47 protein-coding genes (1 of these 47 running past the window's edge) are annotated in these 57,671 nt (G+C 40.4%); 14 read left to right on the top strand and 33 right to left on the bottom strand.

Annotated features, from left to right (window positions below; all coding sequences use genetic code 11):
• Positions 1 to 1,085 carry the 5' portion of an FAD-dependent oxidoreductase gene (locus RB215_RS07105; protein ID WP_309217101.1) on the bottom strand. Its footprint begins 877 nt before the window's first position, so only the first 1,085 of its 1,962 coding nucleotides appear in the window; the start codon lies at positions 1,083 to 1,085; its stop codon lies beyond the left edge, outside the window.
• A gap of 316 nt (positions 1,086 to 1,401) precedes the next feature.
• Between RB215_RS07105 and sppA the strand changes: the two genes are divergently transcribed.
• Together sppA and ansA are read left to right on the top strand one after the other, a co-directional pair.
• Entirely contained in the window at positions 1,402 to 3,267 is a 1,866-nt protein-coding gene (sppA, locus tag RB215_RS07100; RefSeq protein ID WP_309217100.1) for a signal peptide peptidase SppA, read from the top strand.
• A 72-nt stretch (positions 3,268 to 3,339) separates the two neighbouring features.
• Positions 3,340 to 4,350 carry an asparaginase gene (ansA, locus tag RB215_RS07095; RefSeq protein ID WP_011328088.1) on the top strand — a complete coding sequence of 337 codons (1,011 nt, stop codon included), beginning with the start codon at positions 3,340 to 3,342 and terminating at the stop codon, positions 4,348 to 4,350.
• 258 nt (positions 4,351 to 4,608) lie between these two features.
• Here the strand turns inward: ansA and gndA are convergent, their stop codons facing one another.
• The gene (gene gndA, locus RB215_RS07090) at positions 4,609 to 5,982 is read right to left on the bottom strand and encodes an NADP-dependent phosphogluconate dehydrogenase (RefSeq protein ID WP_011328087.1); all 1,374 of its coding nucleotides are present in this window, start codon (positions 5,980 to 5,982) and stop codon (positions 4,609 to 4,611) included.
• Between the two features lie 337 nt (positions 5,983 to 6,319).
• On the opposite strand from gndA, the gene pyk reads away from it, so the two are divergent.
• Positions 6,320 to 7,756, top strand: a complete 1,437-nt coding sequence (pyk, locus tag RB215_RS07085; RefSeq protein ID WP_309217099.1) for a pyruvate kinase — start codon at positions 6,320 to 6,322, stop codon at positions 7,754 to 7,756.
• An 81-nt stretch (positions 7,757 to 7,837) separates the two neighbouring features.
• On the opposite strand, the gene RB215_RS07080 is transcribed toward pyk, so the two are convergent.
• From RB215_RS07080 to thrS, 10 genes are all read right to left on the bottom strand, one after another.
• Positions 7,838 to 8,662, bottom strand: a complete 825-nt coding sequence (locus RB215_RS07080) for a LytTR family DNA-binding domain-containing protein (RefSeq protein WP_089368227.1) — start codon at positions 8,660 to 8,662, stop codon at positions 7,838 to 7,840.
• A complete protein-coding gene (locus RB215_RS07075) occupies positions 8,662 to 9,732 on the bottom strand; it encodes a sensor histidine kinase (protein ID WP_011328084.1) in 1,071 nt (356 codons plus the stop codon). The genes RB215_RS07080 and RB215_RS07075 overlap by 1 nt, the downstream gene beginning before the upstream one ends.
• Before the next feature lie 195 nt (positions 9,733 to 9,927).
• On the bottom strand, positions 9,928 to 11,484 hold the full coding sequence (locus RB215_RS07070; RefSeq protein WP_011328083.1) for a SulP family inorganic anion transporter: 1,557 nt from the start codon (positions 11,482 to 11,484) through the stop codon (positions 9,928 to 9,930).
• Positions 11,485 to 11,616: 132 nt separating this feature from the next.
• Entirely contained in the window at positions 11,617 to 12,075 is a 459-nt protein-coding gene (locus tag RB215_RS07065) for an Lrp/AsnC family transcriptional regulator (protein WP_011328082.1), read from the bottom strand.
• Positions 12,076 to 12,169: 94 nt separating this feature from the next.
• On the bottom strand, positions 12,170 to 12,811 hold the full coding sequence (locus tag RB215_RS07060; RefSeq protein ID WP_011328081.1) for an MBL fold metallo-hydrolase: 642 nt from the start codon (positions 12,809 to 12,811) through the stop codon (positions 12,170 to 12,172).
• 1 nt (position 12,812) lies between these two features.
• Positions 12,813 to 14,630: a M14 family metallopeptidase gene (locus RB215_RS07055; RefSeq protein ID WP_309217098.1), complete on the bottom strand. Its 1,818-nt coding sequence runs from the start codon at positions 14,628 to 14,630 to the stop codon at positions 12,813 to 12,815.
• Between the two features lie 273 nt (positions 14,631 to 14,903).
• A complete protein-coding gene (gene rplT / locus RB215_RS07050; protein ID WP_011328079.1) occupies positions 14,904 to 15,266 on the bottom strand; it encodes a 50S ribosomal protein L20 in 363 nt (120 codons plus the stop codon).
• Between the two features lie 15 nt (positions 15,267 to 15,281).
• The gene (rpmI, locus tag RB215_RS07045; protein ID WP_004587840.1) at positions 15,282 to 15,482 is read right to left on the bottom strand and encodes a 50S ribosomal protein L35; all 201 of its coding nucleotides are present in this window, start codon (positions 15,480 to 15,482) and stop codon (positions 15,282 to 15,284) included.
• A gap of 212 nt (positions 15,483 to 15,694) precedes the next feature.
• Positions 15,695 to 16,255, bottom strand: a complete 561-nt coding sequence (gene infC, locus RB215_RS07040) for a translation initiation factor IF-3 (RefSeq protein ID WP_080516827.1) — start codon at positions 16,253 to 16,255, stop codon at positions 15,695 to 15,697.
• 61 nt (positions 16,256 to 16,316) lie between these two features.
• Positions 16,317 to 18,227: a threonine--tRNA ligase gene (gene thrS, locus RB215_RS07035; RefSeq protein ID WP_011328077.1), complete on the bottom strand. Its 1,911-nt coding sequence runs from the start codon at positions 18,225 to 18,227 to the stop codon at positions 16,317 to 16,319.
• 382 nt (positions 18,228 to 18,609) lie between these two features.
• On the opposite strand from thrS, the gene RB215_RS07030 reads away from it, so the two are divergent.
• Both RB215_RS07030 and RB215_RS07025 read left to right on the top strand, forming a co-directional pair.
• Positions 18,610 to 19,056, top strand: a complete 447-nt coding sequence (locus tag RB215_RS07030; RefSeq protein ID WP_011328076.1) for a DUF3010 family protein — start codon at positions 18,610 to 18,612, stop codon at positions 19,054 to 19,056.
• 182 nt (positions 19,057 to 19,238) lie between these two features.
• Positions 19,239 to 20,972, top strand: coding sequence for an AMP-binding protein (locus tag RB215_RS07025; protein WP_309217097.1), 1,734 nt, complete (start codon positions 19,239 to 19,241; stop codon positions 20,970 to 20,972).
• A gap of 264 nt (positions 20,973 to 21,236) precedes the next feature.
• Here RB215_RS07025 and hflX read toward each other — a convergent pair whose 3' ends face one another.
• The 7 genes from hflX to RB215_RS06990 all read right to left on the bottom strand — a co-directional run bounded on the left by hflX (position 21,237) and on the right by RB215_RS06990 (position 29,339).
• Positions 21,237 to 22,583 carry a GTPase HflX gene (gene hflX / locus RB215_RS07020; RefSeq protein ID WP_309217096.1) on the bottom strand — a complete coding sequence of 449 codons (1,347 nt, stop codon included), beginning with the start codon at positions 22,581 to 22,583 and terminating at the stop codon, positions 21,237 to 21,239.
• Positions 22,584 to 22,791: 208 nt separating this feature from the next.
• Positions 22,792 to 24,144 (bottom strand): NADP-specific glutamate dehydrogenase, encoded by a 1,353-nt coding sequence (gene gdhA, locus RB215_RS07015; protein WP_011328073.1) that lies wholly within the window; start codon positions 24,142 to 24,144, stop codon positions 22,792 to 22,794.
• Positions 24,145 to 24,577: 433 nt separating this feature from the next.
• A complete protein-coding gene (locus RB215_RS07010; protein ID WP_011328072.1) occupies positions 24,578 to 25,051 on the bottom strand; it encodes a DUF1456 family protein in 474 nt (157 codons plus the stop codon).
• Positions 25,052 to 25,185: 134 nt separating this feature from the next.
• Positions 25,186 to 26,430: a lipoprotein-releasing ABC transporter permease subunit gene (locus RB215_RS07005; protein WP_309217095.1), complete on the bottom strand. Its 1,245-nt coding sequence runs from the start codon at positions 26,428 to 26,430 to the stop codon at positions 25,186 to 25,188.
• The gene (gene lolD, locus RB215_RS07000; protein WP_309217093.1) at positions 26,420 to 27,118 is read right to left on the bottom strand and encodes a lipoprotein-releasing ABC transporter ATP-binding protein LolD; all 699 of its coding nucleotides are present in this window, start codon (positions 27,116 to 27,118) and stop codon (positions 26,420 to 26,422) included. Before lolD ends, RB215_RS07005 begins: the two co-directional genes overlap by 11 nt.
• Positions 27,111 to 28,328, bottom strand: a complete 1,218-nt coding sequence (locus RB215_RS06995) for a lipoprotein-releasing ABC transporter permease subunit (RefSeq protein WP_309217160.1) — start codon at positions 28,326 to 28,328, stop codon at positions 27,111 to 27,113. Before RB215_RS06995 ends, lolD begins: the two co-directional genes overlap by 8 nt.
• A 138-nt stretch (positions 28,329 to 28,466) precedes the next feature.
• Complete coding sequence (locus RB215_RS06990) at positions 28,467 to 29,339, bottom strand: LysR family transcriptional regulator (RefSeq protein ID WP_086996014.1); 873 nt, start codon at positions 29,337 to 29,339, stop codon at positions 28,467 to 28,469.
• 129 nt (positions 29,340 to 29,468) lie between these two features.
• On the opposite strand from RB215_RS06990, the gene RB215_RS06985 reads away from it, so the two are divergent.
• The gene (locus tag RB215_RS06985; RefSeq protein ID WP_011328067.1) at positions 29,469 to 30,590 is read left to right on the top strand and encodes an S-(hydroxymethyl)glutathione dehydrogenase/class III alcohol dehydrogenase; all 1,122 of its coding nucleotides are present in this window, start codon (positions 29,469 to 29,471) and stop codon (positions 30,588 to 30,590) included.
• Positions 30,591 to 30,648: 58 nt separating this feature from the next.
• Entirely contained in the window at positions 30,649 to 31,491 is an 843-nt protein-coding gene (gene fghA / locus RB215_RS06980; protein ID WP_309217092.1) for an S-formylglutathione hydrolase, read from the top strand.
• Positions 31,492 to 31,703: 212 nt separating this feature from the next.
• Here the strand turns inward: fghA and RB215_RS06975 are convergent, their stop codons facing one another.
• Entirely contained in the window at positions 31,704 to 31,925 is a 222-nt protein-coding gene (locus tag RB215_RS06975) for a BCCT family transporter (protein ID WP_240915851.1), read from the bottom strand.
• Between the two features lie 327 nt (positions 31,926 to 32,252).
• Here RB215_RS06975 and RB215_RS06970 point away from each other — a divergent pair, with 327 nt between their 5' ends.
• Positions 32,253 to 32,669, top strand: coding sequence for an MgtC/SapB family protein (locus RB215_RS06970; protein ID WP_011328064.1), 417 nt, complete (start codon positions 32,253 to 32,255; stop codon positions 32,667 to 32,669).
• Positions 32,670 to 32,741: 72 nt separating this feature from the next.
• On the opposite strand, the gene RB215_RS06965 is transcribed toward RB215_RS06970, so the two are convergent.
• Positions 32,742 to 34,649, bottom strand: coding sequence for a beta-ketoacyl synthase (locus RB215_RS06965; protein WP_011328063.1), 1,908 nt, complete (start codon positions 34,647 to 34,649; stop codon positions 32,742 to 32,744).
• Between the two features lie 127 nt (positions 34,650 to 34,776).
• Between RB215_RS06965 and RB215_RS06960 the strand changes: the two genes are divergently transcribed.
• Positions 34,777 to 35,787 (top strand): GlxA family transcriptional regulator, encoded by a 1,011-nt coding sequence (locus RB215_RS06960; RefSeq protein ID WP_011328062.1) that lies wholly within the window; start codon positions 34,777 to 34,779, stop codon positions 35,785 to 35,787.
• A 68-nt stretch (positions 35,788 to 35,855) separates the two neighbouring features.
• Positions 35,856 to 37,091: an EAL domain-containing protein gene (locus tag RB215_RS06955; RefSeq protein ID WP_309217090.1), complete on the top strand. Its 1,236-nt coding sequence runs from the start codon at positions 35,856 to 35,858 to the stop codon at positions 37,089 to 37,091.
• A 28-nt stretch (positions 37,092 to 37,119) separates the two neighbouring features.
• On the opposite strand, the gene RB215_RS06950 is transcribed toward RB215_RS06955, so the two are convergent.
• The 7 genes from RB215_RS06950 to RB215_RS06920 all read right to left on the bottom strand — a co-directional run bounded on the left by RB215_RS06950 (position 37,120) and on the right by RB215_RS06920 (position 44,750).
• A complete protein-coding gene (locus tag RB215_RS06950; protein ID WP_011328060.1) occupies positions 37,120 to 37,635 on the bottom strand; it encodes an MgtC/SapB family protein in 516 nt (171 codons plus the stop codon).
• A gap of 42 nt (positions 37,636 to 37,677) precedes the next feature.
• Complete coding sequence (locus RB215_RS06945) at positions 37,678 to 38,835, bottom strand: GNAT family N-acetyltransferase/peptidase C39 family protein (RefSeq protein WP_309217089.1); 1,158 nt, start codon at positions 38,833 to 38,835, stop codon at positions 37,678 to 37,680.
• On the bottom strand, positions 38,835 to 40,229 hold the full coding sequence (locus tag RB215_RS06940; RefSeq protein WP_309217088.1) for a RimK family protein: 1,395 nt from the start codon (positions 40,227 to 40,229) through the stop codon (positions 38,835 to 38,837). Before RB215_RS06940 ends, RB215_RS06945 begins: the two co-directional genes overlap by 1 nt.
• A 516-nt stretch (positions 40,230 to 40,745) precedes the next feature.
• Positions 40,746 to 41,222: a transcription elongation factor GreAB gene (locus RB215_RS06935; RefSeq protein ID WP_309217087.1), complete on the bottom strand. Its 477-nt coding sequence runs from the start codon at positions 41,220 to 41,222 to the stop codon at positions 40,746 to 40,748.
• A 109-nt stretch (positions 41,223 to 41,331) separates the two neighbouring features.
• A complete protein-coding gene (gene secF / locus RB215_RS06930) occupies positions 41,332 to 42,273 on the bottom strand; it encodes a protein translocase subunit SecF (RefSeq protein WP_309217086.1) in 942 nt (313 codons plus the stop codon).
• Positions 42,266 to 44,104: a protein translocase subunit SecD gene (gene secD, locus RB215_RS06925; protein WP_309217085.1), complete on the bottom strand. Its 1,839-nt coding sequence runs from the start codon at positions 44,102 to 44,104 to the stop codon at positions 42,266 to 42,268. The genes secF and secD overlap by 8 nt, the downstream gene beginning before the upstream one ends.
• Before the next feature lie 109 nt (positions 44,105 to 44,213).
• Positions 44,214 to 44,750, bottom strand: coding sequence for a hypothetical protein (locus tag RB215_RS06920; protein ID WP_309217084.1), 537 nt, complete (start codon positions 44,748 to 44,750; stop codon positions 44,214 to 44,216).
• A gap of 137 nt (positions 44,751 to 44,887) precedes the next feature.
• On the opposite strand from RB215_RS06920, the gene RB215_RS06915 reads away from it, so the two are divergent.
• The 4 genes from RB215_RS06915 to RB215_RS06900 all read left to right on the top strand — a co-directional run bounded on the left by RB215_RS06915 (position 44,888) and on the right by RB215_RS06900 (position 51,235).
• Positions 44,888 to 46,678, top strand: a complete 1,791-nt coding sequence (locus RB215_RS06915; RefSeq protein ID WP_309217082.1) for an ABC transporter ATP-binding protein/permease — start codon at positions 44,888 to 44,890, stop codon at positions 46,676 to 46,678.
• Between the two features lie 191 nt (positions 46,679 to 46,869).
• Positions 46,870 to 48,951: a M13 family metallopeptidase gene (locus RB215_RS06910; protein ID WP_309217081.1), complete on the top strand. Its 2,082-nt coding sequence runs from the start codon at positions 46,870 to 46,872 to the stop codon at positions 48,949 to 48,951.
• A 209-nt stretch (positions 48,952 to 49,160) separates the two neighbouring features.
• Positions 49,161 to 49,874: a YebC/PmpR family DNA-binding transcriptional regulator gene (locus tag RB215_RS06905; protein WP_011328051.1), complete on the top strand. Its 714-nt coding sequence runs from the start codon at positions 49,161 to 49,163 to the stop codon at positions 49,872 to 49,874.
• 74 nt (positions 49,875 to 49,948) lie between these two features.
• A complete protein-coding gene (locus tag RB215_RS06900) occupies positions 49,949 to 51,235 on the top strand; it encodes a leucine-rich repeat-containing protein kinase family protein (RefSeq protein ID WP_309217080.1) in 1,287 nt (428 codons plus the stop codon).
• Positions 51,236 to 51,323: 88 nt separating this feature from the next.
• On the opposite strand, the gene gap is transcribed toward RB215_RS06900, so the two are convergent.
• The 5 genes from gap to glk all read right to left on the bottom strand — a co-directional run bounded on the left by gap (position 51,324) and on the right by glk (position 57,225).
• Entirely contained in the window at positions 51,324 to 52,328 is a 1,005-nt protein-coding gene (gene gap / locus RB215_RS06895) for a type I glyceraldehyde-3-phosphate dehydrogenase (RefSeq protein WP_011328049.1), read from the bottom strand.
• Complete coding sequence (gene eda, locus RB215_RS06890) at positions 52,325 to 52,957, bottom strand: bifunctional 4-hydroxy-2-oxoglutarate aldolase/2-dehydro-3-deoxy-phosphogluconate aldolase (RefSeq protein ID WP_011328048.1); 633 nt, start codon at positions 52,955 to 52,957, stop codon at positions 52,325 to 52,327. Before eda ends, gap begins: the two co-directional genes overlap by 4 nt.
• Before the next feature lie 30 nt (positions 52,958 to 52,987).
• Positions 52,988 to 54,841 (bottom strand): phosphogluconate dehydratase, encoded by a 1,854-nt coding sequence (gene edd / locus RB215_RS06885; protein ID WP_309217079.1) that lies wholly within the window; start codon positions 54,839 to 54,841, stop codon positions 52,988 to 52,990.
• A gap of 345 nt (positions 54,842 to 55,186) precedes the next feature.
• Positions 55,187 to 56,200, bottom strand: coding sequence for a LacI family DNA-binding transcriptional regulator (locus RB215_RS06880; protein ID WP_309217078.1), 1,014 nt, complete (start codon positions 56,198 to 56,200; stop codon positions 55,187 to 55,189).
• Between the two features lie 26 nt (positions 56,201 to 56,226).
• A complete protein-coding gene (glk, locus tag RB215_RS06875; RefSeq protein ID WP_011328045.1) occupies positions 56,227 to 57,225 on the bottom strand; it encodes a glucokinase in 999 nt (332 codons plus the stop codon).
• Positions 57,226 to 57,671 lie beyond the last annotated feature (446 nt).

Genomic DNA, 57,671 nt, shown 5'->3' with positions numbered 1-57,671 from the left:
TAGTCGAGTTCAAAAGCTGCTTGTGGGTTAACTAAACAAGTAGCACGCTTGCCTTTAAATACGTGATCCAGACACCCTTGGTTACACCCTATACAAATATTAATATGCTTTGATAACTGATTATTATATTTATTAAAAAACTCCGGATCAGCCAGTAATGGCCGCGCCATCGAAATTAAGTCGGCATCGCCTGCGTTTAGTATTTCGTTAGCTATTTCTGGGGTGTTAATACGGTTTACCGCGATAACGGGTACTTTAATTACATCTTTTAAGCGTTTTGATGCTTCTTTAAACGCCCCGGGCGGAACCATACTTGCAATTGTAGGAATGCGCGCTTCGTGCCACCCTATTCCTGTATTAAAGATATCAACACCCGCTTTTTCAAGTTCAAGCGCTTGAATAGTTACTTCTTCAGGGGTAGAACCATTAGGAATTAAATCCATTACCGACAGTCTAAAAATAATTAAAAACTGCTCCGATACCTTAGCCCTAACCGCTTTAACTATTTCAACGGCTAAACGCATTCTATTTTCTAAACTGCCACCAAACTCATCATTTCGTTTATTCGTATGCGGTGCCATAAACTCATTAATTAAATACCCTTCAGAGCCCATTACTTCTACGCCATCGTAGCCTGCTTTTTCAGCCATGTAGGCTGAATGTGCAAAGTCTTTAATAGTTTTTTTAATTGAGCTTAACGACATTGCCTTTGGCTTATAAGGACTTATAGGTGCTTTAATTGCGCTCGGAGCTTGATTAAAAGGGTGATACGCATAACGCCCGGCATGAAGTAGTTGCAAACATATTTTACCACCATGCTTGTGTACTGCATTGGTGTAAGCACGATGTTTAAAAACATCGTAATAGCTATTAAAGGATGACGAAATAGGCGTTAATTTACCGCGCAAATTTGGGCTATAGCCCCCGGTAATTAACATGGCAGTACCACCTTTAGCACGTGCTTCGTAAAAAGCACGTAGGCGTTTGCGGTTATGCCAACCTTCTTCAAGACCGGTGTGCATTGAGCCCATTACTAAGCGGTTACGTAATTGTGTGTGTTTTAATTGTAATTGTTGTTCTAACATCCTGTGCCCCATTAACTGGTCTAACCTGTATGCATTGATCAATTCTGCTTTAATACCGACCAATAAGCAATATCTGAACTTAGTATTTTAATAAACTGTTGCACATTAGGCTAACAATACCCATTTTTCGGCTATTACAAGCCTACTTTTTTAATTTCAAAAAGTGCAACTGAAGTTTATATTGATAAAAATGTGAATAGCAACAGTGGCATAATTAGCTTTATAAATACTTCGTTACGATTTAGCAGTTAAATTTATTTATATTCTGAGCTAAGATGCTTGTAATGTATTAGTTGTACCAAATTAAGGATCTATTTTGATTGCAAAAGTATTTAAAGGTATTTGGACTGGGATAAATTTTTCTCGTCGTTTAATACTCAACATTTTATTTTTATTACTGGTTATTGTTTTTATTGTGTCTCTTTCAAGTGACGGCGATAAAATAATTGTAGAAAATGGCTCAGTACTTAGACTAAACCTTAACGGCCCTATTGTTGAAGAAAAAACCTATATAGATCCTATTGAAGCAGCAATTAGTGATGCTACTTCAAACGCTGAATCACCGGGTGAAATTTTACTCGATGATATAGTTGAGGTTATTAACGAAGCCGCAAAAGACGACCGTATCAGCGTAATACTGTTAGATTTACAAGAAATGCCAAAAGCGCATTTAAATAAATTAAAACAAATTACCAAGGCACTTGAAGCATTTAAACAAACGGGTAAAAAGGTTATTGCCTCTGGTTATTACTACACTCAAGCTCAATACTACATTGCAGCACATGCAGATGAAGTCGCTATGCACCCTTATGGCAGTGTAGCAATTGAAGGCTTTGGTATGTACCCACTGTACTTTAAAGAAGCACTTGAAAAGTTAAAAGTAACGCAGCATATATTCCGTGTTGGTACGTTTAAATCGGCAGTTGAGCCGTTTATTCGCAATGACATGTCGGATGCAGCTAAAGAAGCTAATCGCGTATGGTTAACTGCACTTTGGAATGAATACAAACAAGATGTTGCTGCAGTACGTCCTTTTGATGAATCAAATTTTGACGAAACCATGGATGTATTTTTAGCAAAAATGACAGCTGCAAATGGCGACGCGGGTCAATATGCGCTAGATAATCAATGGGTCGACACATTAAAAACCAATCAACAAGTTCGCCAACAGTTAATTGATTTAGTTGGCGCTGATGAAAAAGGCAAAACTTTTAAACAAGTTTCATTTCGTCAATATTTAAGCCTAGTTAAGCCCCCTGTTGTATTTGATAACCCAATGACAGAAAAAGTCGCGGTAGTTGTTGCTAGAGGTACAATTGTAGATGGTGAGCGCAAAGCCGGCGAAATTGGCGGCGACTCTACAGCTGCACTACTGCGTAATGCACGTTTAGATGACAAAGTTAAAGCCGTAGTACTGCGCATTGATTCGGGTGGCGGCAGTATGTTTGCCTCTGAAGTTATTCGCGCTGAGGTGTTAGCACTTAAAGCAGCAGGTAAACCTGTTATTGCTTCAATGAGCTCTGTTGCAGCTTCTGGCGGTTATTGGATTGCTTCAGCAGCGAATGAAATTTGGGCTGCGCCAAGCACAATTACCGGCTCTATTGGCGTATTTGGCACCTTTATGACCTTTGAAAACACCTTATCTAACCTTGGTGTTTACTCGGATGGCGTGGCAACAACCGACATGGCTGGGTTTTCTATTACTCGCCCGCTTGATGACAAAATGGCGCAAGTAATTCAAATGAGTGTTGAGGAGGCCTACGGACGCTTTTTAGATGTGGTTGCAGATGCACGTAACATGACACCTGAGCAAGTTGATAATATTGCGCAAGGCCGTGTATGGATCGCAGCAAAAGCACAAGAGCTAGGCTTAATCGATAAACTAGGTGATAAGCAAGACGCAATTAAAGCGGCAGCAGCACTTGCTAAACTAAATCATTACGATGTTAAAACGATCAAACAAAGCTTGAGCCCGCAACAAAAAATGATTCAAGATATTTTAGGTAATGCGTCGGTTAAATCTATGCTTGGCAGTAACAACGCAACAACCTCGGTTCTTGCAACGCAAGCTAACTTACAAAGTTTGGTTAAGCGTTTAAGTAGTGAAATAGATAACCTTAAAGATTATAACGATCCACAAGGTGTTTATGCGCGCTGTTTAGCTTGCTCTGTCGCACAATAAAAGTGCATCTGCCTTTATAAGCAGTTGTATTTAAAGTTATACTAAGCCCAGTTATTTTACTGGGCTTTTTTTATGAAACGTAAACGCATTTACATCGCTTACACTGGCGGTACAATTGGGATGAAAAAATCGAGTCGCGGCTATATTCCTGCAGAAGGGTTCTTAACTCAGACTGTGGTCAATAATGCAGAATTTAACCGTGAAGAAATGCCACTTTTTGATATTCACGAGTATTGCCCTTTAATTGATTCCTCTGATATGACGCCTGCTCACTGGCAGTTAATAGCAGATGATATAAAAAACAAATATCAAGACTATGATGGCTTTGTTGTCCTCCACGGCACCGACACTATGGCGTATACCGCCGCCGCCTTATCTTTTATGTTTGAAAACTTAACTAAGCCTGTAATCGTTACCGGCTCACAAATTCCCTTGTCGCAATTGCGCTCAGACGGGCAAGTGAATTTACTCAATGCTATGTACTTAGCAGCAAACTACCCTATTGCTGAAGTAAGCTTATTTTTTAATAATCAGTTGTTTCGTGGTAATCGAGCCACTAAAGCCCATGCCGATGGATTTGATGCATTTGCCTCACCAAACCTTGAACCTTTAGCGCTTTCAGGTATTAATATTCAACTTATAAAAGGCCAATTAAGCCCCTATGTTGAAAACGATTTACAAGTAACCCCCATTACAACGCAGCCTATTGGTGTGCTGCATTTATATCCGGGTATTAGTACCGAGGTTGTGAAAAGCTTAGTAAACGGTAGCATTAAAGCATTGGTATTATTAAGTTTTGGCGTGGGCAACGCACCACAAGATCCTGAATTTTTAACTATTTTAGAGCAAGCCAGCAAGCGCGGCGTTATTATTATAAATTTAACCCAATGCATAAAAGGTCATGTAAATATGGGCGGCTATGCAACGGGTAACGCGCTCCTTAATATAGGTGTGATCAGTGGTTACGATATGACATTAGAGGCTTGCTTAACTAAGCTGCATTACTTATTAAGTCAAAACCTTGAAGTAGAGACAATTCGTCACTTAATGCAAGACAATTTACGCGGTGAGTTAACCCGTTAATTTAGCGGACTTAAAATTAAAAAAGCACGCTAAATTTAGCGTGCTTTTTTTGTCGTTTTAATAATTAACCTGAACTCTGGTTAAGAAATTTACTAACGTATTGAATCATAGTTATATTTTATTTTCTCTAGCCAGAGGTTTTCAGTGAAAACAAGACGAATTTACGCGTCAATAGCTGGCCTATTGCAAGTAAGTTCAACGCAGTTAGCGCTGAAAATAGCTGCTTGAGATAAGTTTATTATCCGCAGATCAGGTTGATTAACGTACTTTCGCGTCAATCTCAACTAGGTCTGTTAAATGACACACTTCACCTGTATGGGTTTTAACCCCATGCTCACCAAAGTAATCACGCTGGGCTTGTACTAAATGCCCATTACTTGGAGTGGTTAATGTAGCAAAGTAAGTTTGCGATGAGCTAAGCACCGGAAACGCTAAGCCTGTCATCATTGCTTGGCCTGTTATTTTACGCAGTGCAAATACTTCTTTATCAAGGGTGTCAATAAATTCAACGCCTTGTGCAACACTATCTAAATAATCAGCACGAATAATACAACCCGCACGCCATGTTTGCAGTGTTTTAGACAAATCTACTTTCCACTGATGCGTACGCGACGCGCCTTTAATTAAAGCCAAACCTTGGCGATAAGCAAGTAAACTCGCTAAGGTAAATGCATCTTTAAGCTCAACTAAGTCAATTTCAACTTTAGTGGTTGCTCTATCGGCGTAAGTCATCTCTTGTGCAGCAGTTGTGTCATAAACATTCGTTAAATGACGTGCTTGCACTGCAGCTACTAAAGACGGTACTGCAATACCAAGCTCTAATGCATTTTGCGCAGTCCATAAACCTGTGCCTTTAGCACCCACTTTATTATCAATTAAGTCCACAAGTGGTACATTATTTTGATTTTCAAGTGACAATATGTGGCTAGAAATAGACAATAAGTAGCTGTTTAAATGCTCTTGCGACCATTCGTCAAAAATTTCTGCTACTTCTTTAGGTGAACGCCCAGTGCCATGACGCAGCAATTGATACACTTCAGCAATAAGTTGCATTAGCGCATATTCAATGCCGTTATGAACCATTTTTACAAAGTGACCACTGGCTGATTGGCCCACACGAGCGAAACACGATTCACCCTTATAACTTGCAGCAACCTTTGTAAACCATGGCTCGACACGCTCCCAACCACCTTCAGATCCGCTTGCCATCATTGCAGGACCATGACGAGCACCTTCTGCGCCGCCTGAAATCCCCATAGTGGCAAACTCAAATTTATTTTGGTATTTAAGCTTGCGGTTAATACCGTCTTTATAATTACTGTTACCACAGTCAACTATAATATCGCTGCACTGTACGCCTGCTTCTATTAGTTCACTGCATACAGCATCAACCAACTCGCCCGCAGGAACAAGCAACAAAATAGAACGCGGTGCTTCTAAACGTCTAACCATGTCTCCTAAATCAGAAACAATGTGCAGCTTATCAGCTAAACCTTCTGACTTAGCGCAGCTCAATAACTCTTCACCCGCATGGGGGTTTTTGTCATAAGCGACCAGCGTTATGCCCTTTTCAATTAAGTTTAGGGCAAGGTTTTTCCCCATAACGCCTAACCCTACTAATGCAACTTGCATTTAGTGCCCTCCTCGGTAACAACTAATTGGTTAGTTAATTTAAATAAATACTTTGGCACGTGTATTATATCATGAGCAAAAAAATATACTTTTATCACAATGTAATTATATCAAACAACAGCGGACTCAGGGGGAGAAATAGTCGCTAGATTAAAAATTTATAGATCATTGACGCCCCCTGACACCGGTGTCATAATGATCGCACATTCATTTTGTATATAATAGTGGCAATACAATAAAAATTGCTCATAACTAAAACTTTACCTGCTAATGGTAACTGCTTTATAAAACAAAATAACCGTCAATCTGCTTAAAATTAAGCATACAGGAGAATTAAATGCTAAGACGCACAAAAATAGTCGCGACACTAGGGCCTGCTACTGATAGAGATAACAACTTAGAAAAAATTATTTGCGCAGGTGCAAATGTCGTACGTTTAAACTTCTCGCACGGTGTGGCACAAGATCACAAAGACCGCGCCCAAGCGGTACGCGAAATTGCTAAACGCTTAGGTAAACATATTGCTATTCTTGCTGACTTACAAGGCCCTAAAATTCGTGTTTCTACCTTTAAAGAAGGTAAAGTAACCCTTGCTGTTGGTGCCAAATTTACCCTTGATGCAAAAATGGAGTTAGGCGAAGGCGATATTAACGCTGTTGGTATAGATTACAAAGAACTACCTAACGATGTAAGCGCTAATGATTTACTGCTGTTAAACGATGGCCTTATTCAGCTACGCGTTAACGAAGTTGTTGGCCACTTAGTACATTGTACTGTAACTGTTGGCGGTGTTTTATCTAACAATAAAGGGATTAACCGTTTAGGCGGCGGCTTAACTGCGCCGGCATTTACAGAAAAAGACAAAGAAGACCTACTTACAGCTGCAGAAATTGACGTTGACTATATAGCCGTTTCATTCCCACGCAGTGGCGATGATATGCGTTACGTACGCTCACTGGCTGAAGCCGCAGGTTCAAAAGCGCAGTTATTGGCAAAAATTGAACGTGCAGAAGCCGTTGAAACACAAGAAGCCGTTGATGATATTATTCTTGCGTCTGATGCGGTCATGGTTGCCCGCGGTGATTTAGGTGTTGAAATTGGTGATGCCGCGCTAATGGGCAAGCAAAAACTCATTATTCGCCGTGCGCGCTCATTAAACCGTACCGTTATTACTGCGACGCAAATGATGGAGTCGATGATCGACAATCCAATGCCAACACGTGCTGAAGTAATGGATGTTGCCAACGCAGTGCTTGATGGTACTGATGCCGTAATGCTTTCGGCTGAAACAGCCGCGGGGGATTATCCTGAAGAAACAGTTGCAACTATGGCGCGAGTTTGTTTAGGTGCTGAGTCGCAAAAAGAAACGCATGTTTCTAAACATCGTTTAGACAGTCGTTTTTCAAGTAATGCAGAATCTATCGCCCTTTCGGCTATGTATGCAGCAAACCACTTAGATTCAGTAAGAGCAATTGTTACCTTAACTGAATCAGGTAGTACGGCTAAATTAATGTCGCGTATTAGCTCAGGTTTACCTATTTACTCGTTATCTCGCCATGCCAGTACACTAGGACAAACTGCGCTATACCGTGGTGTTTATCCAGTATTTTTTGATTCTACTAAAACTGAAAAAGACGGCATGGTTAAAGCGGCACTTGCAACACTTGTTGAACAAGGTGCTTTAGAGTCTGGCGATACAGTTATTATTACTCACGGTGACTCTATGGAAACTGTGGGCGCAACTAACACCATGAAAATTGTTACTGTAAGCTAATATTTAATACAGTAACTTAAATACAAAAAAGCGAGCTTAGCTCGCTTTTTTGTATCTACTCTACAATCACTAACTGAAATATTAACTCGCTAATGCTGCTTTTACTTTATCGCGGTAGCTACGGCTTACTTTAAGCTCTTGACCGTTTTCAAGTACTAATAAATATTCACCACTTACTTGAGTGACCAATTTACTGATTTGTTTAGTATTTACAATTGCACTGCGATGCACGCGTACAAACAACTGCGGATCAAGCTCTTGTTCAAGCTCTTTCATGGTTTTACGTAATATATGCGTTTGCCCATCTTGGCAATGTAGGCACATATAATCACCCGCAGCATCAACCCATTGAATAGTAACAACTGGCACACGAATTATTTCGCCCTGCTCTTTTACGGCAAGCGACTCTGGGTAACGTCTATCCGTTAATGTGTCGCCTGTGGCTAATTTTTTAAGTATTTCTTCGCAATTATTACCTGTGATCCCAGCGACAAAGCTTGCTAGTTTTTTCTTATGGGCGTTGTCTTGCTGCGTTTTTAAATAAGTATGCACTTTTTCCACCGCCTGCTTAAGTCTGTTGTCATCAACGGGTTTTAAAATGTAATCTAAAGCATGTATTTCAAATGCTTTAACTGCAAACTGATCAAAAGCAGTAACAAAAACAATAGCTGGTAATACTCGTGTACTTTCGCTTAACGCGCGTGCAACTTCAAAACCGTTCATACCAGGCATTTGAATATCTAAAAAAATGAGATCTATTTTTTGATTTTTACATATTTCAATCGCATCGGCACCGGAACTACATTGTTTGATCACTTCAATGTCAGCAAACTCTTCAAGCCTTACAGCTAAGCCTCTACGTGCTAATGGCTCATCATCAACTATAAGTGTTTTTATTTTTATCATTACTTTACTGCCTTCTCAAACGGTACTCGCAGATTAACTTTTAACCCACTTGGCGTATTATGCGATAATACAAACGAATAATTATTTTCGTAGAGCGTTTTTAATCTATCCTTGGTATTTGCAACGCCTACACCTTGAGCATTTACCAACTGACCATTAATTAGTTCTGTTCCTGGTCCATTATCACCTACTTCAAGTAATAATTCATTAGCAAACACTTGCGCCTTAATATCTATTACACCGCCCTCTACTAAGTGTGCAATTGCATACTTAATCGCATTTTCTATAATAGGTTGTAAAATCAAGCTCGGCACTAATGCCTGCTTTGCTTGCTCACTAATTTCTATATTTACTTTTAAGCGTTCATCAAACCGCACTCGCTCTATTTCTAAATAAAGCATTAAGGCATGTAACTCTTGCTCTAGCGGCACTTTTTTAATTGGATCTGTATTAAGTGTATAACGTAAAAAGTCGCTTAATTTTGACACCATTAAATTAGCATCTTTGTTCTCTTTTACCAAAATTAATGTAGAAATAGCATTGAGGGTATTAAATAAAAAGTGCGGATTTAACTGATACCTAAGCATTTTTAATTGAGCTTCGTGCGCCATGGTAGTGGCTTTTAGTGCTTTTTGACGCTCACTTTGTAATAGCTGGTAATACTTAACGCCAAAGTATAAACCACTCCAACATAAAATTATGTATACCGAATCTAAGCCTTGCTGTAGGTAGTAAAACCATTCTTCTGGCCGATAGCCATGGCGGTATATTTCCCATAAATTAAATTTTTGTACCACAGCCCATAAAGTGCCCGTAATATAGGACGCGCTAAATACAACCAGCATTAATACCCAAGGTGAAGCATGCCAAATTTTTCGGTAAATATAGCGCAGCGGCACTGTCATTAAACAGCCTGCGTAGGCATTTAATAAAATAACAAATACGTAAATATCGCGCATTTCAAATACTTTAGAGCCGATATAATTTACCAAGGCGTAACCAATCCAGCCTGCTACTTGCAAGAGCCAAAAAAAACGCTGTCTGTTATCAATCAAAGATTGCCAATTCAAAATAAATTATTACCCTGTGTATTTGTCACTATTATATCGAGTTATGTAAACGCTTAGCACTACCAACCATCTTGCTTTTTAAGAGCCTTGCCGCAAACAGGTATTGATCGCATCTATTGTTACGCATAAAAAAGCGAAAGGAATAAACCTTTCGCTTTTAACGTATTTATTTACTAAATTATTGCTTAATTTAAATTAAGCAAGCTTATCAGATACCACTTTATAGGTTGGGTCTTCAATTACATTAACTTGAACTAAATCGCGTGCTTTATGCAGCAGTTGCGTACAGTCTTTACTTAAGTGTCGTAGGTGTAATTTTTTGCCTGCTTTTTTATATTTATCAGCTAAGCTGTCAATTGCCTCAATGGCACTGTGATCGGCCACACGACTATATTTAAATTCAATAATAATATCGTTAGGGTCGTTCTTTACATCAAATAATTCAACAAAGTTTTTAACCGAACCAAAAAACAGAGGTCCATGTAATTCATATACTTTAGCACCTTGTTCATCAATATAGTTGGTTGTGTATATATGCTTTGCATGCTGCCAAGCAAATACCAATGCCGATACAATCACACCCACACACACTGCAATGGCTAAGTCGGTAATAACGGTAACACCCGACACTAATACAATTACAAATGCATCAGACAGTGGTACACGCTTCATCATTTTAAAGCTTGCCCATTCAAAAGTACCCAACACCACCATAAACATCACACCAACCAAAGCAGCCAGTGGGATCATTTCAATTAAACCTGAGGCAAAAATAATAAACGCAAGTAATATTAGCGCAGCACTAATGCCCGATAAACGCGAACGCCCACCTGAGTTAATATTGATCATTGACTGACCTATCATGGCACAACCGCCCATAGCACCAAACATGCCACAGGTAATATTTGCAGCGCCTTGGCCTATACATTCTTTGTTACTATGCCCACGCGTTTCTGTTATTTCGTCAATTAGGCTCAGCGTTAATAAAGACTCAATTAAACCAATTGCCGCTAAAATAAGTGCATAAGGAAAAATAATAATAAAAGTATCTAGGGTAAATGGCACCATAGGAATATGAAATTCAGGTAAACCGCCAGCAATCGTTACCGCTTCATCGCCGGTCATCCCTTTTAGGAAATCAAGTACAGTGTGCGCTTCTAAATCAAAGCCAATAACCAAGGCTGTAACTGTTACAATAGCAACTAACGACGATGGGATTGCTGTAGTTAATTTAGGTAAAAAATGAATAATAGCCATGGTTAGTGCCACTAACCCCAACATAATATACAGAGGATTCCCTGTCATCCATTGCTGACCGCCCATGCCATCGGGAACTTTAAACTGCCCCAACTGAGCTAAGAATATAACGATGGCTAAGCCGTTCACAAAGCCAAGCATTACCGGATGCGGCACCATACGAATAAACTTTCCGAGCTTAAAAACTCCAGCCAGTATTTGCAGTATGCCCATTAGCAGCACAGTGGCAAATAAATATTCAACCCCATGATCAAATACTAAACTTACCATAACAACAGCTAAGGCACCGGTTGCGCCAGAAATCATGCCAGGGCGACCACCGAAAATAGCCGTAATTAAACCAACGATAAACGCGGCATAGAGTCCAACTAAAGGTTCTACATTTGCAACAAAGGCAAACGCAACAGCTTCTGGGACCAAGGCTAATGCCACGGTTAATCCAGATAGGATATCGTTTTTAGCAGAGCTTGGCGCTTTGCTGAGTAAGTTAAACATTGAGTTCCTCAAGTGTTTTCATAGACGGGTAACAAAAAAAGCGCTGAATTCTATCAAATTAGCGCCCAGTTAACAATTGTCAGTAGGGCATTAACGCTAAGTAATAAGTGCTTAGCGTTAATAGATATTTGGTTACAGAGGTAGAGCGGTACTGCGTTTAACGCAAGTCATGGTCACATTAGAATGTACTTCTTGAACGTACTCTAAGCTAAGCAAGTTATCACGTACAAAGTGCTCATAGCCCTCAATACCTTGTGAAATAATACGCAGCATAAAGTCCATGGTGCCTGCCATAGTGTAACATTCAGTTACTTGATCGTAACTCAATATTAGTTTTTCAAATTCAGCAAGATTCTTTTTACCATGGTTCGATAAACGCACGTGAGCATAAACCAGCATATCAAAGCCCAGCTTTTTCTCATCTAAAAGTGCAACTTTACTTTTTATGTAACCATCTTGCTCTAGCTTAGCAATACGGCGCCAACAAGGAGATTGCGACAAACCTACTTTATCTGCTATTTCAGCGGTTGATAAACTAGCATCTTGCTGCAAAAGTGCCAAAATTTGGCGATCTACGTGATTTAGAGACATTTTATTTCTTATTTATCAGATAAACTGGCTAAATTATACATGTGTTTTAAAAAACAGTCTGCTTGTTTTTGGCAAAAAATTTATTTACTCAGCATTAACCAAACTGCCCACTTATAAAAGGATTGTTTTGTTTTTCGTAGCCTACGTTCGTATCGCTGCCATGCCCTGCAAGTATGCGGGTATTATCGGGGAGCGTCATTATTTGCGTTTTAATTGAGGTAATTAACTGCTGAGCATCTCCTTTTGGGAAATCCGTGCGCCCTACTGAGCCTTTAAATATTACATCACCCACAATAACACACTGCTGTTGTGGCTGATAAAACACCACATGACCAGGAGTATGCCCAGGGCAATGCCTTACGATAAAGCTCAACTCCCCAACGCGTATTATATCGTCGTGTGCTAGCCACTCATCTGGATAAAAAGCAGTAACCGCTGCAAAACCAAACATTTGTGCTTGCATTGGTAAATTTTCAAACCAAAAGTGCTCATCTTTATGTGGGCCAATTATTTTTACGCTATAGGTATTACGCAAGGCATCAGCCGCACCAACATGATCTAAATGGCCATGCGTTAACCAAATTGCTGTTAACGTTAAATCGTGCTGTTTTAATGCCGCCACAATTTTGTTGTAATCGCCACCTGGGTCTACTACCACAGCTTGTTTGCTTTGCGAGCATGCAATAATGCGACAGTTTTGTGCAAAAGCAGTAACGGGTATTGTAATTATATGCATCTTAAATTTCTTTATCTTTTTGCTCAGCAAGTACAATGTCTTCTTCAAAAGACATTAATATTGGATATTTTAAATAAGCTTGATCGTAAAATGGGCTCTGCTCATATAACCAATTTAAGCGCGCATCGGCATCTTTGGCAAATACCTTATCGTCATTAATCTTTTTATCGAACGCGAGCGCTAATTTAGGATTATTTTTGAGCATTTGGCGGGCATAAGGAATTAATGCATAGTTTTCCATGTACTCAGTACGCTGAAAAATAGTATTAAATTCGCCCCACGCAAAAAATGAGTCAGGCGCTTCGGGGTGTAATAAATGCACCGCCAACTCGCCTGCTATTTGCTGCGTGTTCACTTGATACCAGCCATTTAAATCAACATTAATTGCAGCAACATAATCAAAGTTTGCCGAGACTCTAAATCGCCCTTCAAAGGGGGCTTTATCAAAAGTGTAATCTTTTACTTTCGCTACTTTTAATGGTTGAGTATTTACCCCCTCAAGCTGAGTAAACTCCACACCATGCAATTTAAGTTTTGCTACAAGGTCGCTATACACTGGCGGAATAAAGAATGCTTTAGGTACTTCAACTGTATGCAGCACCTCTTTTTGCCAATAAATAGGAAGATTAGTGTAGTCTTGCTTATTACCTAAATATTTAACTTCTACTTGCCCAGAAAGTGCATTTTGTTCTCGCGCGTAACTTATGCCTTTAAATTCTATTTCGTTTGCTTGCTCAGCATAGCCGCGCTTAACACTAAGTTGCTTAGGAATAAATGCTTGCTCTTTTTTTACCGCAGCTAATAATTCATTACTATGCTCAGCAAGCGCACTTATTGCGCCATCTAAAAACACATACGTCCCCAAAACTCGTTGTTTATAGGGTTTTAATGAATGGTTTTCAACGAGAATGGTCGGTAATGACTTTAAGTCTCCCCAGCCGTTAGAGTATCTTGGCGTAGCCACCCAACCCGCTAGGCCACTTTTAAACTCGCGCTTGTCCATAACAAATACCAGTGGTCCTGGTATATGTCCTTGCGATACCAGCTTTTCATCTATTAAAGGTTTAAAAAGTTGATTGAGTGTATCTGATACCGCCGGCGACTCGCTAGCAAACACCGGATTGTAGCCATAGGTTACATCGTATTGATAATCTGCACCGTCGGTTACATGTACATCAATATACAAATTAGGGTTGTAGTCGTTAATTACTTTTAAAACACTTTTAATTTCTGGTGTATCGAGTTTAGTAAAATCACGATTTAAATTTAGATTATTGCCATTGGTTCTAAAGCCCATTTTTACCGGACCGCGCTGATTAATACGGTTAAATGCGCTACTGCGCTCGTGGCCATCTACGTTTAAAATAGGAATAAATAAAATATTAACGTTTTTTAATATATCGCGGCGCTTACCTGTTGCTATATCTCTGAGCAACATAAACATGGCATCTTTACCGTCAATTTCTCCGCCATGAATACCGGCTTGAACAAAAATGGTTGGTTTAGTATCGTTTGCTATTTGACTGGCTTGAAAATACCCTTGCTCGCTGGCAATCAACATTTTTATAGCCCGTTGGCTATTGCTGTAACCAATTGTTTGAGCTTTAAATTGCGTTGGGTTCGCAGCAACCAGTCTGTCTACAAAAGCCATCGTCTCGGCATAACTTGGTGATGCTTCACCAGAGGATAGTTCAAAGTCAGTGGTCAGCGGACCTGCTTTTTGCATTAGGGATATGCTTTGCCCTTGCCATGGCAACAAAGGAGGTAAATGGCTGTCATACGCCACACTAGCTGATAAAACCAATAAACTTGCAAACATAAAATTCTCTAACAAACGCCTTAATTAAATAAATTATATCAATTAAACATTTTTATATGATGAAAGTGCGGTGATTCAACAAAAAAAAGCAGCCAATAACATTTAGCACTTTGTTTGTGTTTAGCGAATTATTAAGGGGAACAATAAATTTACTAAAATTCAATATACTATGCAGTTTATACTAATGATAAAAGCAAACTGCGGAATAATTACTATACGCCGAACACAAAAAAAGGAGCCATAGGCTCCTTTTTAATACTTATATAAAAAAGCTTAAGCGGCCGCTAGGCCTTCTTTTGCTTTTTCAACAAGCGCTGCGAATGCAACTTGGTCATAAACAGCGATATCTGCAAGGATCTTACGATCGATTTCTACAGATGTCTTTTTAAGACCACTGATAAAACGGCTGTAAGACAGACCATTTTGACGTGAAGCAGCATTGATACGTGCAATCCATAATTGACGGAAAGTACGTTTCTTCGCACGACGGTCACGGTAAGCGTATTGACCCGCTTTAGTAACAGCCTGGAAAGCTACACGGTAAACACGTGAACGTGCTCCGTAATAACCTTTTGCTTGTTTTAAAACTTTTTTGTGACGTGCACGTGCGACAACGCCGCGTTTAACTCTTGCCATTTCTAAAAACCCCTATTAAGCGAACGGTAACATACGTGAAACTAGACCATGGTCATTTTTATGAACCATCATCTTAGGACGTAGGTGTAACTTACGCTTAGAAGTTTTCTTAGTCAGAATATGACGAAGATGCGCTTGTTTACGCTTGAAACCGCCAGAAGCAGTCTTTTTGAAACGCTTAGCTGCGCCTCTGTGACTTTTTAGCTTATAAGCCATTGCAATAACTCCAAATTGTATTGCATTTAAATTAGTAAGCAGGCGTGAGATATATTGCTATAGCTCCACTTTCAGGCCTAACTTACTGCCATGTTCCGGTGAAAACCCAGCATAAATGCTGCAGTCTTACTTTAAAACCGGTTAACTCAGGTGAATATTTACATATTACTTGCAGACCTGAGCTATTTTCGGTGCGTATTATCGCTTAAAAATTATTTTTTAGCAACAGGCGCCATCATCATAACCATTTGGCGACCTTCAACGCGATTAGGGAAAGACTCAACAACTGCAAGCTCCTCCAAATCGCCTTTGATACGGTTTAATAATTCTATACCAATTTCTTGGTGAGCCATTTCACGACCACGGAAGCGAATCGTAATTTTAGCTTTATCGCCAGCTTCTAAGAACTTACGTAAGTTGCGCAGCTTAACCTGATAATCACCTTCATCCGTACCAGGACGGAATTTGATTTCTTTTATCTGGATTTGCTTTTGCTTCTTCTTCTGCTCTTTTAGTTCTTTGCTTTTTTCAAAGATGAACTTACCGTAGTCCATGATTCTACAAACAGGCGGCTCAGCGTTCGGGCTAATCTCTACAAGATCAACACCCGCTGCATCAGCCATAGTTTGCGCGTCTTTTAATGACTGAATTCCAGCTTGCTCGCCGTCAATGTCAATTAAGCGAACTTCTTGAGCTGTAATTTCTTCGTTAATACGATTTTTTTGGGCTGTTTGTTGCCCTTTCTTGCCGCCTCTAATAGTACGTTCCTCCAAGAATATCAATAATAGTAAGCGTGTAATTGGCTGTTTGTAAATGCCTTACACGCTCGATTTTTTATTGTCGACTTTTTATCTCTTCGCTAATTTTAGCTACAAAGTCATCAACATTAAATTTGCCAAGGTCTTCACCTGTGCGGGTACGTACTGCTACTTCTTGTTGTTCAACTTCTTTATCGCCAACAACAAGTAAGTAAGGAATACGCTTAAGTGTATGCTCTCGGATTTTAAAGCCAATCTTCTCATTTCTCAAGTCAGCAGTGGCTCTAATTCCAAGTTTATTTAATTTTTGTACAACTTCTTTAACATAATCGGCTTGTTTATCGGTAATATTCATAATTACCACTTGCTTTGGCGCAAGCCACGTAGGGAATAAACCAGCGTATTCTTCAGTTAAAATACCAATAAAGCGTTCAATAGAACCTAAAATGGCACGATGTATCATAACTGGGGTGCGGCGTTCGTTATTTTCAGCAACATAAGTTGCGCCTAAACGACCCGGTAATGCAAAGTCTAGTTGCACTGTACCACATTGCCACGCTCTGTCTAAACAATCGTACAAAGTAAATTCAATTTTAGGGCCGTAAAATGCGCCTTCACCTGGTAGGTAATCAAATTCAATCTCGTTTAGTTTAAGTGCTTCGGCTAATGCCAGCTCTGCTTTATCCCACATATGGTCTTCACCAATACGTTGCTCTGGACGTGTTGAGAGCTTAACCACGATTTTTTCAAAACCGAATGTCTCATATGTATCATAAACCATCTTAATACACGCTGAAACTTCGTCCATTATCTGCTCTTCGGTACAGAAAATGTGCGCATCATCTTGGGTAAAGCCACGTACGCGCATTAAGCCATGTAATGCACCCGATGGCTCGTTACGATGACAACAACCAAACTCAGCCATACGTAGTGGTAAATCGCGGTACGATTTTAAACCTTGATTAAATATTTGTACGTGACCTGGGCAGTTCATTGGTTTAATCGCGTATTCACGCTTTTCAGACACTGTGGTAAACATAGCATCTGCATATTTTTCCCAGTGACCTGATTTTTCCCATAACGAACGGTCCATCATCATTGGACCTTTTACTTCTTCGTAATCATATTCACGTAGCTTTTCACGCACAAAATCTTCAAGCTCACGGTAAATGCTCCAACCATCGTTGTGCCAAAATACCATACCTGGCGCTTCTTCTTGCCAATGCCATAAATCAAGTGCTTTACCAATACGGCGGTGATCACGCTTTTCAGCTTCTTCAAGGCGTTTTAAATACGCTTTTAGTTGCTTTTTATCGCCCCACGCTGTGCCGTAAATGCGTTGTAGCATTTTGTTTTCTGAATCACCACGCCAATATGCACCCGCTACTTTCATTATTTTGAAGTTTTGGCAAAATTTCATGTTAGGTACGTGAGGGCCACGACACATGTCTACATATTCTTCGTGATGATATAACCCTGGACGGTCATCTTTAGCGATGTTTTCATCCAAAATTTCTATTTTGTATGTTTCACCACGCGCTGCAAATACATCGCGTGCTTCTTGCCAGCTTACGGTTTTTTTAACTACATCGTAGTTTGTTTTAGCAAGTTGCAACATACGCTTTTCAATCGCGTCAAGATCATCTTGAGATAACGACTGTTCCATATCAATATCGTAATAAAAGCCGTTATCAATAGTAGGACCAATTGCCATTTTTGCATCTGGGAAAAGCTGTTTAACCGCATGCCCAATTAAGTGTGCACACGAGTGACGAATAATTTCTAAGCCGTCGTCGTCTTTTGCGGTGATGATTTCAAGGCGCGAATCTTCACTTATTAGATCACATGCATCAACACGCTCGCCATTAACACGGCCAGCAATGGTCGCTTTAGCGAGCCCTGGACCAATATCGTTGGCAACATCTAGCGTACTTACTGGGTTTTCAAAACTACGTTGACTTCCGTCAGGGAGAGTAATAACTGGCATTATAAATCCTTACTACAGTGGTGACACCTACAATGTATCACGTGTATTTTTTAAATTAATTAAATGAGAATGACTCGACAACGCTCTTACGAATAAGCATTGACTATTTCTCGCCAAATTTGGCTAATGTAGATGCTGAGTCTGCTCAACTACAAAAAAGATATTGTCGCGTGCAACGCTACTAATTACAAGTTTAAAGCGGCTAAAACACCTGCTATTTTGTTATAAAGGCTAAATTAATAATGTTTCGGCGCAGATTTTATTGCATCAATATAATAAATCTAATCGCCGTTAAATTTACAACTGACTTAAGTGCTTACTCTCGCAATTTAATGGATGTTGCGTATAATACTGGGTAATTAAGTTATATTAGAGAATAGTAATGAGAACATGTGGTGTAGATATTACCGGTAGTGATGTACTACTTTGTATTTTAAGTAAAGATAATGACGTATTTGATATTCGCGACGTGCGCCAAACACGCTTTACCTTAGGTAACGGTAACGACACAGAAGTAATGCGCAAGTTTCAGTTTGATTTTGCCAAGCTAATGCAAGATTACCAAATTGATTCTGTTGCAATACGTCAACGTGCTCCAAAAGGTAAATTTGCTGGTAGTGCTAATGGTTTTAAAATGGAAACCGCGATTCAGCTAATCGAAAACCTTGATGTAAAATTATTTACAACAACCGAAATTAAAGAGCAAGTTAAACGCAACCCTATCCCTATTGATTTTGAGGATACCGGTCTTAAAAAGTATCAAGAAAATGCTTTTGTAAACGCTTACGTTTATATTATGAAAAAAACTTACCGCAGCGACGAAATGTAACCTCATTTAGTAATTGCTAAAAGCGCGTACTTACAGTGTAAGGCGCGTTTTTTTTTGCTTTATTTTTACTTATTTCATTTTCAGCAACAAACCTAAGACATTAGTCTACCCCTCTTCCCTTTGTCGACAATATATGTTTATTTATCATTCAGCTATTCATATCTATTGATACGGAGAATGACATGAATGTAACAACAAAAGCGGTTAAAGAAATAGAAAAAATAAACCCTATGCCGCTATTGCAGAGTTATTTTAAAGGAATACAAAGCACCCCATTAACCAAGCAAACCATAGGTGACTACTTCGACAGCATTGTCGACAATGCCCCCGACGCATTAGCCGTGGTTGTGCACCATCAAAATATACGCTTGAGCTATAAAGAGTTTCAACATCAAGTAAACCAATTAGCAATGGGCTTACTAGCACTGGGTATTAAGCCTGGAGAAAGAGTAGGTATTTGGTCGCCAAATAACATTCAATGGTGTTTAACTCAGTTCGCCACCGCTAAAATTGGCGCAATTATGGTATGTGTAAACCCAGCTTATCGCCCCAGCGAATTGCAGTACGCTTTAAACAGCGTTGAGTGCACTACCTTAATTACCGCTTCAGAATTTAAAGGCAGTAACTATCTGCAAATGCTACAAAGTTTAGCGCCAGAGCTAGCAGAGTGCGAAAAAGGGCAGCTTAATGCCGCTGCTCTTCCCACGCTTAAAAACGTCATTAGAATTGGTGATGAAGCAAGCCCTGGTATGTTTTCATTCGCTGAAGTAACCGCACTTGCAACTCAAGAGCATAAACAGCAGTTAGATTCAGTAGCCGCTACCCTTAATTGCAATCAAGATATCAATATTCAATTTACGTCTGGCACCACTGGCAACCCCAAAGGGGCAACGCTTACTCACAAAAACATTTTAAATAATGCATTATTTGTTGGTGAAGCCATGCACATTACCAATAAAGATAAAATATGCATACCTGTGCCACTTTATCATTGCTTTGGTATGGTACTTGGCAGTTTAGTGTCTATGAGCAAAGGCGCTACAGCCGTTTATCCTGGGGATGCATTTGATCCGAAAACAACTCTCGAAGTAGTACAAAATGAGGGCTGTACAGCACTGCATGGTGTACCGACCATGTTTATTAGTGAGCTTGAATTAAGTAACTTTAATGATTACGACTTAAGTACATTACGCACTGGTGTAATGGCCGGCTCTACCTGCCCCGAGCAAGTAATGCGCAAAGTACAAACTTTAATGAATATGCACGAAGTAGTTATTGCATATGGCCAAACTGAATGCAGCCCTATTAATAATATTACTGAAACCGACTCATCTATTGAGCGCCAAGTAACGACAGTAGGCCGTGCATTAGCGCATACCGAAGTTAAAATAATTGATGAGCTAGGTAACATTCAACCCGTGGGGCTATCGGGTGAGGTATGCAGTCGGGGTGCAGGAATTATGCGTTGCTACTGGAACGATGAAGAAAAAACCAAAGCGACCATAGATCAAGATGGTTGGCTGCATTCTGGCGACTTAGGGGTAATGGATAGCGAAGGCTTTGTTAGTATTGTTGGCCGCATTAAAGACATGATAATTCGCGGCGGTGAAAATATTTATCCCCGCGAAATAGAAGAAGTGCTTTATACCTACCCAGGTGTTCAAGATGCCGCTATATTTGGTATTAGCGACGAAAAATACGGTGAAGAAGTATGCGCCTGGATCCAACCCAAAGAAGATGCACAACTAGACGAAGCACAAATACGGTTGTTTTTAAAAGACAAACTAGCTTATTTTAAAGTGCCGCGCCATATTCGTTTTGTTGAAAATTACCCTATGACGGTAACCGGTAAACTGCAAAAGTTTAAAATGCGAGAACAAATGCAAGAAGAGTTAGCAGAAAAAGCGTTTTCATAATTATCAGTTTTAAAAAAGCACAGCCTGTTTTGGGCTGTGCTTTTATTATACCAAACGTGCACTAACTAACCTGAGCTCCGGATAATAAACTTATCTCAAGCAGCTGTTTTCAGCGCTAACTGCGTTGAATTTACTTGCAATAGGCCAGCTATTGACGCGTAAATTCGCCTTGTTTTCACTGAAAACCTCTGGCTAGAGAAAATAAAATTAAATATAACGATGATTCAATATGTTAGTAAATCTCTTAACCAGAGTTCAGGTTAACTATAAATTAAGCATACGCTTTTTTAGCCTTTCTAAGTCAATCGCATTGGAGCGTACGGTGAGCTTAATATGGCTATATTCATATTCTTCTTTAATGACACTCATGCTCGAGCGAATTTCACCCACTATACCTTTGGCGGTATAAGGAATAATAACCTCTTCTTCAATCATGTCGCTTTGTGCTGTATCAACAATGTATTTATGTAATTTAGCTATATCAGCTGGGTTACGTGTTGATGTCATCATGGCATCAGGAAATTCAGCCATTAATGCTTGTTGTTGCTCATCGCTAAGTTGATCTGACTTGTTAAGTACTAATAACTTTTTACTACCTTGTACGCCCACTTCTGCCAATACATTATGCACTACATCTAGTTGTGAGCGAAAAGACGCATCCGAGGCATCAACTACATATAACAATAACGACGCATCATGTGCCTCGGCTAAAGTTGAATGAAATGAAGCAACTAAGTCATGCGGTAATTTTTTAATAAAACCAACTGTATCAGATACCAATATGCGTGGTTGCGTTATTGGATACAAAGCACGAACTGTGGTATCCAGCGTAGCAAAAAGTTTGTTTTCGCCCTCTACATCACTGCCCGTAATTGCGCGCATCATCGACGATTTACCCGCATTGGTATAACCAATCAAAGCAACCGAAAATAGCTCTGAGCGCTGTTCTCGTCTGTCCATCATTACATCTTGAACATTTACCAGTTCACGCTTTAACTCGGCTAATTGGTCGCGTACTTTACGACGGTTAAGTTCAAGCGTTGTCTCACCTGCACCCTTACCCATTTGGCGTTCTTTATCGCCGGTAGTTGTTTCACGCAGACGCGGCGCTACATAGTTAAGGCGAGCAATTTCAACTTGTAATTTTGCTGTTTTAGTGCGCGCATGGCGGCTAAATATTTCAATAATTATGCCGGTGCGGTCAAATACTTCCACACCTAACTGGTTCTCAACATTACGTAGTTGAGAAGGCGTTAAATCGCAGTCAAAAACGACAACATCGGCACAAGCAAAATCTAAACCGTCTGATGGAATTTCTGATGGCATGTCGGATAATGGATCGTCATCAAGAAAATTTTCATCCTCATCTGCAGCAGAACCTTTATTTCCAGTAAGGCGCGCTATTTCAGCCAGTTTGCCTGAGCCAAGTACATTTACTTTTTGGGTAGAACTTTGCTTTTGTGATTGTGTGCCAACTACTTTAAAGCCAAGAGTGGTAACTAGGCGTGCCAACTCTGCAAGCGACTCAGTTGCTTCATCGCCTTTAAAGTGAGGTGTACTAATAGAGATAAGTAATGCGTTAGGAAGTGATGCTTTTGCAGTTAGTTGCATAGTTTTTTATGTTAATGCACCGCGAAGTGCAAACCTATTTTCATTCGAAAGTAGCCTGATCCTACGCTGTTATAGCTTGGCTTTATAGCGTTATAACTAACTTAAGCGGTTATTTAAATAAAACACCCCATAAATAGCTAAATTTATGGGGTGTTTTTAAGTACAGGCTCTCACAGCAATAAGCTGCAATTGCTTTAAACTATTTTAGTTAAACTACGCCTTGCTCTATCATTGCATCGGCAACACGGCGAAAACCAGCAATATTAGCGCCAAGTAACAGGTTAGTAGGTTGGCCAAATTCTGCCGCTGTTTCGTTAGCAATATTAAAAATGTTTTTCATTATGTGCTGTAATTTTGCATCCACTTCTTCAAAAGTCCAACTTTGCATACTGGCATTTTGCGCCATTTCTAATTGGCTGGTTGCAACGCCGCCCGCATTAGCAGCTTTACCTGGGCCGTAAGCTATTTTGGCTTTAATAAAGCAGTCAATCGCGTCTTTGGTCGAAGGCATGTTTGCACCTTCACTCACCAAAATACAGCCATTGCTTAGTAGCGCTTTTGCATCGCCTTGAGTTAACTCATTTTGAGTGGCACACGGGAACGCAGCATCGGCTTTAAAACGCCACACTGCATGCCCATCTTCTGGGTAATCTGCGCGAGCAATATAAGTAGCTTCTGGGTAGCTTTCTTTATATTTGCTTAAACAGCCACGTTGCTGCTCTTTTAACTCTTTAATAAGCGTTAAGTCTATACCCGCGTCATGAAATAACGTACCGCGAGAGTCACTACAGGTAATTGGTTTTGCATTTAATTGATACAGCTTTTCCATCGCATAAATAGCAACATTACCCGAGCCCGAAATTAAACAACGTTTTCCAGCTAGGCTATCATCGCGGTTTTGTAGCATGTAGTTTGCAAAATACACTGCGCCGTAGCCAGTTGCTTCTTTACGAACTAACGAGCCACCCCACATTAGGCTTTTACCGGTTAACACACCATCGTAACGCCCTGTTAAACGCTTGTACTGGCCAAACAAATAACCAATTTCGCGTGCGCCAACACCAATATCCCCTGCAGGTACGTCGGTAGTTGGGCCAATGTGGCGGTATAACTCGTTCATAAATGATTGGCAAAAACGCATTATTTCACCGTCTGAGCGCCCTTTTGGATCAAAGTTAGCACCGCCTTTACCACCACCAATAGGTAGGCCGGTTAATGAGTTTTTAAACACTTGCTCAAAACCCAAAAACTTAATAATACTGGCATTAACACTCGGGTGAAAACGCAAGCCCCCCTTATATGGGCCCAAGGTAGAGCTAAATTCAATGCGATAGCCTTTATTTACTTGAATATTACCTTCGTCGTCAACCCAAGGTACACGAAACATTAGTTGACGCTCTGGCTCTACCATTCTTTCTATAATGGCTTCTTTTTGATAATTTGTAGTTTTTGCAAAAAGAGGTTCTAAAGATTCTAGTACTTCTTCAACAGCTTGATAAAACTCACTTTGCGCGGGGCTAGTTTGCTTTAATTGAGCTATCGTACTATGTATATAATTCATAATTATTCTTCCGTGTAAGCTATTTTTAAAATTTGAGAATTCGGGTAAGTATGATTGAGTTTGTTTTTTGAATATAAATCTATTTTAAAATCATAATTTTCATACACCTTACCATTAGAAAGAGTGGTGTTGCACGTCATTCAAGTTGAATTATTTTACTGTTGTGTAAAAATAAAACAGCGACTAGCCAAATTTTTATTCACTTTAACAATATAAAAATACAGTGCGCAGTTGCTAAAACTAAACAAACAGCTAACAAAGGAGGTAATTACTTGATATTTAAATGATCTCATTCAATTGCTAGTTTATTAAGCGGTATTGAACAATTTTAAAGTAGGCGTGTAACAAGTTGAAATATATTTAACTTAAAAACAACAAAACGCTAAAACAAGGGCTGTTTTAGCGTTTTGAAAGAGTAATGGCTTTACCTTGCTTACTCAGCAGTGCTTTGTGGACGAACCTGCTGTTGTACACCCGTTAAAAATAAACGAAGTACCTGGTTGTTACATACGCGGTAGTGCTTGTTATCTACTTTACGAGAAAACGCGCTTAGCTCATGCTTACTCAAATTAAAGTCAACGAGTGCCAGCGTCGCAATCACATCTTCCGCTTTCATATTTAAAGCAATACGCAGCTTCATAAAAATAATATTGTTATTTAACTTGCTCTCAGGAGCAGGTTGATCGCCTTCGCGCTTACCACGTTGCGTATTAATAAAACCATTTAAAAAAGTTGCAAACTCTGTATCACTTATTTCAGTGTAAGCCTCTTCGCCTTCTTTAGTTAACCAAGCAATTACTTGCTCTGTAGTAACCGTATGCTCAGCTGCAGCAAAAACATTTACCATAGCGGTGTCGGTTAAATTAAAAGTGTAGCGAATGCGGCGTAAAATATCGTTATTTGTCAAAGTAAATCCCAGAGTAGTAAATGCTAACCCAATGGTTAGTTATTGTTAGCTTGTAAATAAGCGCCCTAGTTTAACAGACTTGCCAATACTGCCCTATTAGTTTTTATTTAGCAGCGCACACGCTACCAATGCCGCTAATTACCCAGCACTTTTGCAGGGTCAACTCTTGTTGCTTGCCACGCCGGATAAATAGTAGCTAACGCCGCTAAAATAAAAGTAACAACAACTGTTACCACAATATCTTGCCACACTAACTTACTGGGTAAAAACTCTATAAAATAAACTCCTTGAAGTGGGTTTGCGCCAAAGAGTTGGCTGAGCCAAGTAAATAATTCGCTAATATTTATTGCCAGTACCACACCAATTAAGCTGCCTAATACCACACCTACAAAAGCTTGCGTTAACCCCTGCATTACAAAGGTAGCTAAAATGGTACTGTCTTTTGCGCCCATGGTTTTTAAAATAGCAATATTGCCTTGTTTTTCGCGTACTTCCATTACCAATGAGGACACAATATTAAAACTTGCCACAGCTATAATTAAAAACACCACAATATAAACTATGGTACGCACCATTTGTATATCTTGGTATAAGCTGCCTTGCGTTCTAAACCAACTAGAAATGTATACATAGTCGTCTATGGTTTGCCCTACCCGTAGCGCAATTTGATGCGCGGTAAATACGTCATCAACGCTTAGGCGAAGCCCGGTTACTTGGCTTTCATCGTAACCTAATGTTTGCTGCGCTTTATTAAGGTGGATAAATGCAGCTGTGCTGTCTATTGGCCCACCCATTTCAACAATACCTGCAAGTAACAGCGTTACTCGCTTAGGGGCTAATAATGACTGCCCTTGCTGAGCTATTTGAGGAATAAGTAAGGTAATACTATCGCCCACGCTGGCATCGAGCTGGTTAACTATTTGCTTGCCTAAAATAACTTCATCAATGCCAAGCTGGCTCACCAATTTGCCTTTGGTAAATTGATTAATAGCCGACACGCTCCCCTCTAATGAAGGCTCAACCCCGCGTATTTCTACTGCTTTTAATTGGCTTTTAAATTGCGCCATGCCGTTAACTGCAATAAATGGCGCGGCGCCGGTTACATGATCTTGCTGTCGCAGCTGCTCAACTTTTTGTGGCCAATTAGCAATTGGCCTATTAGGCGCTACATATTCAACCTGCGGCACTACGCTTAATAAGCGATGCACTAATTGCTGCTCAAAGCCATTAATTACCGACAGCGCAACTATTAAAACCGCAACGCCCAATAAAATACCCACAGTAGATGCTTTAGCTATAAAGCTTACAAAGCCATTTTTTTCATCTTTATGACCAGAATACGCTCTAAAGCGTTTACTTATAAACGCACTAAGCAACATGTTGCGACTCTTTAATAGTAAGTTTTCCATCATCTAAATAGGCTATTTTACCGAGTTTGTCAGCCAGCTCTAAGTCGTGTGTTACCACCACAAAGCTGGTATTTAAACTTTTATTAAGCTCATTTATTAAGTCGTATATTTTAATCGCGTTCTGTTTATCTAAATTACCGGTTGGCTCATCGGCAAGCACTAATGCCGGTTTAGTAACGAGCGCGCGCGCAATTGCCACTCGTTGGCGCTCACCACCAGACAGTGCCGACGGCTTATGAGAGCTGCGATGCGCTAGGCCCACTTTTTCAAGCATTTCTAATGCAGCTACTTTCGCAGCCTTAGCACTTAGTCCTTTAATTAAAAGCGGCATAGCTACATTTTCTACCGCGCTAAATTCCATAAGCAAATGATGAAATTGATAAATAAAGCCTAAGTTTTTATTTCTAAATGCTGCTTGCTCTTTACGAGAGAGTTTAGCCACTTCTTGATTTTTAATTTTAGCACTGCCAGAGGTTGCAGTATCGAGCGTACCGAGTATGTGCAATAAAGTACTTTTACCCGAACCAGAGCTGCCCACTATGGCCAGCATTTCACCTTGTTGCAGGGCTAAATTAACCCCTTTTAACACTGCAACTTGGTTACTACCATCTTGATAAACCTTGTTTAAATTTTCACAACTAATAACTAAATCATTCATAACGCAATACCTCGGCTGGTTTTACTTTTGCGGCTTTGCGCGCAGGGTAAACAGTGGCTAAAAAGCTCATAGCAATACTCGAACAAGCGATAATAATTAGGCTTGGCACATCAAACTTTACCGGCAACTCTATACCTGCCATCAAATTTAACCCTACTAATGCTAATAATTCATTAATATATAAACTAAGTAATACACCTAAAAATGCCCCTACTGCGGTGCCAATCACGCCATTATAAAGCCCTTGCACCATAAACACTTTTTGTACTTGCGATGGTGTTAAACCCAAAGTTTGTAAAATAGCGACTTCGCCTTGTTTTTCACTTACCATCATCGTTAGCGCAGAGACAATATTAAATACCGCAACCAGCACAATAAGCCCTAATAACATCGACATAATCCGTTTTTCCATTGCTACAGCAGCAAATAATGTGCCTTGGCTGCTGCGCCAATCTGTATAGGTATGATCTTTTAATATTAGTTTGCTGGCCTGTATAAATTCATCCAATGCAAAGGGTTCATACAAAGAAATACTTAAATTAGGTGCAGTGTTTTGATCCAACTTTAATACGCGTTGCAACGACGTACCACTGGTAAAAGCCAGCCCCATGTCAATTTCAGAGCCGGTTTCGTAAATGGCTGCTATTTTAAACAAGCGTTGGCTAGGCATACGCCCAAGCGGTGTATAGGTAGAAGCATTTGGCATAATAACCCGCAGCTTATCTCCCAAACCAACACCTAATTTACGGCTCAGGTAGCGACTAATGGCAATGCTATAGTTTTTATTAAGTACTGTTTGCCAATTTCCTTGTACTATTTTATCGGTAATTTTATAGAGCGAGCCGTCATCGCCATATAAGCCTTGCAGCAACACACCGTGTAAATCTTTATTGGTTTGTAATATAGCTTCACCATGCTGATAAAGGCTTACAGTACTTACATAAGGAGATTGTTCAAGATCTGCTTTTAAACTACTCATTTGCGCTGCAGTACGCTTATTAGCTTGCACTTCAACGTGCGGAATAAGCCCAAGCATATTGGTTTTTAAGCTGCCTTCAAAGCCATTCATTACTGAACTGACAGTAAATAATGCCATTAAGCCAATCGCAATACCGGCAATAGAAAAAAACGAGATAAATGAAATAAACGCATTCCCTTTTGAGGAGCGACTATATCTAAGCCCAATAAACAAACTAACCGGTTGAAACATATTGTTTTTAAACACTTATCCTAAAAATAGTAACTTATAATAACACGAATAATCCGTACTTGGGTATGCCACTAAATGTAATAAATATTTAAAAATCTGATACTTGGCTAGAATAAAAATTAAATGATTAACCCGCTATTAAGCTTTTAGTCCTGCGACTAAATAATCAAGTAGCACCCTTACATTAGTTGCCACAAACTGTCGAGGCGGATACACACCCCATACCCCTTCTTGCAGCGGCTGATAGGATGTTAAAATAGGCACTAACTGCCCTGTTTTTAACTCGTTTTCAATGTAGTAATTAGGGAGCTGAATAATCCCTAAACCTTTTTTAGCGCCATCTACCAACGCCCAGCCACTATTACATTGCAGTCGCCCAGCTATTTTAATATGCTTTTCGCGCCCTCCTTCGTTTACCCGCCAATAACGACTATTCCCCACTAAACATTGATGATTTATTAGCTCACCTAATGTGTGTGGCTCGCCAAATCGGGTTAAATAATCAGGGGCACAACACATAATAAAACGCCGTGCACTTAAGCGCCGTGCTTTTAAGCTCGAGTCTTTTAAATGCCCCAGTCTAATAGCCAGATCAAAACCACCTTCTAATAAGTTTTCTTGCTCATTACTGAGCGTAGCAACGACTTCTACATCGGGGTGGTCGTGCATAAAATTATGCACTATTGGCATAATAAAGCTCTCGCCATACATTACCGGGGCTGTTAGATTAATTTTACCTTTTGGCGTACTTTGCTGTTGCGCTAAACTTTGCGTGGCATCATCCATTGCATGTTGTAAATGCTTTATTTGGTGTAAAAACACCTCACCTTCTTTGGTCAAAACCACTTTACGCGTTGTGCGAGTTAGCAACTGTGTATTTAAGCGTTGTTCAAGCGCACTAACATGGCGGCTAATATGCGCAACCGACAGCCCAATTGCTTTGCCTGCAGCGGTAAAACTACCTTCTTCACCTACCGCAATAAATTCGTCTATTCCATCCCATCGTGCCATTGTTACAGTTCTGAAAAAGTGTTTTAATAAAATTGAGATTATCATTATTTGAGAAACAAATACAATAGCTACATCACCCAAGAAAATTGGGTCTACAATTATTATCTACCCACTACAAAGGATAAGCACATGTCAGAATTTATTAAATCAAAAGCAGCTATTGCTTGGGGTCCTAATCAACCACTTAGTGTTGAAGAAGTTGATGTGATGATGCCTAAAAAAGGCGAAGTAATGGTAAAAATTACCGCTACTGGTGTATGTCATACCGATGCATTTACATTATCGGGTGAAGATCCTGAAGGTATATTCCCTGCAATTTTAGGCCACGAAGGCGCTGGTGTTGTATATGCAATCGGAGAAGGCGTAACCAGCGTAGAAATTGGCGATCATGTTATTCCTTTATACACCGCAGAATGTGGTGAATGTAAAATGTGTACCTCGGGCAAAACTAACCTGTGTTCTGCTGTGCGCGAAACCCAAGGTAAAGGCTTAATGCCAGACGGTACAACACGTTTTTATAAAGACGGTCAGCCAATTTACCACTACATGGGTTGCTCAACTTTCTCTGAGTACACAGTACTGCCAGAAATCTCTTTAGCTAAAGTAAACAAAGAAGCGTCTTTAGAAGAAATATGCTTACTAGGCTGTGGCGTAACAACAGGTATGGGCGCAGTAACAAACACAGCTAAAGTAAAAGCGGGCGACACTGTAGCTATTTTCGGTTTAGGTGGCATAGGTTTATCAGCTATTATTGGCGCAAAAATGGCCGGTGCGAGTCGTATTATCGGTATCGATATAAACAACTCTAAATACGAGTTAGCAACCAAGCTTGGCGCAACCGATTTAATTAATCCAAAAGACTTCGACAAGCCAATTCAAGACGTAATTGTTGAAATGACCGATGGCGGCGTTGACTACTCGTTTGAATGTATTGGTAATGTTGATGTTATGCGCTCAGCACTTGAGTGTTGTCATAAAGGTTGGGGTGAGTCGGTAATTATTGGTGTAGCAGGCGCTGGCCAAGAAATTGCTACTCGTCCATTCCAATTAGTTACTGGGCGTGTATGGCGTGGTAGCGCATTTGGTGGTGTTAAAGGCCGCTCACAACTACCTGAAATTGTAGAACGTTACATGGCTGGCGAGTTTGCACTAAATGACTTTATTACCCACACAATGGGCCTTGAAGACATTAATGATGCATTTGATTTAATGCACGAAGGCAAAAGCATTCGTACCGTTATTCATTACTAAGCAATAAACCAATCGCTTGTATTCACGGTGTGGATATAAGCGGCTTTTGAGGATTATCATGTTAGAAAATATCTCAAGTGTAAAAGTATCCGGTGGCTGGCATAAACAATATACGCACAGCGCTGTAAGCACTCATTGTACTATGCGTTTTGCCGTTTTTTTGCCGCCCGGCGCTAGTGAAAGTAATAAAGTACCGGTACTTTATTGGCTTTCAGGTTTAACCTGCACCGACGAAAACTTTATGCAAAAAGCAGGCGCATTCAAAAAAGCAGCTGAGCTAGGTATTGCTATTGTGGCACCCGACACTAGCCCTCGTGGGGATAATGTTCCTAACGAAGACAGCTACGATTTTGCTCAAGGCGCTGGGTTTTATGTTAACGCGACACAAGCCCCTTACAACACTCACTTTAATATGTACGACTACGTAGTGAATGAATTACCCGCGCTTATAGAGCTGCACTTTCCAGTGACTAGCACAAAAGCAATTAGTGGTCATTCAATGGGCGGCCACGGTGCGTTGATGATCGCCCTTAAAAACCCACAGGATTATGTTAGTGCCTCGGCGTTTAGCCCTATAGTAAACCCTATTAATTGCCCATGGGGCGTTAAAGCGTTTACGGGTTATTTAGGAGCCGATAAAACAACATGGGCACAATACGACAGCTGCAAATTAATGGCTAAAGCTGAGCAAAGTAACTACTTGCCAATGTTAGTGAGCCAAGGCGATGCCGATAACTTTTTAGACGAGCAATTAAAACCACAAAATTTAGTGGCTGTTGCAAAACAAAAAGACTACCCACTGACCCTAGAAATGCAAACCGGGTACGATCATAGTTACTTTTTTATCAGTAGCTTTATTGATCAGCACTTGGTATTTCATCATCAGTATTTGTCTGCATAACAATATTATTGTTTGTAGTAATAATGTGTAGAGAACCCTCTACACATTATTTTAAACTATTAAAAAAACGTCCTAACTTGCATCAGTATTCACTCGCCTTTTATTACCCTGCTTGCTGTGGCTCTACCCATAAGCTTATTTAGAGCATGCTGACCTTATAAAATAAAATCAAAGTGTAAACTTTAACGTTATACGGTGTTAAACAAAGCACATTACTCATCCACTTCCTTTTTTATAAACTCCTTAACAAAACCAATTAATTGCAGTAAATATATAATCAAAAAAGGGAATGCACCTACAATCGCAACGCTGTGATTTAAAGGCTCGTTATTTTGAACTAATAATACGCAAGCATACAACCCCAACGCAAACGACCAGGCGTATAAACTCCAAGTATATGTTTTATTTGCGCCGCTTAATTGGCGTATAACCAAAACGACAGAATCATCAGAGGTTACTAACGCACAGTAGTAATACGGTTTTTTCAAGTTTAGTGACTGTATTTATTGTTTTTTTTAAAAGGCAAGTGATGTACATAATTACCTTTAATATAAGTAAAAGAATATGGATATTCAAAAGCGATATCAAACTAACTACTTAGTAAAATAGTAAAATAGTAAAATAGTAAAATAGTAGTGTAACTATTACCAAGCCAGGCAGAATAAAAATAAAGGCAAACCTAAATTACTGAATTTAAAATATTAAATAAATGGCTTACAGATTGCTAGCTAGTTATTAAGATTAACTAAAAAGGCAAGATCATGGAAATTGATTTACAGTGGCACGAAATCGTTGATAATCTGATTCACTTAGGCATAGCTTATTTACTCGCTTTGCCAATGGCCTACGACAGAGAGCGCAGCCAAGATGGTGCGGGGCTGCGTACCTTTCCGTTAGTAGCGGTGGCATCATGTGGTTATGCGTTAATTGCGTTGTCTGTACTTGACTCCTCTGAAGCACAATCAAAAATGTTGCAGGGGATCATTACCGGTATCGGCTTTATTGGCGGTGGCGCAATTTTAAAAAATAACCAATCTACCTCAGGTACTGCCACCGCGGCGAGCATTTGGAATATGGGTTTAATTGGTATTGCTGTGGCCTACAGTCGCTACGAAATAGCTATTTTACTGGCCATTATTAACTTTATAACATTACGCTATATTAAAAAGTTTAAGTAACCTCTTAATTTTATATCTTAGTGAAAACAAAAAAGGCGCTATAAAAGCGCCTTACCAAACAAGAATGTGTGCTTAAAACATGTCTTGATAGGGATTTTTTGTATTAAAAGCAATCGCTTTTTCAAAGCCAGGAAGGTGTATGCTTTGCTCATCTATAACAATGTCATTGTCGTCAATTAAGCCATCACCAAAACGATAAATTAGTTGGTATTGGCCTAAATCAGCTTGTGATTGATAGCTTTGTTGCGCTGCTTTTACAGCCACATTTTTATTAGCATAATCATTCATAACGCTTTTTCCATGGCGCTTGGCAAGCATTTGCAGTGTTATTTTTGCAGACAATACTGTAGCGGTAGCATTGTTACCACCAAAGCCTTTTGAGTTAATAAATGCAATATCCATATCACCGCAATCATAGTGGCTGTTTCTAATATCTAGATGATCAGCGTAAACATCGTCGGCTATTTTATCTATAGTCGTAATACCAGGCATAATATTGTGGCTAAATACACCTAATGCTATAGCTAACTGATCGCCACTTGCAGGAGCAATAGTATGGCCAACATATGCTTTTGGCGCAGTTACTTTCCAGTTATCAATAGCAAAGGTTTGTGCCACTTTATGATAAATTAATGACTCGGTTACACGGTTTAACGGCGTACTTGAACCATGGGCTAATATAAAGCTGCGCTGTTGCAGGGCTTCTTTACCTAATAAGCTACTTGCCAGTGCCGCCGATTTTGCCATAGTAATGTAGTTACCCGGCCCTGGTGAAGTAATTGACTTTTTAATCCCGTCGGCATTTACAAATACATCTGGCACACACCCCATAATGTCAGCGCCTAACTCTAGTGCTAGAGCATCATCCATTAAAATAGCCACTTGCGCGCCTTCACCTAGCGTAAAGCCACAGTTTTCGCCAAACGGACGGCTACTTTTACGATAGTCGGGCTCATCTGTATTACTTAAGTTATCTAAACGGCGCAAACCTTCAACGTTTGCCAGTGCGCTCATGTTACCAAAGCCTTCTATAACCTCTGGCGTAATAGCACATTCAACACTGGCTACCACAGCAACGCGAGTACGCCCTGCTTGTATATCGTTAACCGCTGCACGTAAGTTATATAAAAACGTAGCACATGCGCCCGAAGTTGAAAACGTAGTACCTACGTTGCCCGTTACATACGCATTAATAAAGTCGGTCGACATAGTATTTAAACCCAGCGCTAATTGCTTAGTGCTTACGCGGTCGCCTTGCTGGCGAGCTTTAACTAAGCCACCTAAACCTGTGTCATCCATTTGGCCAATAACAGACGCCGAATAAGTACCAATTTTGTCTGGCTCTACGCTATTCATTATATGTTGCCAATCAAGTCCGGTTGATTTAATAGCATCGGTAGCAGCAAAAATAGTCGCTTGCAAACCACGTGGCTGATAGCGGCTGTTATACATTACAGACGGATCAAACCCTGTAGGAAACTGCCCTGCCGATTTAATCGGGTTGTCGCGAGTTGAAGCGTGTTTAACATCTATATCTGCGGCAATAGTAACTTTAACTTTTTTACCTTCGAGCTGCTCTACCTGCCAACTTGCAGGTACCGGTTGTGGTAAATCGCGAGCACGGGTTTCAAACACAATAGCATTCTCATCCGAGTTGCTTAGCGTCATTTTTTGCTGCCATGGGGTAGCGTCTGGATCAAAATGTTCGTTTTCGATTTTTCGAATAAGCGTACCGGCAATTATTTGTTCACCAAAACGTGCTTCTATGTCGCTTTGCTCAACATTGTTACCTTGAGTGTCTTGTAGTTGATTATCAACAACACTAACTAAATTCATCAAGGTGGCGAGGCCTAAAAACGTTTCTTGACGATCTTGTGCACTTAAACTGTCTAACACAATACGGCGGTAACCTTGGTGAAAAGAAGTACGGCCAGCGGCATTAATGCCTCCCATGCCTACAATTACGGGTAATGCGGTCATAATTTACCTTTAAAAAACGTGTTATAAGAATATGACACTAGTTTAAATGGATTGCGCACCACGCTTTGTGCTTTAATAGCCAAATATTAAGCATAAAAGGCCACCCCTAACTGGTCGGAGCATCTATATGACTGATAAACAGAGTAACCCCCCATTAAATATAGCTATTGCTGTTTACCAACACTTATTAATAACGAGTTTAACCCTCCCTATAGAAATGTTGAGAGCGGGCGAAGCCTTTGCAAAAGGCCATATTAATAAACAAAACTTTAGGCCACTCGCTATTCATTTAGTTGCTAAAAACCTTGAACCAATAAGTAATCGTACCGGCTTGGCAATCCTTCCCGATTGCGCCACCAGCAATACCCCCAATTGCGATTTAGTAATAGTGCCCGGTATTTGGCGAAACCCGCGCCCAGTTGTACGCACTAATCAAAATATAGTTACTTGGCTGGGGCAAAGTTTTACAAATGGCAGCCATATTATAGGTGTAGGCACTGGCAACTGTTTACTAGCAGAGGCCGGGTTACTTGACGGGCACCCAGCAACCACCCATTGGCATTACGCTAAACAATTTAGTCACGACTACCCCAAGGTACTGTTAAAGCCTGACTTTTTTATTACTCAATCTGAGCGACTCTATACCGTAGCCAGCCTAAACGCCCTAGCCGATGTAATAGTGCATATTATTAGCCAGTATTATGGCAAAGCTGCAGCGCAGCATGTTGAGCGCAATTTTTCCCACGAAATACGCAAACCCTACGAAGATCAGCGCTATCTTGAAGGTGCGGTTGACCGCCATCCCGATGAGTTAATTGCCCAAATTCAATTTTGGTTAAAAACAAACTTAGCAACAGAGCTTAATTTACAGGATGTAGCCGCACAGTTTAATTTAAGCTATCGCTCTTTTACGCGGCGCTTTAAAGCAGCTACCAACCAAAGCCCTATTGAGTATTGGCAACAGTTACGAGTAGAAGGTGCTAAAGAGTTGCTCGCTTCGTCAAATTTATCAATTCAGGAAGTAGCGTTAGAAGTAGGCTATAATGATCAAGGTCATTTAACGCGAATATTTAGAAAAATATTGAACCAAACACCCAGTGAGTATCGTAAAGTAGTGAGAAAAAAATTGTTTGGTTAATACTTTAAAAACAAGCCAAGCTACTGTATTAATATAAACCATTAACTAAAACACAGGAAGTTGGAAATATGCATGTAAATTTTAGTGAAAATTTACTATTAGATATTGAAGCAGAGACTGATCTCAATACTAGACTAACTCGCTTGCTAGCACTTATTCGTAAACACCTTGATATGGACGTTGCTTTTATTTCTGAGTTTAAAGACTCTAAACGTATATTTAAATTAGTTGATACCAAACGCCCTAACGAGATTGTAAAAGTAGGTAACTTTGATCCCATAAACGAAACCTACTGTAATAAATTAGCCAATAATGAACTAGATAATATAATACCTGACATCAGTAAAAATAGTATAACCCGCAATATGCCGGTTACTAAAAAGCTTAATATTGGCGCTTATATTGGGGTGCCAATTACCTTATCTAACGGCGATATTTATGGCACATTTTGCTGCTATAACGAACAAAAAGACGACACATTAAACAAGCGTGATCTGGCGTTTTTAAATTTAATTTCAGATCTGGCTTCACAGCTTATTGATACACAAATACAAGACAATGAAGCAAAACAACTTATTAAATCTAACGTACTTAATATTATAAATACAAATAATATTGAAATTTACTACCAGCCTATATATAGCTTAAACACAAATAAAGTTTCGGGTTACGAATCCTTGTCTCGCTTTTTTGTTGAGCCCTATAGAACACCTAATATTTGGTTTGATGAAGCAGCACAGTTTGGTTTAGGTGAAGCCCTAGAAATGTTGGCAATAAACAATGTTTTAGGCAATATGAGTCATTTTAATAAAGAGGTGTATGTGTCAATTAACACCTCTCCAGAGCATATACTAAGTGGTGCCGTTGCCAATGCATTAGCTGCTATTTCTGATTGCAGCAATATAGTATTGGAGGTAACCGAACACTCTCCTATTGCCAACTACAATGAAATGTTAACGGCACTCGCGCCACTGCGTAAAAAAGGCATACGCCTAGCTATAGACGATGTTGGTGCAGGGTATTCTTCTTTTCAGCATATTTTGGAGCTACAAGCAGATATTATTAAACTTGATATTAGCCTTACCCGAAACATAAATAGCGATCGTCGTAAATATTTATTAGCTAAAGCGTTATGCGGATTTGCTAAAGACATTGGCTGTAATATTATTGCCGAAGGCATAGAAACACTAGAAGAAATAAACACCCTCCGCAAACTAAGTGTCGATAAGGTTCAGGGCTATTATTTAGGCCGCCCACAAGCACTTTGCGATGCTTTAGTGCATCAAAAATCAGTATTAAGTTAGTTATAAACTTAATTATAAAAACGCCACTTTATAAGTGGCGCTCTGTTTCATTTTCACTTTTGCGATAATAGCGTTTTGAATAAATTTTAACTTTAGTGTGCACACCTTTACTTAAGCTTTTAAACTTAGCTTCAAGCACATCAACACCGTATAAAATACCGACCACCAGCACAGAAAGCTTAATAGCTGCGCCCAAGTTTTCGGTGGCTATCATTACACCAATAGACGCTAACACCCAAATGGTTGCTGCCGACGTTACTCCTACCACAGCGCCGTCTTTAGCTAGCATTACGCCTGCACCCAAAAAGCCAATACCAGTAATTATTTGTCCCACTACGCGAGAGTGGTCAATTACATCGCCTTGTAAATTAAACGCGGTCGATAAAAATAAATAGGTACCTAAAGTAATTAACGCAGAAGTACGAATACCCACAGGTTTGCCACGTAATTGGCGCTCAATACCAATAATAGCGCCACAAAATGCCGCCGTACCAATTGCAGCCCATGAGTACGGAGCTACATCAAATAAATCAGGTAAAAACACGTAATTTCCTCGTTATTCATATATGAATAGTTTAATTTTATTTTAACAATCTTTTGATTTAGCAATAGCCACAGCTGTTCTTAAGCGTTGGCTACCAAACGCCGACATTTTACTAAAGTCGCTGCGGGCAATAGGCACATATTGGCAATCTATAGCCAATTGACTATCACTTCCTGGCTCACAAAACGGATCATGAACATACACACAGTGCTCATCTAAATGCGTAACGCACACCCAATGCGGCGATTTTTTACCATCAAACCGATAAGTGCTTATTAATAGCAGCACGCTAAAATTTTGCTTCAGCCAACGCTCAATGTCTTCAAGCTCAACATCTTTATTACTAAGCGGTATTTTGGCAGCGGTTATGCCATTTACAAACTGCTGATGCACCGTTGCTAATACTACTTTTTTATTTTCACTGCGCACGCCATCTAAAAACAACGGCTCTAGGGTATTAACAATTACCTCGCTGTTAAAACCACGTTTATGTGCCGCCAGTGCTAAACCAAACGGATGGCAGCCGCCATGCCCAGAGGTCATAAAAATAGTAGTGCCTTCTCGCCATAACGACAACTCATGCGATTGAGTCAGTTCAGTGCTAGCATCTAAGCTCCCCATAGCCATTAACAACGCCGCAGGACCACAGGTAAACTCAGTAGTTTGCTGATACCACGGAGTTAACCGTGCTAACTTAAGCTCACTGGTTTTACGAATGTTTTTTTGCATGCGTAGCGCATCGCTGTGATCGTCGTAATAATCGCTATATTGACCAAACACCCGATAACCTAAGCTTTTATACAAACCAATTGCGCTGTCGTTATTTACAGCCACTTCTAAACGCAGATAAATTCGCCCACGCTCTGCGGTGGCTTTTTCAAGTGCAATAAATAGCATTTTTGCAATGCCTTTGCCTTGCATGGTAGGTAATACAGCAAGCGAATAAAGACGCGCTAGACGAGTGCCTTTATGGCACCAAATTAGCCCATAACCGCATAACGCATTATTTTGCTCGGCAACTAATAAAATACCGTGCTTAGCACTTAGCCAGCGCTTTAAACTGCGCGGGCTAAGCTTGTCGTTACTAAAGCAAGCATTTTCAAGTGCTGTAAGCGCGGTTAAATCACTGATAAGCGCTTGGCGAATAACCACTTGCTCAGTCTGTTCATTAACCACACTCTCAACCATGGCTTTTGCCATTAACCACGACCCCTAGCTTCAAGGCGTTGTTTAAACTCATCCATAATGATCATATAAAGCTCATCGCCTAAATAGCCGTCTTCTACTTTATGATCAATACTTGGGTTATCGTTTACTTCAAGTACATAAGCACGCCCTTGATGTTCTTTTACATCAACGCCATATAAACCCTTACCCACTGTTTTACACGCTTTTAATGCTGCATCTAATACCGCTTTTGGTAATTCAAAAGTAGGCAATGTTTCAAAGCCACCCGAAAAAAACCGCTTTGCATCGTGGTTATAAATTTGCCAATGGTTACGCGCCATTAAGTAACGACACGCGTAAATTGCACGGCCATTTAGTACCCCTACTCGCCAATCGTATTCGGTGTACATGTATTCTTGTGCAAGCACTAAAGCACTAAATTCAAATAGCTCAGTTAACTTAGCTTCCAGCTCAGCACGGTTTGTTACTTTATATACTCCTTTTGAAAACGAGCCTTCTGGCATTTTCAATACCAACGGGTAGGTAAACGCCGCTTCTAACTGCTCAAGAGTCTCGCTTGACTTATCAGCCACAACCACTGTTTTTAAACTAGGTACTTTTTGATAGTTAAACGCATCGTGTAAATACACTTTATTACAACAACGTAAAATAGACTCCGCATCGTCAATAACCACTAAACCTAAGCTTTGTGCCTTGCTAGCAAGGCGATATGTTGGGTGGTCAATTGCTGTAGTTTGACGAATAAATAACGCATCAAACTGGGCTATATTGTCTATTTCGTCAAAGCTTAATGCTTGGGCATTAATACCATGTTTAGCCGCTGCTTTAATAAACTTTGCTATTGCGTCTTTATCGCTCGGTGGCACCTTTTCATTGTGATCAACAAGTATTGCCATATCCCAGCGAAAACGACGTCGCTCCGCAGTAATACGCCATTGCGTTTGGGTAAAGTTATTCAACTTAGCTACAAAATCGCTGTACTGTTGCTCATCTAATGACGATAACGACCCTTGTTGTAATAAGCCTTGGTTATCAACAAATAAAATAGGCGCCGGGTATTGTTTAAATACCGATTTAGCCGCTTTTGTTTGCTCATCGTTAGTGGCATTACCAAAGTATAGAGCGCCATCTATTTGGCCAACATTGTGCATAGGTGCTTGGCCGCTACGTAACGCATTTATTGTTTTTACACTTGGTAATACTTGGTGCTTACGCGCTTCAGCGAGTAGCGAGCAATAGTAACCTTTGCTCAAGTATTGGCTTGAATCACATAAGTTAATAATGCGAGTTTTAGGTTCATCACGTTTTGGATAGTCACGTAGGTAAGTATTAAACGTAATAACATTTTCGAACGATTGAGCAAGAGTTTGCTCGTTGTTATCAACCACAATTAAGGTTTTAAACACGACTTTTCCTAGTTAAGTCTAATTATAAAAGCATGCTTAATTTTTTATAATTAAGCATTAAAAATAGAAACACCCATCGTACTAAGTGGTGCATTGCGCGTGTCACTTAATAAGATGGGTGCTTTAGTTTAGGTAATCCTAAACCACATCTGCTTTATAAGGCCTTTTTGATAAACTAACAAACGAGATATTTTTAGCGTGAAGATGAAAATTATTGATGCAGGTCGGATAAGTGACGAAGTCATGCCATCGACACATAATTTATGGGAACGATTAGAATTTATAACCTTGGCTTGGCTCTTTCGGGTGGCGGAATATTATTGTGATGCTGCTTGATTGTCGGATGGCGCTTCGCTTATCCGACCTACGTTTAAATATTCCATATGCATGAAATTAAACAATAAAACATTGATGTAGGTCGGATAAATGGCGAAGCCATGCCATCCGACAATAAAATGAGGGGGAATAAATACGTTTTGTGGTGCTTAAAAATGGGCTTTGCTTATAACCAATATTTTATAAAATTTCTACAATGTCATAATCGTGCTTTACATCGGCAATGGTTAAACTTATGCCATCATCGAGTTGCTTATTTAATAACAGCTTACCTAGTGGTGCGCCGGGGGTTACAACGGCAATCGTTAAGCCTTTAACCTCTACGGTTAACCCACCTGCGCTTGGGCCTAAATAAAACCATTTTTGCTGCTCATTTGTACCCTCTAAGCACACTAGCGAGCCAATGGCTATTTTACTACTGGCTGGCTGATTAAATATGGGCTTAAATAACTCCATGCTTTTATAGCAATCGTTTACGCGCTGCGCTTGGCCTTGGGCTAAATAGGCGGCCTCTAACCCTAGGGTATCGTATTTGTTTTCTGCTATGTTTTCTTCGTGCGTGGCGGTGTCGTGCGCTGTTTTAGCGGCCACTTTTGCGGTGGTAAGCTGCGCCTCTAGGGCAAACTTAAGGTGTTCAATAACGTGGGCTTTGTTCATGGGGTTTACACACATACAGTAAAAATATTGCGAGCAGTTTAACATTGCTACGGGGGCTAAACACAATAGTTTGGCCCCTAAGCTTTGTTTATTTATATGCTTTGAGCCTTTATGGCATATCCATGAGCGCTTGGCTTTGGCTATCTATTTTCACTTCGTAGTTTTTAGCACTTAACCCCATTAGCTCGGGCAAGGTGGCGGCAATACAAACAGATGAAAACGTACCCACAACAATGCCACTAAATAACGCAATAGCAAAGCCTTGCAGCGGTGTTCCAGCTAATAGCCACACACTTGCTACTGTGGCTAAAGTGGTGCCTGAGGTAATTAAGGTACGCGTTAGGGTGCTTTTAATCGCACTATTTATAATGCTGGATACGCTAATACTGGCATTTAATTTAACTCTTAATAGCTCACGCACCCTGTCGCCAACAATTATGGAGTCATTAAGTGAGTAGCCTATAATTGCCAATAAACTGGCTAATACGGTTAAGTTAAATTCAAGCTGTAATAGCGAAAACAAACCCAGTACCAATATTAAGTCGTGTGTTAAAGCAACTACCGAGCCAAGGGCTAAACGCCATTCAAACCTTATCGCTAAATACAGCATTACTGCAACCATAGCTGCTAGAAGTGCCAAACAGCCTTGTTCAAATAGCTCATCGCCCACTTGCGAGCCAATATAGGCCGATGACAATACCGTGGCATTTATGTCGGTGCTTTGTGTTACCGCACTTTGCCAATCGTTGCTGCTATTACTCGCAGATTGATTAATAGCTGGCGCTTCTCTTAATTGGAAATGGTTATTCCCTTGCGCTGTTAGCTCAAACTCACCGTTGTGATTTTTAGTTATAAAAGTTTTAAGCTGCTTTAGCTCAATACTTTGGCTAGTCGTAAATTCTGTTAAGTAACCACCGGTAAAATCAAGGCCAAAGTTAAGCCCTTTTTGCGCTAAGGTTACTACCGATAGCAATACTAATACTGTACTTAAAACCAAGCCCATAAAACGCATGCGTGTGCCGGTTTCGCCTTTTAAAAAATAATTAAGCATCTGTACTTACTCCGCTTTTTTTACCCAATTTTAAATACAAACTTTGGCTCAACACTTTCGATACATACACGCCTGTAAACATACTGGTTACTAAACCCAGCGCCAAAGTAATTGCAAAGCCTTTCACTGGCCCATAACCTATACCGTATAAAATAAGTGCAGTGATCATAGTGGTAATATTGGCATCAAAAATAGTGCTAAATGCTTGCTTATACCCTTGCTCAATAGCTTGATAAGGCGCGCGGCCTTTACGGCGCTCTTCTTTTATACGTTCGAATATAATGACGTTGGTATCTACTGCCATACCTATGGTTAGCACCAATCCGGCAATACCGGGAAGCGTAAGCACTACCCCAGGCAATAACGACATTAAACCCACTAAAGAGGTTAAATTTAAAATAAGTGCTACGTTGGCAATTAACCCTAAACGTCTGTACCACATAGCCATAAATGCCAAAGTAATACCCATACCTAACATTAGGGCGGCTAAGCCGTTACTTATATTTTCGCTGCCTAAGCTTGGCCCTATGGTTTGTTCGTGCACTATAGTAACCGGCGCACTTAACGAGCCTGCACGTAACAATAGCGCTAAGTCGGCCGCGGCTTGTGGGCTTTGCATATTGGTTATGCTAAAACGCGAACTTAAGTGCTGAGCAATATTGGCTACATTAATAACCTCACTCTTTTTAACTACCTCTCCTTTAGCATTTTGCGAATACTCTGAGTAAACCGTCGCCATAGGTTTACCTATATTAGCTTTAGAAAATGCCGACATAGCATCGCCGCCTTGGCTATCAAGGCTTAACTGCACTAGCGGTTTGCTCCAATCGTCGCGCCCAGCATGAGCGTTATTAATATGCTCACCGGTAAAAATTGGCACAGGGTCGAGTTTTATAGTACCGCCCGTCTGTAAATTAAAGGTTTGCCCACCCACAGCTTTTAATTGATAAAACCCCAGGGATGCCGTTGCGCCAATAATGCGTTTCGCCTCGGTAGGATCTTGCACTCCAGGTAGTTCAATACGAATGCGCTGCTTACCTTGGCGCTGTGTTACCGCTTCGGTTATGCCCAGCTCTTCAATACGCGAACGTAGGGTTGTGAGGGTTTGGCTCATAACTTCTTTATCAAACGCGCTTCGCCCTTGCTCTGAGTAACTAAATTGCGCCGTTTTAACTGTGCCATTATTGTTTGTTACTACTGCTAAGTTAGCAAAGCGGCTTTGCAGCTCTTTAATAACAGGGGTTAATTTATCACCAGCATTAGGTAGAGCATTTATTACAAACCCAGTTTGAGTTTGCAGCGCTTTTACTCCATGTGCCTTTTGCTTAATTATGATTGATTTAGCTTGCTGATACGCACTCACTAATTGCTCATCAATAGCTTTGTCTAAATCTACATCGAGTACAAATAGCACCCCACCGTTTAAATCTAGACCTAACTTTATTGGCGAAAGTCCAAAGCTTTGTAACCAGCTTGGACTGGTAGCACGCTCAACAATTTTGGTCTGAGTATTTGCATATTGCGCTTTTATAGCCGCTTGTGCCTGGGCACTTTTTGTTGGCTCGTTAAGTAGCACATTTATTGTTGCTTGCGACTCATACGCTTGCGCCACATTTAAGCCTTGCTCATTTAAAAATGTAACTAAGGTATTAGTGCTCGGGGGTGTTTGCATTTTGCTGTGTGGGGCTGCACTAATATACAACCATGACTGGTTTGGATATAAATTAGGTAACGCACTCATTGCCAGTAGCAGTAATACCACCAACATAGCAAAGGTGCTTAATTTAAATTTAGCCATAAACGGCTTTTTATTATTTTTAAAACTCAACATTGTTATTCCTTACTATCAGCAACCAGCTGATAAGCGCTTTTAAAAAGCACAATTAATCTGCAAGCTAAAACTTTAAAAGTTAAAACCTATTAATTATTAAATAAGGAAATTAAGCGTGATGGGTGTTGGTAGCGCTGTAAAGTAAGTTAGCTTCTTTCCAGCCACTAATACGAGACTTTTTACTATTAGAAACAACTGTATACCAAGGTAGTGCCGTGCTTATAGCTTTAGGTTGTAAATAAAACTGCCTTGCAAGCGTATGAATAAAAAACTCATAAATAACGTCGTATTCAGGCTCTGTTTGCGCACTAAATAAAAACAACGATGAATTACTGGCAGTTAGCCTAGGTTGCAGTGCATCAAACGCTGTTTTATTAGGCTTAGTTTGTTGTTTAGCATGCAATACTTTAACTAATATGGAGGGGTGACTTATATCTAATGAAACATTACCTAATGAAGTAGCATCTAATGAAGTAGCATCTAATGAAGTAGTATCTAGTGAGAAAGGAGCTGCTGAAAAAGCAGCAGATATTAAAGTAGAATTTGCAGTGTTTAAACCATGTTTAACTGGCGCGGCTTCGCTACATGCACTAAAAAGTGCAGTAACAAGCAAAAATGCAGTTAAAAACAAACGAAATTTAAACATCAATTTTCAAACTTTAATTAAGGATTACTAGTATATAAGGGCAGCTATTTAAAATACAATAGTCTAATTAAGTATTTAGCTTGATGAAAAATTAAATCCACAGCAATTTATACCCATTATAAAAACCGAGATCATTCATGCGCTCTAAACAAAGCTCAGTAAAACGCCCCGACGCAATGAACCTGCGCCAAAGTATAAAAACACTTTGGCCTTATATCACACAATTTAAAGGGCGAGTTTTTATTGCAGCTATGGCACTGGTAGGCGCTAAAGGTGCTACTTTACTTATGCCGTGGGCACTAAAAGAAATTATTGATAGCGTTGATAAATCTATTCACCCAGTGCTTTTTATTCCTACCCTACTGCTTATTATGTACGGTGCACTGCGCTTTGCCAGCGTATTTTTAGGTGAAATACGCGATGCGGTTTTTTCGCGAGTTACCGAACACGCCATGCGCGACATAGGCCTAAAGGTGTTTAAGCATTTGCATTCGCTTGAACTGGCTTTTCATTTAGATCGACAAACCGGTGGCATAAGTCGCGATATAGAGCGTGGCACCAGCGGTTTGAGCTTTTTAATGCGATTTTTAATGTTTAACATTGTGCCTACTCTATTTGAAATTCTTACCGTTGCATTAATTTTTGGCACTTTGTTTTCTATCTGGTTTGCGCTTATAACCCTACTTGCAGTTGCCATATATATTACCTTTACAGTAACCGTAACCCAGTGGCGCAATCGCTTTATTCGCGAAGCTAACACCGCCGACAACTTAAGTAATACCCGCGCTATCGACAGCTTACTAAACTACGAAACAGTAAAATACTTTAACAATGAAGAGTTTGAAGCCAGCACCTACGACACCTTTTTAGCACGCTGGGAAAAAGCCCGATTAAAAAACCGCATGTCGTTATTGGCACTAAACTCTGGGCAAGCGTTAATTATAGCCAGCGCCATTACCGCACTTATGTGGTTAGGCTCAAGCGAAGTAGTAACCGGTACACTTAGCATTGGTGAACTCGTAATGATAAACGCGTATATGATCCAACTGTTTTTACCGCTTAACTTTTTAGGCTTTGTATATCGCGAAATAAGACGCGCCCTTACCGACCTTGAAAACATGCTTGGGCTGCTCAACAAAAAACCACAAATTGCCGACACTCCTGCATCACAACTACTAACACTCTCTAAAGGTGAGGTTAGCTTTAACAATGTAAGTTTTAGTTACGATGCTAACCGCCCTATTCTTAACAATGTTAGTTTTAGCGTAAAACCCGGCACTAAGGTAGCAATAGTCGGTGCAAGTGGCGCAGGAAAAAGCTCATTAGCTAGGCTCTTGTATCGTTTTTATGAGGTGTCATCTGGTAGTATCACGATAGATAAGCAACCTATAAACACCGTAACTTTGCACAGTTTACGCCAAGCTATAGCCATAGTGCCGCAAGATACCGTGCTATTTAATACTTCAATACGCGAAAACATTGCTTATGGCAGGCCAACAGCCAGCGAGGCCGAAATAGATCAAGCCATTGCTATGGCGCATTTAACAGCGTTTATAAACAGCCTTGATAAAGGCGATAAAACCTTAGTAGGCGAGCGCGGTTTAAAAGTGTCGGGCGGCGAAAAACAACGCATAGCCATTGCCCGCGCAATCTTAAAAAAATCGCCTATTTTAATTTTTGACGAAGCCACCTCAGCCCTCGACTCCCATGCCGAGCAAGCTATTTTAACGGCTATGCGCGCTGTCACACAAAACCATACCAGCATAGTGATTGCCCATCGCTTATCAACCATAATCGATGCCGATAATATTTTAGTATTGCATAAAGGCGAGCTTCTTGAGCAAGGCACACATTCTGAGTTACTAGCCCTTAACGGCCAATATGCGCAAATGTGGCAATTGCAGCAAGAACAAGCAAAAAACACATAAATACCATTAATATTGCTCGTATAAAGGCTTTATTTGCTATTTTATCGACCTCTAGGGTGATTCACCTCAAAAGGTTTGTTTAGCAGCCTCTTATAAATAACAATTACTAAAATAACCTGAACCTAGGTTAAGATAATATTTACAATAATAAAAAATATTAATTAAACAGAGTGAAAGCTCAGGGGAACACAATGAAAAAGAGTTTAATTGCAGCTGCATTAGCTGCCACATTTATTAGCGGCTGTTCAGAGCCACAAACATCAAAAACGCAAGTACAACCAGCACCTACTGCACCAATAGCCGCAACAACAGAAAAAGCAGAGTTGGGTAGTTTTGGTGTTGATTTAGCTGCACGTAACGAAGCGGTTAAACCAGGCGACGATTTTTTTATGTACGCCAGTGGCACTTGGTATGACAATTACAGCATGCCTGCTGATAAAACCCGCTATGGCGCATTTTCGGCATTGGCCGAGCGCAGCGAAGACCGCGTTAAAGTAATTATTGAAGAAATTGCCGCGCGTAAAGACTTAAATGCCGATGAAAAACTAGTAGCCGACTTTTACAACGCCTACATGGACACCAAAGCACTTAATAAGCTAGGCATAACACCAATTAAGCCGCTTTTAACGCAAATAAGTGAAATATCATCAACCGACGACTTAGCCAAAATGTTTGGTCAGTCTTGGTTAACCGGTGTTAAAGCCCCGCTTGGTGGTGGCATGTGGTTTAACCGCTTAGATCCTAATAAATACGAAATGTCGTTAGGTGCTGGCGGTTTAGGCTTACCCGATCGTTCATACTACCTTGAAGACTCAGAACGTTTTGTTAATACGCGTAGCGCCTATGTGGCTCATATTGCCGACATGCTTAAATTTGCCGATGCAGATAACGCCAATGAGCGCGCACAGGCAATTTTAGAGCTAGAAACCAAAATTGCACAAGGCCATTGGCCACGCGAAAAGCGCCGTAACCGCGACCTTACATTAAATCAAATTAAACGCGACGAGCTAAGCACTGCCTACCCTGACTTTAACTGGGATGCATATTTTGCTCAAACAGGCTACAAAGTACCGCAGTTAAATGTATCGCAACCCGAGCCAATAAAAGCCATGATTGAATTAATCAATCAAGAAGACTTAGCGGTATGGAAAGATTATTTAACCTACCACGCAATAAGTGGTAACGCTAACTTGCTCTCTGAAGATATTTTTAATACTAATTTTGCATTTTTTGGTAAAGAGTTAAATGGTCAGCAAGAGCCTCGTCCGCGTTGGAAGCGTGCTATAGATGAAATGTCGAGCACCAATTCACTTGGTTTTGCTATTGGTAAAATATACGTAGCACGTTATTTTCCTGAGTCGTCAAAACAACAAATGTCTGAACTGGTCGAAAACTTGCGTACCGCATTAGGTGAGCGTATTGATAACCTAGAGTGGATGGGCGCAGAAACCAAAGTAAATGCGCGCGCTAAACTAGCTGCATTTGTACCAAAAATTGGTTACCCAGATGTATGGCAGTCTTACGAAGGTTTAACTATTAGTAATAACGACTTAATCGGCAACGTAAAAAACATGCGTGAGTTTTTTCAAGCCGAAAGCGTTGCAAAAGAGCTGCAAAAAACAGATCGTAACCGTTGGGGTATGACACCACAGCGCGTTAACGCTTACTACAACAGTTCATTTAACGAAATTGTATTTCCAGCGGCAATTTTACAACCACCATTTTTCGATCCAAATGCCGACGCAGCAGTAAACTACGGCGGTATTGGCGCAGTAATTGGCCACGAAATGGGCCATGGTTTTGACGACCAAGGTTCTAAATCAGACGAAAACGGGATCCAACGTAACTGGTGGACTGATGCCGATCGCGCCGCATTTGACGCAAAAGCCGACCAGTTAGCAGCGCAGTACAATAAGTATGAGCCAATTGAAGGTAACTTTGTTAACGGGCGTAATAGCCTAGGTGAAAATATTGGTGATGTGGGTGGTTTAGCCATGGCTTATCATGCCTACAAACTGAGCTTAAACGGTAAAGAAGCACCGGTTATTGACGGTGTTACTGGCGATCAGCGTTTCTTTCTTGCTTGGGCACAAGTATGGAAAGAAAAACGCACCGAGCAAAGCATGTTAAATCAGCTACGCGGTGGCACGCATGCGCCGGGTCGCTTTAGAGCACAAGCCCCGCGTAACCACGACGCATGGTACAAAGCATTTGATGTAAAACCAGGCGATGAATTGTATCTTCCTGAGGATCAACGCGTACGCATTTGGTAATAGAGCGCTAAATTGCAATTAAATATAACCCGCCATTGCGGGTTATATTTTTTCTGCTCAGTGTTTTTATAGCCTTTAGCATAAAACTCAACCCATCCTGTTTTTATCTGCATTAATCTATTTAATAGTTACTAGCCCTACCCCACATTTACCTTTAAACTATGCCCCTGAAAATTATTTTAATACTTATATTTAAAGGCGAAACGCAGATGGGAAGAGCTTACCAAAACAAAAAAGATTCAATGGCTAAAACTGCGGGTGCTAAAACTAAAGTTTATTCTAAGTACGGTAAAGAAATTTATATTTGTGCTAAAAATGGCGGTACCGATCCAGACGGTAACTTATCGCTACGTCGTTTAATTGAGCGCGCTAAAAAAGACCAAGTACCGGCGCATGTTATTGACCGCGCAATAGACAAAGCAAAAGGCGGCGGCGGTGAAGACTACGTAGCCACACGTTACGAAGGTTACGGCCCGGGTAACTGTATGATTATTGTTGATTGTTTAACCGACAACAATAAACGTACCTTTGCTGATGTACGTGTTTGCTTTACTAAAGCTAACGCTAAAATTGGTGCACAAAACTCGGTTTCGCATTTATTTGATCACCTTGCAATTTTTGTATTTGACGGTGATGACGACGAAACAGTACTTGAAGCACTAATGATGGCTGATGTAGATGTAACCGACGTAGAAGTTGAAAACGGCAAGGTAACTGTATTTGCACCACATACTGAGTACAACAATACTCGCACAGCACTTGAAGAAATGGGCGTTACTGAATTTGACGAAGATTTAATTTCGTTTGTACCCCAAATAGCAGCGCCTATTGAAGGCGAAGATGTTGAGGTTATGGAGCGCTTTTTAGCTATGCTAGAAGATTGCGACGACGTACAAAACGTTTACCACAACGCAGAGTTTTAAGCGTTAATAATAAAACGTGATCAAAGGCCAACTTAGTTTGGCCTTTTTGTTTTTGTAAAATGGATTAGTTAATTTTGAATACCCTTGAACAACTACGCAGCGGTGCTTTAAGCGGTGCTCGCCACTTACAATTGGTGGAAAACCTCACTGATTTCCCAAAAGAAATTTTTACCCTTGCCGACACCCTAGAAGTACTCGACCTATCTAATAATAACCTGAGTGATTTACCCGCAGAGTTTGCCAGTTTAACCCGCCTTAAACGGGTGTTTTTATCGTTTAATCAGTTTAAGCATATTCCCGCTGTTTTAGCGCAATGCCCAGCACTTGTTATGATCGCGTTTAAAGGCAATCAAATTAGTGAGTTTGCCCAGCATAGCCTGCCGCTTACAACACAGTGGTTAATATTAACCGACAACCGTATTGAGCAATTACCCGCATCATTCGGCGAGCTTAAACAGCTGCGCAAACTTGCTTTAGCGGGTAACCGGTTACGCACTTTGCCAAGCAGTATGCAGCAGTGTACAAACTTAGAATTAGTGCGCTTATCTGCCAATAACTTAACGCACCTAGATAACTGGTTATTTGAGTTACCAAAGCTTACTTGGCTGGCCTTTGCTGGTAACACCTTTAATAAAGCCCAGTGCCTAACAAAAAGTAGTTTAGAGAATAAGCCACTGAGTGATTACACATTACAGCACGTTATTGGCCAAGGTGCCTCTGGGGTTATTCACCTTGCAAAAGCAGCAAATAAAGCGGTAGCTATTAAGTTGTTTAAAGGCGCAATTACCAGCGATGGTTATCCGCTTGATGAAGTTAATTGCTGCTTGCAGGCAAATGAACATGCCAATTTAATTAAGGTACTTGCCTATATAGAGCAAGGCAGCCAACTTGGTTTAGTAATGGAGCTAATAGATAATAGCTTTAGCAATTTAGGATTACCGCCAAGTTTACAAACGTGTACTCGCGACACCTTCGCAGATGGCTGTAATTATAGTAGCCAAGCTATTTATAAAATTGTGCAACAAATGGCCAGTACCCTACAACATTTGCATGCAAATAAAGTAAGCCATGGCGATGTATATGCGCATAACACTATGGTAAACCAAGACGCAGATGTGTTATTTGGCGATTTTGGTGCAGCAACTAATTTAGCTATGTTGAGTGAGTATCAGCGCCAGCAAATGCAATTAATTGAAGTACGCGCGCTAGGTTGTTTAATTGATGATTTACTAAGTGTTTGCAGCGACAATAATGCAATAGCAGTTAAGCTTGCGCAACTAGCTAAGCAATGCATGACAACTGATATTATACAGCGCCCCACACTTTCGCAGTTAAGCACACAGCTAACTACACAGTTATAAAGTAAAGCGTAGTAAATTTATAAATGGCACAAAAAAACCACGCAATGCGTGGTTTTTAACGTTATTTATATAACCTTAAACTCTAAAATTATAAAAACTTACCTAACGCTTTAACTTGATCTAACATGCGGTTTGAAAAACCCCATTCGTTATCGTACCAAGCCATAACTTTAACCAATTTACCATTCGCTCTGGTTTGTGTTGAATCAAACACACAAGACGCTGGGTTATGGTTAAAATCAATAGAAACAAGCGGCAGCTCATTATATTGCAAAATGTCTTTCATTGAGCCCGTTGACGCTTCTTTCATAATTGCATTAATTTCTTCAATGCTGGTATCGCGCTTCGCAATAAACGTAAAATCAACCAAAGAAACGTTAATTGTAGGCACACGTACCGACATACCATCTAACTTGCCTGCAAGTTCAGGTAGCACTAAACCAACAGCTGCAGCTGCGCCAGTTTTAGTTGGGATCATCGACTGCGTTGCACTACGTGCACGGTATAGATCAGGATGATATACATCTGATAAGTTTTGATCGTTGGTATATGCATGAATAGTGGTCATACTGCCTTGATCAATGCCTACCGTGTCGTTAATTGCTTTAGCAATCGGTGCTAAACAGTTAGTAGTACACGAAGCGTTTGAAATAATTTGGCTTTGTGCATTAAGTACTTCGCTGTTAACGCCATGCACTACGGTTGCATCCATATCTTTGCCCGGTGCCGAAACAATTACTTTTTTAGCGCCAGCAGTAATATGCTTAGCGGCTGCTTCGCGCGAAGTAAACAAACCTGTACACTCTAAAACAATATCAACATCGAGTGCTTTCCACGGTAAATTTGCTGGGTCGCGCTCTTGCGTTAAAGTAATAACATCGTCGCCAATTAGCATAGTGTTATCGGCTAGCGTTACTTTATGAGCAAATTGTCCGTGTACTGAGTCAAATTGCGTAAGATGAGCATTAACATTAGCTGGGGCTAAATCGTTAATTGCAACAATTTTAATCTCATTATTTTGTGCCGACTCGTAAAGTGCACGCAATACATTGCGACCTATACGGCCATAGCCATTAATTGCTACGTTAATCATTTTTGACTCCTATTTACTTCACAAGCTTGTCGAGCAAGCGCTTCAATAGCTTGCCAGTCTTTATTTTCAATTAGTTGTTTATCTAACATCCAGGTACCACCCACACAAATAACATTATTTAGTGCTAAGTAGTTAGGTGCAGTAGCGAGCGTTATGCCGCCCGTTGGGCAAAAAGTAATATCGGGTAATGGCCCACCGATTGATTTAAGCATGGCGGTTCCGCCTGCGGCTTCTGCCGGAAAAAACTTTAAATACTTAAAACCGTGCGACGCTAGTTTCATAACTTCGCTTGGCGTAGCAGCGCCTGGTAAAAACGGGATATCGCTCGTTTTTATCAGTTCAAGTAGCTCGTCACTAACCCCTGGGCTTACCATAAAGTCAGCGCCTGCAGCTACTGAAGCATCAAAGCTGGCTTTATCAACTACCGTGCCTGTGCCAACATAGGCCTCAGGTACGGCTGCTTTCATTAATTTTACGGCTTCTGCCGCAATGGGCGTGCGCAAAGTGATTTCCAGCGCTTTTAAGCCACCGTTATATAAGGCTCTAGCAAGTGGTGCTGCATCTTCTAATTTTTCGATTACCACTACTGGCACAACTGGCGCCGATGCTAATATTTTTTCAATACTCATTACGTGTTCCTCATTACCCACAATGGCTGATTATTCTTCAATTCCGAAAGCACTCGCACCTAAATCGGCGCTGCTTACGATATTTCTAAATCCGGTAAATAACTCTCGGCCTGTGCCAAAGGTTAAGCTTGGTAGGCTTAATTGCAGTTCACGTTTAGCAAGCTCTTCATCGCTAACATGTACTTTTAATATGCCGTTTGGTGCATCTAAAGTAACTAAATCACCTTCATGAATTTTAGCAATTATGCCGCCTTCAACTGCTTCTGGCGCTAAGTGAATCGCCGCAGGTACTTTACCCGATGCGCCCGACATACGACCGTCAGTTACAATAGCTACTTTAAAGCCTTGATCTTGTAGCGTTGCCATTACAGGTGTTAATTTATGTAGCTCTGGCATACCTTTAGCTTTAGGGCCTTGCTCTTTTAGCACTGCAATAAAGTCTTGGTTTAATTCGCCGCGGCTATAAGCATCTTGTAACTCACCTTGCGAGCTAAATACTTTAGCTGGGGCGGTAACTACTTGATGTTCAATTGCTACTGCCGATACTTTAATAACCGCTTTGCCTAAGTTACCCGTAAGCAGTTGTAAACCACCTTGCTTACTAAACGGATTACTCACTGGGCGAAGTACATCTTCATCGTGTGAGTTATCAGGGCAAGCTACCCATTTAATTTTGCTTGGGCCGGTTGCATCACTCATTATTAAGCTGTTGTCTTTATCAAGACGCGGCTCGGTCATGTAGGGTGCTAAACCATCGCCTAGCATAGTTTTAACGTCGGTATGTAAGTAGCCTGTGCTGGCAAGTTCACGCATTAAAAAGCCCATGCCACCGGCTGCTTGAAAATGATTTACATCAGCAGAGCCATTAGGGTAAATACGCGTTAATAGTGGAACCTCAGCTGATAAATCAGACATATCTTTCCACGTTATTTGAATACCTGCCGCTTTGGCAATAGCCACAATGTGAATGGCGTGGTTAGTAGAGCCACCAGTAGATAGCAAACCAACCAAACCATTTACTATGGTTTTTTCGCTGATCACATCCGCTAAACACGGGCTGTCTTTATCGTCGGTTAATTGCTTAAGCATGGTTTCTACCGCATTACCGGTTAAACCATCGCGAAGCTCTGTGTATGGGTTAATAAACGAGCTACCAGGAAGGTGTAAGCCCATTATTTCCATTAACATTTGATTTGAGTTAGCAGTACCGTAAAAAGTACAGGTACCAGCACTGTGGTAAGACGCGCTTTCGGCTTCTAGCAAGTCTTCACGGCTTACTAAGCCTTGCGCAAACTTTTGACGAATACGGGCTTTTTCTTTATTTGGAATACCTGATTGCATTGGTCCTGCCGGTAAAAAGAACACCGGTAAATGGCCAAACGACAGCGCACCAATTAATAACCCTGGGACTATTTTGTCGCATACGCCTAAACAAAAAACGCCATCAAACACATCATGCGATAACGATATTGCCGTAGACATAGCAATTACATCGCGTGAAAAAAGTGACAATTCCATGCCGTCACGCCCTTGCGTAACGCCATCACACATTGCTGGTACGCCGCCTGCCACTTGAGCTGTAGCGTCGTATTTAGTAGCAATGCTTTTAATTAAATCTGGGTAATCTTTATAAGGCACATGTGCCGAAAGCATATCGTTATATGAGTTGATAATTGCAAGGTTTGGTTGCTCATCGGCTTTTAAACGCGCTTTGTCATCGGTGCTACACGCAGCCATAACGTGGGCAATATTACCGCAGCCTAATCCAGCACGAACTCTTGTTTGTTTTTTTGCGTGCGAAATGCGATCTAAATAAGCTTGGCGGGTTGCTTTACTGCGCGTAATGATACGTTCGGTGACTTCTTGAATTCGTGGATGCAACATAATTAAACTCAGCTCTATTCGTTAGAGGATAAAGGCTCAGTGGCAATTAAAGACTCCACGTAATTAATTGCACTGAGCATCTTTGGCTTACCCGTTCAAAGGTACCTTATCAGAGGGCCTCTCACAACCACCCTGACACCGGTGTCACTGTATTAACGCACGACCATGACACCGGTGTCAACCCTGTCTAATAAAAATAGTCACTTTTTTTAACATAGCCAACTATTTTTTATAAATAGTCATTTAATAATGTTGGCTGTCGTTATATTTAACGACAGCCAACAAAAAGCCCGAATATGCTTTGTGCACATTCGGGCTACTGTAAATATTCGTTTTAAGTTGAGTTTATTTAACCTGCGCCGTCGACTCGCGAGTAATTAAACGCGCCTCTAGGGTCACCTGATACGCAACCTCTTGTGGCTGAATAATATGAGCAATAAGCTGAGTAACCGCTTGTTTGGTCATTTCTTCAACTGGCTGCGCTATGGTAGTTAACCCAGGCCAAATATGGCGTGCTATAGGGGCGTTATCAAAGCCAGCAATTGAAATATCATCGGGCACACGTAAACTGCGTTGAGTTGCTAATTTAAGTACGGCGGCTGCCATGTAATCGTTTGAAGCAAATACTGCGGTTGGCCGTGGCGATAAATCTAAAATACTACGGGCACTGTCTACCCCTGAATGATAACTAAAGTTACCCTCTTCTACTAAACGTTCTTCAAATTCAATACCATGGCTTGCTAACGCCCGTCGGTAACCTTTAAAACGCTGTTCAGTGGCACTGTGATCGGGATGACCTTTAATAAAAGCAATTGATTTATGGCCCAGTGTAATTAAATGCTCGGTTATTTCAAATGCCCCTTGCTCGTCATTGCTGCGCACCGAAATCGAATCATCTTCAAGTACTGCAGAGGCAACGCGTGCATAAGGTATTTTTTTCGATTTTAAAAAATCAGCTAGTTCAGCAAAGTCCGAAAAAGGCGGCGTTAATACAATGCCATCTAAGCGTGATGACTGCAGTAACTGATCAATATTATTGATTAGTGCTTCACCGCGCAGCTCACAAGGATGAATTAATAAATTGTAATTGTTTTCTTGGCAGGCAGCCAATGCGCCTGTTTGCACGCGGGTAATATAACTTTTACTTGGATTATCGTAAATACAACCAATAATAAAACTGCGATTTTGAGCAAGACCACGGGCAATAGGATTAGGCGTATAATCAAGCTCTTTAAATACTTTAAGTACCTTTTCACGGGTAGCTGCACTTACATTTGGCTCGTTATTTAACACCCGAGAGACTGTTTTTTTAGAAACCCCCGCATAACTCGCTACACTATTTATGGTGACTTTTTTCATCTATTTACTTCCAAATACCAGCAGCATTATTCCTGCTTACTATTATGCAAACACGCCGCAGCGCCAATCAAAGGTATATTATCTTGGGTTACTAGCGTAACAGGAACTTGCCCGTTATATTGCGACATAATACCTTTTTGTGAAAAACGTTCAACAAAACGACTCTCTAACAAGCGCGATTGCATGCGTGGCAATATACCACCGCCAATAAATAAACCGCCCAACGCACCATAAGCTAATGCTAAATCGCCTGCGGCACTACCAAGCCAGTCACAAAACTGGTTTAGAGTTGCATCGCAAACCTCACACTCGCCGGTATTGGCTAAATTACTAATTTGCGCGGCATCTAAATGCTTAGCAGTAATACCTTTAACCGCCGCCATCGCTTTATATAAATGGGCAATACCCGGGCCTGAAAAAACAGTTTCTAAAGACACATGCGGATGTTCTTTGCGTAATTCTATAAGTAACTTTGCATCTAAATCGGTAACGGCAGCCAGCGATATATGCCCGCCTTCAGAGCTAAGCACCGCACTAGACTGCGCTGTTCTAACTAGGCAAGCTGCACCAAATCCTGTGCCTGGGCCCATAACTGCAATGTTTGAGTTTTCATCGGCTTGCCCTGCTTTAATAACCACATTTTGGTTACTATCTAAATAAGGGGCAGCGTAGGCAAATGCAGCAAAGTCGTTAATAACTTCAAGCTGCAAAAAAGAAAAAGCCTGTTTAAACTCACTAACGCTAAAATGCCAACCTAAATTAGTAAGATGCACCTGCCCTGCTTTTATAGGGCCTGCCACCGCCAAACACGCGCGCACCGGTTTAATGTGAGGCACAGTTGATAAATAATGGCGTGTTGCATTTTGTAACGAGCCAAAGTCGGCGCTAGGAAAGGTATGATTATATTCTATAACAAATTCGTTTTTTGCTGCATCAAAGGCAGTAATTAGTGCAAACCGCGCATTGGTACCACCAATATCGGCAACTAAAATAGGATCAAATTGGGCAGAAGAGTGTAAGCTCATAGTGTTATCTCTTTTGTATAATACTAACCTTATTTAAAACATGGACATTTTAGCTAATTAAATAACTTACTCACTGCGTTAAAAACAATTCATATAAAACAACTTATATGATTACTTTCGCCTTGTGGTTAAACCATTTTTTTGGCGTTATTTTTTTGCGTTTTAATAGTCCACTCTTTAATACGATTAGTATAAGCGATTCATGCTTATTATTTTACAACGGGTAACCCATTGTTCTTTTTATTACTTTAGGCTATCACCCCAAAGCAGCTATCACAGTAAAAAAATGCTGCCTATAAAAATATAGGCAGCCAATACGTTTTGACAACAAAATGATAAAACGCCCTCATTATGACACCGGTGTCATGGGTAGATCAACTAAAAAAGTGCTTAATTGATAAATTAGCTTGAAATAAATCATTAATAAACGAGAATGGCTGCATTAT

The sequence above is a fragment of the Pseudoalteromonas sp. HL-AS2 genome (assembly GCF_031198805.1).
GTDB classification, from domain to species: domain Bacteria; phylum Pseudomonadota; class Gammaproteobacteria; order Enterobacterales; family Alteromonadaceae; genus Pseudoalteromonas; species Pseudoalteromonas nigrifaciens.
The sequence above is the reverse complement of the archived record's forward strand: the minus strand, read 5'-3'. Positions and strand labels throughout refer to the sequence as shown.

Bases quoted from the DNA above. Each gene is read 5' to 3' on its own strand.
- edd (WP_309217079.1), bottom strand. From the start codon at position 54,841: ATGTTGCATCCACGAATTCAAGAAGTCACCGAACGTATCATTACGCGC.
- RB215_RS07080 (WP_089368227.1), bottom strand. From the start codon at position 8,662: ATGATAAAAATAAAAACACTTATAGTTGATGATGAGCCATTAGCACGT.
- RB215_RS06985 (WP_011328067.1), top strand. From the start codon at position 29,469: ATGTCAGAATTTATTAAATCAAAAGCAGCTATTGCTTGGGGTCCTAAT.
- RB215_RS06905 (WP_011328051.1), top strand. From the start codon at position 49,161: ATGGGAAGAGCTTACCAAAACAAAAAAGATTCAATGGCTAAAACTGCG.
- RB215_RS06955 (WP_309217090.1), top strand. From the start codon at position 35,856: ATGCATGTAAATTTTAGTGAAAATTTACTATTAGATATTGAAGCAGAG.
- RB215_RS06915 (WP_309217082.1), top strand. From the start codon at position 44,888: ATGCGCTCTAAACAAAGCTCAGTAAAACGCCCCGACGCAATGAACCTG.
- RB215_RS07070 (WP_011328083.1), bottom strand. From the start codon at position 11,484: ATGTTTAACTTACTCAGCAAAGCGCCAAGCTCTGCTAAAAACGATATC.
- gdhA (WP_011328073.1), bottom strand. From the start codon at position 24,144: ATGAATTATATACATAGTACGATAGCTCAATTAAAGCAAACTAGCCCC.
- hflX (WP_309217096.1), bottom strand. From the start codon at position 22,583: ATGCAACTAACTGCAAAAGCATCACTTCCTAACGCATTACTTATCTCT.
- secF (WP_309217086.1), bottom strand. From the start codon at position 42,273: ATGCTTAATTATTTTTTAAAAGGCGAAACCGGCACACGCATGCGTTTT.
- rpmI (WP_004587840.1), bottom strand. From the start codon at position 15,482: ATGGCTTATAAGCTAAAAAGTCACAGAGGCGCAGCTAAGCGTTTCAAA.
- RB215_RS06995 (WP_309217160.1), bottom strand. From the start codon at position 28,328: ATGTTTCAACCGGTTAGTTTGTTTATTGGGCTTAGATATAGTCGCTCC.
- RB215_RS07060 (WP_011328081.1), bottom strand. From the start codon at position 12,811: ATGCATATAATTACAATACCCGTTACTGCTTTTGCACAAAACTGTCGC.
- gndA (WP_011328087.1), bottom strand. From the start codon at position 5,982: ATGCAAGTTGCATTAGTAGGGTTAGGCGTTATGGGGAAAAACCTTGCC.
- RB215_RS06880 (WP_309217078.1), bottom strand. From the start codon at position 56,200: ATGAAAAAAGTCACCATAAATAGTGTAGCGAGTTATGCGGGGGTTTCT.
- RB215_RS07025 (WP_309217097.1), top strand. From the start codon at position 19,239: ATGAATGTAACAACAAAAGCGGTTAAAGAAATAGAAAAAATAAACCCT.
- rplT (WP_011328079.1), bottom strand. From the start codon at position 15,266: ATGGCAAGAGTTAAACGCGGCGTTGTCGCACGTGCACGTCACAAAAAA.
- RB215_RS06990 (WP_086996014.1), bottom strand. From the start codon at position 29,339: ATGGCACGATGGGATGGAATAGACGAATTTATTGCGGTAGGTGAAGAA.
- ansA (WP_011328088.1), top strand. From the start codon at position 3,340: ATGAAACGTAAACGCATTTACATCGCTTACACTGGCGGTACAATTGGG.
- RB215_RS07005 (WP_309217095.1), bottom strand. From the start codon at position 26,430: ATGTTGCTTAGTGCGTTTATAAGTAAACGCTTTAGAGCGTATTCTGGT.
- glk (WP_011328045.1), bottom strand. From the start codon at position 57,225: ATGAGCTTACACTCTTCTGCCCAATTTGATCCTATTTTAGTTGCCGAT.
- RB215_RS06945 (WP_309217089.1), bottom strand. From the start codon at position 38,835: ATGGCAAAAGCCATGGTTGAGAGTGTGGTTAATGAACAGACTGAGCAA.
- fghA (WP_309217092.1), top strand. From the start codon at position 30,649: ATGTTAGAAAATATCTCAAGTGTAAAAGTATCCGGTGGCTGGCATAAA.
- thrS (WP_011328077.1), bottom strand. From the start codon at position 18,227: ATGCCAGTTATTACTCTCCCTGACGGAAGTCAACGTAGTTTTGAAAAC.
- RB215_RS06970 (WP_011328064.1), top strand. From the start codon at position 32,253: ATGGAAATTGATTTACAGTGGCACGAAATCGTTGATAATCTGATTCAC.
- RB215_RS06935 (WP_309217087.1), bottom strand. From the start codon at position 41,222: ATGAACAAAGCCCACGTTATTGAACACCTTAAGTTTGCCCTAGAGGCG.
- secD (WP_309217085.1), bottom strand. From the start codon at position 44,104: ATGTTGAGTTTTAAAAATAATAAAAAGCCGTTTATGGCTAAATTTAAA.
- RB215_RS06965 (WP_011328063.1), bottom strand. From the start codon at position 34,649: ATGACCGCATTACCCGTAATTGTAGGCATGGGAGGCATTAATGCCGCT.
- RB215_RS07055 (WP_309217098.1), bottom strand. From the start codon at position 14,630: ATGTTTGCAAGTTTATTGGTTTTATCAGCTAGTGTGGCGTATGACAGC.
- RB215_RS06960 (WP_011328062.1), top strand. From the start codon at position 34,777: ATGACTGATAAACAGAGTAACCCCCCATTAAATATAGCTATTGCTGTT.
- RB215_RS07065 (WP_011328082.1), bottom strand. From the start codon at position 12,075: ATGTCTCTAAATCACGTAGATCGCCAAATTTTGGCACTTTTGCAGCAA.
- RB215_RS06910 (WP_309217081.1), top strand. From the start codon at position 46,870: ATGAAAAAGAGTTTAATTGCAGCTGCATTAGCTGCCACATTTATTAGC.
- gap (WP_011328049.1), bottom strand. From the start codon at position 52,328: ATGATTAACGTAGCAATTAATGGCTATGGCCGTATAGGTCGCAATGTA.
- eda (WP_011328048.1), bottom strand. From the start codon at position 52,957: ATGAGTATTGAAAAAATATTAGCATCGGCGCCAGTTGTGCCAGTAGTG.
- pyk (WP_309217099.1), top strand. From the start codon at position 6,320: ATGCTAAGACGCACAAAAATAGTCGCGACACTAGGGCCTGCTACTGAT.
- lolD (WP_309217093.1), bottom strand. From the start codon at position 27,118: ATGAATGATTTAGTTATTAGTTGTGAAAATTTAAACAAGGTTTATCAA.
- RB215_RS06920 (WP_309217084.1), bottom strand. From the start codon at position 44,750: ATGTTTAAATTTCGTTTGTTTTTAACTGCATTTTTGCTTGTTACTGCA.
- RB215_RS07030 (WP_011328076.1), top strand. From the start codon at position 18,610: ATGAGAACATGTGGTGTAGATATTACCGGTAGTGATGTACTACTTTGT.